A 49739-nucleotide genomic window follows, 5' to 3' on the forward strand; every position below is an offset into this window, starting at 1 on the left:
TTCTTTTAATGTCAGCGAATGACATTTTTTTCAGATTAAATTTCTTTTTTTTTTGAGTAAAGTTCGTCATCTAATTAGAGATTCCCCCTTTCCAGCTCTAATTTTATAGACACCTTGAAGTCCAAAATGACTAATATGGGCATGCTTTATCACAGTTAAAATGGGAAGGAAAATGTCCACCTGATCTTGAGCATAAGCAGATAAAATACAAAAATAATGTAATCGAATGTGATCATGGCTAGCTCAAGCGGATCATCAGGGTGACCTTAGGATTCAAATCGATGAAGACAGCTTATGCCATAATTAAAGGCATTGAAGTCATGCGTGCACTACGTAAAGGACAAGCTTCATCATTTTATTATGGTCAGCCTCAGGGTGAGGTGTATCTAGTGAATAGAGTTTTCGGGCTTTAAGTACCTTTTAAAGGGAAAATCATCGTCTCAAATCTCTATTTGTAACAGTGCTTTTAAATCTATTCATTTTTCAATAATCCTCTGCCGTTTATCACGTTTATGGTCGATCTTTAACCTTGTTAAAAATGTACATACCGATCCCTTCAAACTGTCAAATTTAGGTATACATGACATTCAAAGGACTTATCCGATCAATTTTTTTAGATTTAGTGTTATTAAATGTGATCTAAATTTTAAAAATTCTTCCACTTTTTTTTAGTTTTCTGTTATTACATGAAACAATACCGTTGTATTACATTTTGAAATGCTGTGTATGCAGCATTGATCAAAAAGATTCTCTGCTATACTTACTTCACGTGTAGCATCAATGGAGTTTCGAAATGCTCAGAACCACTGAACAGAAAAAAAAATATATTCAAGCGACACGTGCGCAAAACTATCAAGCCAGCCTAAAGCTTGAAGGCATTACAACGACAGCTCAAACAACTCAACAAAGTAAAGCTGAAATCTTGAAAAAATATAAGAAGTATTCGCAACCCGAATCTTAGTCAGGTGCATGTATGGATAAATATGGGGAAATGGGTGACAGCCTGTATTGTTACCCTGACACAAATATCCTAAAGAACAAACTCAATATTCGTGATGAACAAATTTTAGAACAAGCTGAACTAGAACTGTCTGGATTGGCAAGTAACTTAATTGAATATGCTGAACCACCTTACGACTTACAATACTTAAAATCAATTCATGCGCAGCTTTTTGGCGACTTATACGACTGGGCAGGAAAGTTAAGACAAATCGATATTTCCAAAGGTGACACCCGTTTTTGTAATTTTTCCCGTATTGAAATTGAAACCAATAAATTACTTAAACCACTTCAAGAAAAAAAGTACTTTCAAGGCTTAGCACCACAACAACTAATTCCTCAACTTGCCGACTTGTATTGTGAGCTTAATGTCATACACCCATTCCGTGAAGGTAATGGACGTACACAACGGATTTACTTTGAGCATCTGATTGCTCATTGTGGTTATGGTATTGATTGGTCTCGCATTGACTCTCAACAACAATGGATTCAAGCCAATATTGAAGGTTTTTATGGTAATTTAAATCCATTAATTCAGATTTTTGAAATATGCTTTATTCAAAATACCTAAAATTTAGGTAGTCGGAACCCACAATCCTTAACGAACCACCATCTTTGCTTCAATCCACTGATTAATTTCCCAAATAAACCAACCAACACAATTCTCTACCTCTCTCACACCCAAAAAATTTATACTGAAAGGCAGATCAAACCCGTCCGAGTTACATATCGCCGCATGCTATATTGAAAGCATTAAGAAAATATCCTCAATATTTATAGGATTTTTAAAATATGAACTACTTTTCGAAGAACCCTTCTAAGTAATGTGACCTAAAAGGAAAAATGAAAATACTGAGATCTCCGTATCAAAAATCAGTCCAAGTACATCCTGATGATTTTCTGCAACCTATATCCAAGGACCATACTTAATTTTCGATGTACTGCGCAACAAAGCTAACCTTAACTACACGATATCTGTAGAATAATTCCATTATTTTGTGTTTTAATTAAATTAATTAATCTTTAGCCCCAATTTAATGGATTTATATTTTACTAAACCCGAAGAAGTTGTGACTCTTTTAGGTGAGCGTTTACGTAAGCAACGACTCTTTCTGGAGATGTCTCAAGCTGAGGTTGCAGCACGTGCAGGCGTCGGTGTAAATACTGTTTCGAACCTTGAAGCGGGGCGAAATGTATCTGTTGAAAATTTAGTCCGTATCGCAATGGTCTTAGGCCGATTAAACGAACTTCAGGAGCTGTTCCAACCACAACTCAACAGTGTAAATGACATTCTACGCTATGAGAGTCAAAGTAAGCGCCACCGTATTAAGAGGAAGGGTTAATGCTCAATAGACTTAATGTTTATTACAACGGTTGGGGGGAATCTTGGTTATGGGGAACACTGATTAGTTCAACTGCCACAACTGGTAGACCCATCATTGCTTTTGAATATAGTCCAGAAGCAATACAGCAAGGTGTAGAGCTCTCTACTTACTTACTCCCTTTAAAAGGTCTACCATTCAGACAGGGTTTTCCTACTCATCAAATGGGATTGCCTGGTCCAGTCTATGATGCCTTGCCAGATGGTTGGGGCATGTTGTTGATGGATCGATATTTCAAAAAAACTGGCTTGAACCCAGCACGAATTGGACCTTTGGAACGGCTGACCTATATTAGTAGTCACGCAATGGGCGCCCTCTCCTTTGAACCTTGTGTTGCTGACATGCAAACCACAGAAAATATCCCCTTACAACAACTGGCGCAGGAAGTTCAAGAAGTACTTAAAGGTGAAGGTGGTGAATTTCTACAGCATTTATTGGTCATGGGTGGCTCCCCTCAAGGTGCCAGACCCAAAGCATTGGTTTACCGAGATCCTGTTAGCCTAGAGTTTTCAACGCAAGTTACTGATCAACACGAAGCCTGGCTAATAAAATTCCCAGCTCAGCAAGAGCATCCTGAAGTCTGCGCCATTGAAGCCGTCTATGCTGAATGTTTACGTCTTTGCGAAATCGAGACTCCAGACACCCATTTTTTTAATTTGCCCAATGGTTTAACGGCTTTTGCTTCTAAACGATTCGACCGTCAAAATGGTATGCGGATTCCAATGCAGAGTTTGGCTGCATATACTGGAGCAGACTATAAAGTTCCAGGTAGCCTAGACTATCGCAATTTTCTTCGGGCAACCTTAATGTGTACGCAAGATGTGCGAGAAAGGATGCATGCTTTTAAACGTGCTGTGTTTAATGTACTTTTCAATAATCGGGATGACCATACCAAGAACTTTTCTTTTCTCATGACACAAAATGGTCAATGGAAATTGGCTCCAGCCTATGACGTGACCTTCTGTGAGGGTCCAGGTGGTTATCATCAAATGGACATTATGGGCGAAGCGCTCAATATTTCCCGAAATGACATACATAAACTCGGGACTTCAGAAGCCAATCTGACCGCTCTAGAAGTCGATGAGATCATCTTGGCCATGCGAGAAATTGCTCTGCAGTTTAGCCAGATTGCGCAGTGCCTTTATCCCAATCAAATTCGAGCATCTACCCTAGAGATGATTCAATCACGGATTCAACAAAATGTTGGTTTTTTAACTAAAACTTAAACAAAAATACTTATTCAGAGCAGCCATAATATTCTTCCTAAAAAAACAAGGAGCCTTATGATGATACGTTTACTCACTCGCTAAATAGAAACGTGCTGCTTTGAACAGTTAAACATTTAGGTAGGATAATAGAAAACTGGTCCGGCTATTATCACAGTAGTTAGGCTAAAACCAAGAAGTAATGCGTCAAATTAGTAAACGATAAATAGTCAAAAAAGATTTTTTCAAGTCAGGTTAATGAGATGAATGTGAGAATTACTGTCCTAGATAAATTTACAGAAATTGACCAGTCTACTAACCAGATTGTAATTTGAATTACAATAGTTAGTGAAAATGTCTGCTTTTAAATATTTGCTTAACATAACCAAAACTATCTAGAAGATATTGATTTTAAAATCAATTGGTTGAGTATATTTTTTCATGATTAAGATTGGTTTTACCCAGAATCACATTGAGCAATGACACGCTAATAATCAACATTATCCCAAATATCTGCGCATTGGAAAGCTGTACATTGGCGAACAGGCTGGCAAGAATGACTGCTGTCAATGGTTCAAAAATAGTATAAATAGAAGCTTGCGATGCTTTTAAATACTTCAGTCCATAGGTATATAAAGCAAAAGGTAATAACGTGCCAAACACAACTAATAAGATACAGGCAATCACAATATTGAAGTCTAAATTCGAGACCAGACTTTCAATTTCTTGGAAGTGAATAAAGGGAAAAATCGCAAGCGCACTGACCATCATTGAACTGAACAGTAAAAAAGTCGGGCTATAGTGATCAATAATATCTTTACCAATCACCCCATAAGCAGCATAACAAATGCCCGAGGCTAAACCAAATAGCACCCCCGTCATATTGAGTTGATTATCACCAAGCATCATACATGCAACACCACTCACAGCCACAAAAGTAAGCATAATTGACTTTAACTTTATTTGCTCTTTCAAAAAAATAAAAGAAAGTACCACACTCCAAATAGGAGCGGTATAAAGCAATGCTACTGCTATAGCTGGTCCAACATGTTGTACAGCATTAAAATAACAGAAAGTCATTCCAAGCATACCTAGTAATGATTGAATGACCAATTTAGGAATATCTTTAAATTGCAGTGTTCGTAGAACCTTATAAAGAAAAGGTAAAAAAGCCAATAAACAAATAAATGTACCGACAATCCGTAATCCTGTTACTGAACTATTACTCACGCCTGCATTTGCCAATTGGGTACTGGCAATGCCTAAAGTCCCCCAACCTATTGCCCCCATAATTACCAATAAAGCACCAAACCATTGTGATTGTGTATTCATACTTTTGTTCCCTACAACGAGTTTACAAAGGTCTCATCCAAGAGGATTAGACCGTGACAAGTTTCGCTTTATTGCTCTGAACCAATACGCTCATGCTAAATAAGGCAATCACAATTAAAATAAAGGCTGGTGCTAAAGTACTACCTGTACTGTGAATCAACCATGTTGCAAATAGTGGAATCGTACCGCCCAGCAATGCATTCGCTGTATTAAAACTAAATGCAAAACCGGTATAACGCACATGCACAGGGAAAAGTTCAGTGAGGTATGCAGGCAAACTGCCATCATTCATCGCAAGTAGGCTACAGAAAACCAATTGAATGATGATCATGCCAATAAATGATGTACCAGATAAGAAATAGAACAATGGGAAAGTTAAAATTATAAAGCCTATACATGCCATAGCTAACATTTTATTACGGCCAATACGGTCAGAATATTTACCCATCATAAATACAATGCCGATGTAAAATGCTAAAGAAATAGCCCCAGAAATAAAAGATTCGGTTTTATTTACCCCCAACTCAGTTGACAAATAATTTGGCATGTAGCTAAAAATTAAGTAGAAGGCAGTAGCATTTAACGATGCTATTGCAAACGCTTTAAATAATGGCTGACGGTATTCTGTAAATAATGCTTTAATCGGGAAAGTTTCTTTCTGACTTGTTTTTTGATGTGCCACAAATTCGGGGGTATCTTCAAGTTTGAGACGAATGAAACGACCAATTAAACCCAGTGGTGCAGCCAATAAGAATGGTATTCTCCAGCCGTATTCATATAAAAATGATTCTGACATCCATGCAAACATCGCAGCTGACATCAATGAACCTAACAATAAACCTGCCGCTGTACTGGCCGGCACTAAGCTGGTATATAAGCCCTTTTTATTTTTAGGTGCGTATTCAGCTAAAAAATTTGATGCACCAGCATATTCACCTGAAGCAGAAAAACCTTGAATCATCCGAAAGAAAAGCAATAAAAGCGGTGCAAATATTCCAATAGAAGCATAATTCGGTAAGAGCGCAATACACATAGTTGCCAACGTCATAATCATAATTGACCAAGACAGTGCATGTTTTCGCCCGTATTTATCACCAATATATCCCCAGAAAATTCCACCAAAAGGCCGAACAATAAAGGACAATGCAAAGATGGCGTAGGTTGACATTAATGCAACTATAGGATCACTGCTTGGAAAGAAAACCAAAGCAATCACAGTGGCTAAAAAACCATAAGCCGCATAATCAAACCATTCGACAAAGTTACCAATAAAACTCGCAGTGGCAACACGTTTTAAAGTGTTTTGATCAGATTTAGCTTTTTCATTCATATTATTTTCTCCACCAAAAAAGGCATCCCGATTTGGGATGCCTTGTGACTTATGCCTTGATAATGTTGTGCTCAGGGCCATAAGGGAATTTAGTGATATTTTCAGTGCCTAATTCAGTCACCACCAAAATGTCGTGTTCACGATAACCGCCCGCACCTGCCATACCTTGTGGCAACATAAGCATTGGCTCCATTGAAATCACCATTCCAGATTCAATCACGGTATCGATATCTTCTCGAAGCTCTAAACCTGCTTCACGACCATAGTAGTGGGAAAGTACGCCGAATGAATGCCCATAGCCAAAAGTACGGTATTGAAGCAAACCTTCTTCACGGTAAATTTCATTTAATTCATTAGCAATATCACAGCACCGCGCACCAGGTTGAATCAGTTTCAAACCTGCCTCATGCACTTTGACATTGGCTTGCCAAATTTTTAACGAAGCATCATCACAATGACCAAAGAACTGAGTCCGTTCAAGTGCAGTGTAATAACCCGCGATCATTGAAAAGCAGTTCAAACTTAAGATATCGCCTTTTTGCACTTGACGAGTAGTCACAGGGTTGTGTGCCCCATCAGTGTTAATGCCTGATTGGAACCAAGTCCAAGTATCCATTAATTCTGAATGCGGGAAACGTTTAGCAATTTCACGCACCATCGCTTGTGTCGATGCCAACGCGACTTCGTGCTCGTGCACTCCTTCTTCGACAGCCGCTGTTAAGGCAAAACCGCCAATATCACATACTGCTGCACCATGTTTAATGTGCGCAATTTCTTCTAGAGATTTCACCATACGCAGCTTCATACAAGCAGCACTAATATCGACAAATTCAACATTTGGCAAGAATGCTTTCAGCTTGTTTAATCGCTCAATCGGCAGATGATCAAACTCAACCCCTACACGACCTTTGTTGGGAATTTCTTGTGCAACAGCACGGAAATAGTTATCACGCTGCCAATCGGTATAGACCACATTGTAGTCACCTACTGTACGACGCCAAGGTTGACCACCATCAATATTGGCAGAAATACTCACCACCTTTTGATCTGTAACTACTACACCAAAAAAGCGACCAAATGAGCAATACAGGAAATCAACGTAATAGTTGATGTTATGCATAGAGCTGAATAAAACTGAATCAACTTGTTGATCCGCCATCATTTGACGTAATTTTCTATGACGATTTTCATATTCTTCTTTTGAGAATGTTGATTGTACCTTTTCACCATTTTCAATTGTTAAAAGTGCAGGCAACGAGTCTTGGTGAACCTTCGCTTGGATATTCATAGTGGATACCTTAGGGGGTAAGTGTTGGTATGAATTAAGCTTAGGTATTTTTTTAGAGTGTTTATTTTCAAAAACCGCTAAAAAGTTGTCAGAATACGACAAATCAAGAGGCCAGTTCCAAAATGCCACGTTCATTTTTTGGCGAATAACCAAAAAGATTTTTGTAAGCTTTATTAAAACTTGATGCATTAGCAAAGCCACAAGCCAATGCTACATTCGACACGCTCATGCTAGACTGTTTTAATAAATTCTGCGCGTGGGTTAAGCGCATCTTTGAATAATATTCTTTGGGTGAACAACTAAAATGCATTTGAAACAACCTTTCCAATGTTCGTGTTCTACTATGAATCAACTGACAAATTTCTAAGATATTTAAAGGTTCATTAATGTTATTTTCCATTAAACGGAGAGCTTCTTTTACTGCTGGCTGAATACTATTTCTCTGATTTGGGATAGGTTGATGTTGAATATCAGTATTTTCACGTACATGATGCACAATAAATTGTTCACAAATTCTTTTAGCCAAACTGGCACCGTAATGCTGCTCTACAAGCTGTGAACACATATCAATCGAAGCAAGCCCACCCGAGCAGGTATACCTCATCCGATCCAGACTAAAAATATACGAATTAAAATGGACCTGAGGAAACTCCTCTTGTGCTGCCAAAGAATTCTCCCAATGTAAACTGGCCTGATAACCATCAAGTAAACCAGCACTCGCCAATACATATGCCCCAGTGCAAATTCCACCTAGAGCAATATTGGCTTGATCCAAACGTTTTAAGAATGTTTTATGCGTCAGAGTGTTCAATTTAAAGAGCTGAAAACCACCACACACAAATACAATATCCATTGAAAGAAGATGTAGCATTTGACAGGTATGTTGTATCTGTAAACCATTACTGGCACAAGTATGATGCCCCTCTAGACCCGTTACATTCCATTGATATAAATGTTTTTTTTCAACGTAATTTGCCATGCGAAAAACTTCAATGGCATTTGAAAATGCAATCATTGAAAATCCATCGAGAAGCAAAAAACCTACCCGCTTTGCCTGAAAAGGAGTTTTCACTATAGAAATCGCTTTAAACCTAATTACGTTCTATAGCAAATTGTGTACCAAGTTTAATTTTTCTGTTAATTACTCATTGGACTGCTCGCAGTCCACTAAATTATTTCCTTCACTCTTCGAGTTTCTATGTCAGTTATCTGTCCACTTATTCCAATGATGATGAGGATTGAAGCATTGACTTAGATCACCAGTGCTCAGTGCTGGTCATCGTGTTTTATCGCTAGAGCGCCTCAACTTATTAAAATGACGTAACTTACATAACTTATGCTTCCTATTTAAGTGACGTAAGTTATAGCACACCTTGTCAGGAATTTGTCTATTTATTCCAAAGGTGATGAGGATTGAAGCATTGACTTAGATCACCAGTGCTCAGTGCTGGTCATCGTGTAGCTTTTATCGCTAGAGCGCCTCAACTTATTAAAATGACGTAACCTACATAACTTATGCTTCCTATTTAAGTGACGTAAGTTATAGCACACCTTGTCAGGAATTTGTCTATTTATTCCAAAGGTGATGAGGATTGCAACATTGACTTAGATCACCAGTGCTCAGTACTGGTCATCATGTAGCTTTTATCGCTTTAGCACCTTAACTTATTTAAGTAGCGTAACTTGCATAACTTATGCATCCTATTTAAGTGACGTAAGTTATAGGGCACTGTTGCAAATGTAGATTAAAGTCGATGATTTTACATTTAAAAAAGTACTTAAAGACCGAAAACTCTATTTACTAGGTAGACTTCACCTTGAGGTTGACCAGCATAAAATAATGATGCCTTCCCTTTCCGTAATGCACGTATCACTTCAATACCTTTGATTGTGGCATAAGCCGTCTTCATCAATTTGAATCCTAAGGTCGCCTTGATAATTCGCTTTAAGCTTTAACTTGCTATGATCACATTCGCTTACGTTATTTTTGTTTTTAATCTGCCTGTGCTCAAGGTCTAGCGGACATTTTCCTTCGTGTTTTAGCCGTGACAAAGCACATCCATATATGGGGGATTTGTCCGTATTGATCACTTGTGGCATCTGCCATTTCTTCACATTATTAAAAATTTTACCAAGAAAACAATAGGCTGATTTGGTATTACGTCTAGATGAAAGATAAAAATCAATGGTATAGCCATATTGATCGACTGCACAATACAGATAAGACCATTGTCCATTCACTTTTAGATAAGTTTCATCAATATGCAATGAGCTTAACTCTTTAGGATTATGCCAATACCATCGTATATCCCAGAGAATGATTTCACCTTGAAAAGGTCTACCATAGAAAGGATTCATATAATGAACTTTTAGCTAAATGGGTATTTACCTTATCATCTATAGCTATTTGTAACAGTGACGTAATAAAAAGTAAGCGCATGGCTTACTTTTTACTTCGTCAATGTTATTAATACTGCAGCTGACCAGGAACCCAGTTGGTACCCGCTAATGGAACACGAGCCATTGCTGCTGCTTCTACAGTTAATGCCACTAAATCTTCAGGGTCAAGGTTATGCAAGTGAGATTTGCCACAAGCACGCGCCATGGTCTGCGCTTCCAGTACCAGCACACGTAGATAGTTAGCCAAGTGACGTCCACCTTCAATCGGATCTAGATTTTTAGACAACTCTGGATCTTGTGTGGTAATCCCTGCTGGGTCACGACCATTTTGCCAATCATCATAATAACCTGATGCAGAACCGATTTTTTTAAGTTCATCGTTCAAGCGTGGATGGTTATCGCCTAATGCAATCAGAGCCGCGGTACCAATCGCTACTGCATCGGCACCCAGTGCCATTGCTTTTGCAACATCAGCACCAGTACGAATACCGCCTGACACAATAAGCTGCACTTTACGATGCATGCCCATTTCTTGCAGTGCCTGAATCGCTTGAGGAATAGCAGATAAAATTGGAATACCGACATGCTCAATAAATACTTCTTGAGTTGCAGCAGTACCACCTTGCATACCATCTAATACAATCACATCAGCCCCTGCTTTCACTGCAAGTTTGACATCATAGTACGGACGACTCGCCCCGATTTTGACATAAATCGGTTTTTCCCAATCAGTGATTTCACGGATTTCGGCAATTTTAATGGCTAAGTCATCTGGACCAGTCCAGTCAGGATGACGACATGCACTACGTTGATCGACACCCACTGGTAGCGTACGCATACCCGCAACACGCTCAGTGACTTTCATACCCAGAAGCATACCACCACCACCAGGTTTTGCGCCTTGACCCAATACAATTTCAATCGCATCTGCTTTGCGTAAATCGTCAGGGTTCATACCGTAACGTGAAGGAAGATATTGGTACACTAATGTTTCAGAGTGACCGCGCTCTTCTGGTGTCATACCACCATCACCTGTCGTTGTCGATGTCCCCACCATAGAGGCGCCACGACCGAGTGATTCTTTAGCATTGGCAGACAATGCACCGAAGCTCATGCCCGCAATGGTCACTGGAATTTTCAAATGAATTGGCTTTTTCGCAAAACGTGTGCCCAACACCACATCGGTACCGCATTTTTCACGATAACCTTCTAATGGGTAACGTGACATACTCGCACCCAAAAGCAGTAAATCATCAAAGTGTGGTAAATGGCGTTTAGTACCGCCACCACGAATATCATAGATCCCTGTTGCAGCTGCACGTTGAATTTCTTGAATCGTCAAACGATCAAACGTAGCGGATTCACGTAATACTGGCTCAAATGTAGTAGTCGCTTGTGTCATGATAATATCTCCAAATACGTTTAATTCTTAGTAAGCAGATGCATTGTCTACTTTGAAGTTATAAAGTTGGCGTGCTGAGCCATAGCGTTTAAATGCCGCTGCATCTTCATTAAAGCCTGCTTTCGCCAGTAATTCTGTTAACTCAGCAATATGTTCAGCACGCATTTCTTTTTCGATGCAATCTGAACCCAGTGATTTGACTGTGCCTTTCACATAAATACGGGTTTCGTAAAGTGAATCACCCAGTGCATCACCTGCATCTCCGCACACCACCAAGCGCCCTGCTTGACCCATGAAACAGCTCATGTGACCGATACTACCGCCAACCACAATATCTACACCTTTCATGGAGATACCACAGCGAGCACCTGCATCACCTTCAATCACTAGCAAACCACCATGTGCAGTTGCGCCAGCCGCTTGTGATGCATTGCCTTTAATATGTACCGAACCTGACATCATATTTTCTGCAACACCGACACCGACATTTCCATTGACCACGATGTCTGCTTCTTGGTTCATGCCTGCACAGTAGTAGCCCGCATGTCCATCAATGGTGACTTGAACTGGCGCTTTAATCCCCACGGCAATGTTATGTTGACCCGCTGGATTTTTGACTGTCCAAGTTGTAACTTCTTCAACAATTTCCGCAGTATGTAATGCCTGATTCAGCTCACGAATCGTATCCACGCTCAAATCATAAGTATCTTTAAAAATGCTGGAAGTCATTTTTTCTGCTAGTACTGTGCTATTCATATTTTTGCTCCAATTTTTCGGTTAACTTATGCTGCTGCGCTGCTATTGGTTGAAGAACGTTCCCAAACATATAAAGTTGCTGGCTCTGGCTCCCACACTTTGGCTTTATCAATATTTGGTAAAGAGGCTAAAGCTTGATATTCAGATGCCATGGCAACGTAATCATCCGTTTCAGCCAAAACTGCAGGTTTACAAGCAATCGGATCACGAATTACCGCGAAGCCATCACGTGTGCCAATGGCAAAAGTAAAGAAACCATCCAAGTCATCCAGTGCATGATTTAAAGCTTGCTCAAGGTTGTCTCCTTGCTGTAAACGCCAAGTCAGGTAGCCCGCCGCAACTTCGGTATCGTTATCTGTTTCAAAGTGAATGCCTTCACGTTTTAATTCTTGGCGTAAACGGGCATGGTTTGATAATGAACCGTTATGTACAAGACAAAGATCTGCACCTGTTGAGAATGGATGGCTGCCTTCCATGGTCACAGCACTTTCAGTCGCCATACGCGTGTGCCCGATAATGTGACTGCCTTTCATATTCGCCAAGCCAAAGCGTTCAGAAATTTCAACAGGAAGTCCCATGCCTTTTAAAATTTCAATGCTTTGACCTACGCTCATAATTTTCAGTTCAGGTGCAAGTTCAGTAATGGCACCACGAACAGTCGCTTCATCTGCTTCAACCTTTAACACCGCCGCAGTTGCATTTTGGAACCAATCAAAACCTGTACCGAGATTTGCTTGTAATTTTTCTGCAAAGCCTTGCCAATTAAAGCTTTCATCCGTAGTCTGCAAGGTCAATTTGACCCAGCCATCTTGTACTTCATCACCATAAATGGCGAAGCCTGCACTATCTGGACCACGACCCGTCATAGCTTCTAACATTGGTTCAAATAACTTGCCTAGTTGTGATTCAAGCGCAGGGTTTTTAAGATATAAACCAACAATTCCGCACATAAGATTTCTCCGAAAATTTAATATTTAATGTGTTTATTTCAGTTGAATTAGAAGAACTCGGTATAACGCTTGATTTCCCAGTCAGACACATGTCGACTGTATTCCACCCATTCCATGCTTTTTTGATCGATGAATTCATCCACGATTTCCGTACCCAATTTTTCACGGAACAGTGGATTAGCTTTCAATGCATCAACCGCTTCTTTGAGTGACTGCGGTAAAGTTTCAATGCCACGTGCGGCAATCTCTTCAAAACTAAGCTTGTAGAGATTTTCATTACATGCTGCGGGTGGCATTAACTCACGTTCAATCCCATCCAAGCCTGCCGCAATAATGGCCGCTGAAACCAAGTAAGGATTACAGCCGGCATCTGGAAGCCGTAATTCAATACGACCATACGGAATACGGACCATAGCTGAACGGTTATTAGAACCATAAGCAATGAAGGCAGGTGCCCATGTCGCACCTGAGAGTGAACGACCGACCACAAGGCGTTTATAAGAGTTCACGGTTGGCGCACAGAAGGCACACAGTGCTGGGCCATGTTCAAGTAAACCTGCAATGAAGTGATAAGCCATTTTAGATAAGCCCATACCACTTGGGTCACTCGGGTCATGGAACAGATTGCTGGATTCTTCACTGCCAATCGACAAGTGGAAGTGCATACCGTTGCCCGCACGTTTCGGATCTGGTTTTGGCATAAACGAACAGATCATGCCTAAATCATTGGCGATTTCCCCTGCTGCCATGCGGAAGAAAGTGAACATGTCTGCCGAATTCATGGCATCGCTGTAGGTATAGTTAATTTCAAACTGGCCATTGGCATCTTCATGGTCAATCTGATAAATGTCGAAACCCACAGGAATTAAAGCTTCGGTTAATCGCTCCAAAAACTCACGTGAGCGCGATAAGCCTTTATAGTCATAACAAGGTTTATCGAGGTTGTCTGAATCATCGACCATTTTTAGTGAACCATCTTCAGCACGGCGGAACAGGCTGAATTCAGGTTCTAAGCCAGTATTTAGTGTCCAACCTTTCGCACTTAAACGCTCGACTTGTTTACGTAATACAAAACGTGAATCATAAGGATGTGGCTGACCATTGACATAACCTTCGCACACCACACGACCATAACCGGGTTGCCATGGTACTGGAGATAACGTCGACAAATCACCTTTCACCATAAAGTCTGGTCCATGCGGTTGCATGCCCATGCCTGAAATTGCAAAACCCGCGAAACCCACACCATCTTTTTCTATTGCTTTTAAACCCGAAATTGGGACTGATTTGGTTTTCGCAGCACCATGAATATCGACAAACTGCGCTAACACATATTTTAAATTATGTTGATCAATGACCTGCTGTACTTCTGGTCGGTATATTGTTTTATTGATCAGTTTATGCTGATCAAACATCTCTTCTACGGCCTGCTGCAACATGATTGACATACTCCTAACATGACAATAATGGTATTTGGCTCGAAAAATGCATCGTATTCAATTCACGATTCAGTTTTCAAAATAAGAAACTTTCTTTCCTAATAAGAAAGCAATTCCCTTGCCAACTTTTATAAATCTGTCTTTTTTTATATTTGGAGGTCGATTTGCTTTTATTCCTGTAAAGAATATATATTTCCTATCATTATTTTTTAATTTTCTTCTATACAATTTTCGTATTAAGTAAAATTATGAAACAAAAGTGATCATATTAAGTGCAGAGTTGACCCAGAATGAGACAAACTAAAAATAGCTTGAAGTTAGAACAGTACATTGGCATCCAAATTAAACGTCATCGGCAAGAACAAGGCTTAAAACTTTCCGAAGTGGCACAAATGGCAAATATCAGTCAGGGCATGCTGAGCAAGATCGAAAATGCCCAAGTATCGACCAGCCTAGATACATTAATTCGTTTATGTGAGGTTCTAGGGATTTCCGTATCAACTTTATTTAGCCAATACGACCAACATGAAAGTAATGCTATGTTAGTTCGCTCTGGGGAAGGCATGGAGGTTGTGCGTCGCGGGACTGAAAAAGGACATACCTATCATTTACTCACGCATTCTCGTGGCCCACGCAAAAACCTTGAAGCCTATTTAGTGAGTATGGATGATGCAAGTGAGGAATTCCCCACCTTTGCACATCCTGGTACTGAAATGTTGTATTTAGTTGAAGGTGAAATGGAGTATAGACATGGGGATGAAGTATTTCACATGCAGCCTGGTGACTGTCTCACCTTCGAAGGTGAAATTCCACATGGACCAGGAAAACTAATTAAAGTGCCTATCCGCTTACTCTCAGTCATGAATTATGCACACAGTGAAGAATAGTGCTCCATCGACTTAAATCTGCACACTTTGCTACACATAGCTGACCCGATATATGATCAGGTCAGCCTATTGCATCAACATTCAAATCAAACACCACAACCTAATAAAAACAATACTTTAATATTAAAACAACCCTTACTTTGAGCACTCTTTTTCGCTCAATAAAACATCATGGTACAAGATTTGCTTTAACCAAAATGAAATTAATATTCTCTTTAGGAATACAAGAGCTTCTATCTCTTCCAGCTTTTTGTAGCCCGAACCTATTTATATCTTTCATTATTTGGGGAGTTCTTCATGACCTCTGATACGTTTAAAAAACTATTACCCTGTTTGCTGTTACTCATGCCGACCCTCGCATTTGCGGAAGATACGCCATTTGATGCTGCATCAACCGTATGGATTATGGTGTCTGCCATCCTCGTGCTGATTATGTTTATTCCAGGACTAGCCTTGTTTTATGGCGGAATGGTACGCGCGAAAAATGTCCTCTCCATCTTCTCCCAGTTCTTTGCTATTGCAGGCGTTTCTGGCATTTTATGGATCGCATTTGTCTATAGCTTTGTTGCCGATACCACCAACATGTCGGAAGGTGTATTAAACCTCAACAGTTTCGTCGGTGGTTTTGATAAAGCCTTTCTATTAGGAATTACAGACCAAACCTTAATTGCAGGTGTACCTGAATTTGTACTGTGCGTTTTCGGCTTAACCTTTGCCATGATTACGCCTTGTATCGCTGTGGGTGGTTTTGCAGAACGAATGAAATTTGGTGCAGTTGTGCTGTTTGGTGCACTTTGGCTGATTTTGGTTTACGGTCCTTTGGCACATATGGTCTGGGGTGGTCCGGGTGCAATTATGCACAATTGGGGCGTCCTTGATTTTGCTGGTGGGACTGCCGTACATATTAATTCAGGGGTTGCGGCTCTCGTAGGTGCATTAATCTTAGGTAAACGTCATGGTTGGCCAACGACACCTATGCCTCCGCATAACTTGGTTTATACTATGATTGGTGCGGCTTTATTATGGGCAGGATGGTTTGGCTTTAATGTCGGTTCTGCCCTTTCAGCCAATACCACTGCTGGTTTGGTTTTAATGACCACCATGATTGCAACCTGTGGGGGCATTGTAGGTTGGATGGTGATTGAAAAAATCATGACCAAACACGTGACTTCATTGGGTTTAGCCTCTGGTGTGATTGCGGGTCTTGTCGGCATTACGCCTGCTGCTGCTTATGTCGGTGCACTGGGTGCCATCGCAATTGGATTCATCACCAGTGTTTGCTGTTTCTTTGCAGTTACAGGCTTAAAGCGAAAATTCGGTTTTGATGATGCACTGGACGTTTTTGCCTTACATGGGATTGGCGGTATGGTCGGTGCCATTCTGACTGGCATTTTTTGTATTCCTGCACTCGGCGGTTATGTTGAAAATGTAAATGTTGGTCAACAGTTAATTGCGCAAATCGCAGGGATTCTACTGACAGTAGTTTATTGCGGCTTTTTCACTTGGTTGATTTTTAAAATTATTGATAAAACCATTGGACTACGTGCTTCCAATGAACAAGAGCAAATTGGGTTGGATATTAGCAACCACAATGAACGTGCTTATAATTAAACACGGTATTGCATAAAAAAAGAGAGCGATAGGCTCTCTTTTTTTCATCTGTATGTTTTTATTCTGTTTGATACGATTGATTCGATTTGTAATGCCTTACTCTACACCCTCATAAAATATCATTGTGTATCTACCTCATTAGGAACTTGCTTTTCCCGCATGGCACGTTAAACGCCATATGGATACGAACTTTGATCCTCCTCACACCATCATCACAGAAAACGTATGGAGATCGTCAGACTTATGCGTGAAGAATTAAGTTATTACTTGATGAGTTAAATGGCTTTCAAAAAGATGTTCTTAAAACCACAAGGCACTTATAAAAACAAGAAAATGCTAGCGGAATTAATCATGGGAGAACTTTCAGAACATGATTCATTCCGCAATTGAAGATAAAGATAAAATCACTCATCTTTAATTTGCGTATGGCACGATCTTTTTAAGGTGCAATACACATCCGATTTAAAATAAATACATAAATTATCGTACGAAAAAAAGCCGTTAAATTGAGCAGAATTCAATCTAACGGCTGTTTCAATTTTTCATCATCCAAAGATGAATCCAAATAAAACCAATAAGGAAAAGGCGTTTGCGATTAACCTTTTGCAGTACGTTTCAATTTTTGCGGATCATCAAATGGTAGTGTATGCGTGATGGCATCAACTTCTAAGCTACCTTTAATCTGCACAGATCGGTCAGCTACGGCATAAGGTACATCCATCCGTGCCAAAGCTACAGATGTTTTGGTCAGCGGCGAATACATGCCACAAGTAATCACCCCAACTTTTTGATCACCATCCCAAACTGTATCGCCCATTTGAGCCGCTTGATCGCCTTCAAGCTTAATCCCAAAAATTTTGAAGCGTTCTTTACCCTTTAAACGGCGATGTTCATAGCATCCACGGAACTCGCCTTTGGTTGGAGATACGGTGAAATCCAAGCCCAACTCCCACAAAGTATCCCCTGATTTATCATTTTCGAATGGGAAATATTCTGAGTTGTCATACGGGAAGAAGAGTAAGTAGCTTTCTGTACGTAACCAATCCAAAGTTACAAATGAACTTGCCACAATGCCAAAAGGTACGCCTTTTTCCAGAATCGTATCCCAAATTAACGGTGCATCCATGGCTTTACAGAAAATCTCATAGCCACGTTCTCCCGTATAACCTGTACGTGAAATCATGACTGGACAGCCAAATAATCGGGTTTGAATATGATGGAAATAAGGTAAGTCACGAATACCTGGTACATGCTCCGCCAAGAAATCAACAGCCACGGGACCTTGTAAGGAAAGATCATGTAAATCATCATCAAATAACACCGCAACTTGACGCCCTGTGGCTGAACGAATCAACATTTCCAAGCCGATGCCCGTACCATGCACCACCATAAATGAATTCGGACCTGTGCGATAAATTACGCAGTCATCGACAAACTTGCCTTCTTCATTCAGCATGGTGGCATAAGCCGATTTGCCCGGATACAATTTGGAAATATCACGCGAGGTCGCATATTCCAATAAACTCTCAGCATGTGGACCCACGTAATGCACCTTTTTTAGACCAGATACATCCATCAAACCCGCTTTGGTTCGAATCGCAGTATAGTGATCTGCCGTATCACTATGATAAGTCCATGCTGTGCCCATACCATTCCAGTCTTCGAGCTGTGCCCCTAACTGACGGTGACGTTCTGCCAATGCTGAAATACGCCATGAATTTCCCATAATCTCGTTCCTTTATAGATTTAAAATAATAAATAGAAATAATCTGTTATTGATCGAATTGACTAAGCCATTGCACCAAAGGTTCACGATAACGACTGATGCCTTTGTATTCCGCAATGGATTCAGGTAAATCGCGGATCACACGATGCAAGCGTTTTGCCCATGCTGGATTTTGGGTCAGATCATTCAGGCTAATCAGATAAGTGCGAATACTGAACAACAAGGCATTGCTACGCGGTAAACGTGGCATAAATTGCAATTCAACGCGTAAATGCACCAACTCGCCTGCATTTTCTGCGGTGACCAAACCACGTTCATGCCCCCATAAATGATAGGTTTCTGATGAGGTATCCATACGTGGGTTAATGGTCATGGTCCAATTCAGACGGCGATACGGTTGCCCAACTTGAATATTGAGCAAAAATTTAAGTGCCCGTTCAAACACGCCCAGATCATGAGCCACTTTAGGTACAGGTGCATGCCATTGCTTAAAACTCATGCCTGCATCAAAATTCAGCGACCAATCGGCAGGACCCGTGATCATGCCAGTATCCATGAATAAATCCCCTTCACGCTGATCCAGCAAGGCAATGTCACCTTGGATTTGACGCGAGATATATTCAAATGGATGCATCGGTAAGCTCGAAACATCACCAAACTCAAAAGTGGTATCAATTTGTAGGGCTTTGTTCACCCAGCGCCAAGTTTTACCGTTACGCTCTAATTGAAATAGTTTTGGATAATCCTGCGATAAATGCTCCATCGCCATTTCTAAAAAGTCCCAAGAGGCTTGCAGCATATGCGGCTGAATGATGCAACGTTTTTGGTCATTTGCCAGTGTCATGGCGCGTTCTTGCACTTCTGTCAAATAATGCTCATCAATATCGAACCAGTGTTCAAACACCGTGCTGGATTTGGAAATCGCAGGTTCAATATTGACTGAATACATGTATTGATCTTCAGGAAATGGAAATGGAAAGCGTGCTATCGCTTTGGCACTGTTGTGATAACTGAAGTCACCATGCATGCGTTCATCAGGATTAAATTGAATGGTCATTGTGTTCTCCTGAATTACAAATCAAGTTCTATACGACAGCCTTGTTTCGCGCGGGACACGCAAGGCATTAATAAATGTTCACGTTCTTGTGGCGATAAGAAATGATCATGATGCTCCACTTCGCCATGCTGATACTTCACGGCGCACTGACCGCAAACACCCCCACGGCACAGGCTAGGCACCTCTATGTCATTTTTTTCCAGTGCTTCAAGCAAGCTGTAATCACTTGGGACTTCAATACTTTTTTGGCTCTTGCTGAGATATGCCTGAAATGCTGTTCCTGCTGCGGGTGAACTAAATGCTTCCCAATGCACCCGATGTTGAGACCAACCCAGTTGCTGTGCGGTATCGAGTACCTCTTGAATCAAACGGTCTGGTCCACAAACATAGACATGAGTGTGCAAATCTTGTGCTTTTAATAGGTCATACACATTCAATCGTTTTGCGGTTCGGTCTGAATAGACATGCAACTGCGTCGGAAACAACTGATTCAACGTAGGCTCATAGGCATTACTGAGCTGATCACGGCAGGCATAATGCAGTTCAAAACTGCTATTGGCATGCATAATTTGATGGATATGCGACATAAATGGTGTAATGCCTATTCCACCCGCAATAAAGACATGATGCTGGGCTTGAGAATGTAATGAGAATAGATTTAACGGTGCGGAAATTTTTAGAATATCCCCTTCCTGTACCTGTTCATGTAAAAAGCGCGAACCACCACGAGACTGTTCCTGTAAACGGACCGCAATCTGATACCGTTGTGTGTTATACGGATCGCTCAATAAAGAATAGGCATTGCGCAAAATACGGTCTTGTAGTGGCAATTGCACAACAATGTGGCTGCCTGAAGAAAATGGCAATAAGGGCTGATTCACCGCTTCCAAACTAAATTCACGAATGACAGGGGTCAGTTGCTGAATTTGAGCCACTTTGACTGAGATTAAATTGTTCATGCGGCATCTCCATGCGGATAATCGGCATCGGCACACACGCCCATATAAGCACCCAAACGGCGTGAGAAATGACTACGTACCAACAAATGCACACCGCATTGTTCACAATCACAGTAATCCTGCTGTGAATGCAATTGCTGATGACCACAGTGCACGCAATAAACTTGACGTGGACCAGTACTTGAGATCAAACTGATTTCATCTTGCATGAGACCTGTCGCTAACAAGGTTTGCATCACGCGCCAGATGAAAGCTTCATCCCCGAAAACCACCGCATGCCACCCTGTAGTCGCATGTTGCATGCGTTGCTGAATACGCTGTAAATACTGGTTGAGATCGGTATCTGCATTTGGCATTTCCGCCAAAATTAAAAGATTGCTCTGATCTTCAAATGCTAATTTCTGTAAAAGCAATTGTGCATCGGCATGTTGGGTATGCTGAAATAAAAATAAAGTCGAACCAGACTGAAACTGCAGTGCTGTTGCTGCTTGATAAATCGGGGTACTGTTCATTGGATCTTGCATGACAATATCCTTTTTTTTTAAATTAATATAATCAAATATTTAAATTATTTTATGAGTCATCACAATTCCCTTTAAAGCATACCTCTAAAGGGGTAAACAGCTGGTTGGGATTAAACTAAACTGCTCATAAATAAAAAAATGTTGTGGAGGGACACGATTCTCCACAACATTAATTTTCATCAGCATAGTTCTTATTTTTATCTTGCGCTGAATGACATTAGCCGACTTTTCGGGTGAATGCTGAAGGTGGTTCAACTTGTAAATAGGCTTCAAGCGAATCATCCAAAGCTTCTAACCATGTGGTATGGTGAGGCTCTGCCATGGTGCCTGTCATCAGTGATTTATAGGTATGATCCCTAAAGGTCATGATGTTTTCTTTCTTATGCTTTTTCCATTCTAAAAAGGTCTGTCGTACCCCTTCAATATTAAAGGTCGGGTAATCTGTCGCCTCTATGAGCTGCATAATATAGTCACCCTGGAACTTAAACATTGCCGCAGCATCTTCAAGGGTCTGCTCTTCATCATGCCATTGCTGGGTGTCTGCCAGCATCTGTTCATAACTCGGTAATGCAATTTTACCTAAGATGATATCCCGTACATACCAAGCCTGCGCATCAAACATATTGAAGGAATACCATTGGTCTTGCATGCCCAGATAAAATAATTTTGGATTTTTTTCCCACGCCACGCCCTTATATAAACCCAATGGATAAAGAATATTATTGGTTTTTAAGCGTAAGGATTCGTCAATAAAGGGAAAACTATGGATATAACCCGTACATAAAATAATGGCATCGACCTGTGCAGAACTACCATCTGAAAAATAGGCATGGGTTTGATCGACACGTAATAGTTGTGGACGTTCAGACCAGTTCTCAGGCCATTTATAGCCCATTGGCGCACTTCTATAGCAGCTGATAATTTGTTTGGCACCATACTTATAGCATTGCGAACCAATATCTTCTGCTGAATAACTACTACCAACCACTAAAATGGTTTTTCCCTTAAACTCCAGCGCATCTCTAAAATCATGCGCATGTAAAATGCGCCCACCGAAGATATCAAAGCCTTGATATTCAGGGACTTTCGGGGTAGAAAAATGCCCCGATGCCACCACCACATAATCAAACTGCTCGGTATAAATACTATCGTTCGTATGATCTTGTACGGTCACGTCAAATAATTGCGTGGTCTCATCATAGCTTAAATGTCGAACTGCACTGTTAAAGCGTACATATTTGCGCACATTGGCTTTTTCTACCCGCCCTTTAATGTAATCCCACAACACTGCTCGCGGTGGATAAGAACCAATGGCCTTACCGAAGTGTTCATCAAAAGAATAATCTGCAAATTCTAGACATTCTTTAGGACCATTCGACCAGAGGTAACGATACATACTGCTATGCACATTTTCCCCATGTTCATCCATGCCTGTGCGCCATGTATAGTTCCACTGCCCACCCCAATCGGATTGCTTCTCAAAACAAACGATTTCAGGAATTTCTATGCCTTTTTGTTGTGCAGATTGGAACGCTCTGAGTTGAGCCATCCCACTTGGTCCAGCACCGATAATTGCAACTCGTGTCATGGTATATCTCCATGTTCGTGAATAAAAAGCCTGGTACAACTTGATAAACCGACAATAGAGCGGAATGAAAACTGAATAAATTCCTCAGAGGGAGTATTCCAAACGAGATATCTAAATTGAGGCCAGCGCAGTTTTATCACTGTACATACTAGAGAAAATTACCCCTTCTACCCCAAGTACCATATCACTGTCCGAATAAAGCCCCTGTCCAATTTCTTGAACCTGAGCAATTTGCTGATTTGCATGAATAATTCGATAATTTAAGTAAAATAAGGTTTTACGTTGTATAGCATGTTGTACCTTTGACCAAACTTGTTCTTCATCTTCAGGATGAATAATTTGCCCATACAACGGTGTATTCAGCAAAGCTTGGCTGGTATATCCCGTAATCGCTTCACAGCCTGGACTGACATATTCCATGGTCCAATCCCGATCATGGCGCGAACGATAGAGCATAATCGGCAAGCGATATAACAAATCGGTAAGACTCCGTTGTTGCGCAGCCTGAAGATACTGTTGCTGAATATTTTGCGTTTGATCTGAACACTGCAAACACCAATATTGCGCTGAAGTGCCTATAGGTAATACCGTCGCAGAAAGTTCAAACCAAAACAGTTGATAATGTGCATTCATCAAACGTACGCGCAAGCGTTCAATCGGCTGACCCTTGAGCAACAGTTGTTTTAATAGAAATACATCTTCAGGATACAGATGACGCGTTAAGTTTCCATCCAAATGATCGGCAGGATCATGTGTGGCTGCTCCAACAAATTGTTGCCAACTTTGATTGGATTTGTAAATCGAGAATGCCTGATCAATCATCAAGATGCATTCATGCCACTGATCAAACAGTGGTGTCCAATAAGGCTCCAATAATTCTGGAACCTGAAGGTATTGAGTAAAGCGTTTAAGCATGGCAACTCCTAGCTGATTTCAAGCTTTAGGCTCGATGCCGTTAAATGCTGATGTGCCCACACCGAAAGTTCTAAACGGGAATGCACATTCAGTTTGCGTAATAGGCTTTTGACATAAACTTTCACCGTGCCATCGCTAATGCCCAACTCACGCGCAATTAATTTATTGTTGAGTCCTTTGGCAATCAGCAATAAGGTTTCTTGTTCGCGCATGGTCATTTCGGCTAACAGTGGATGCTGTTCAGCTTGCTCTATATTTGTTACGTGATGTGGCTTGGCAATGTCACCATGTTGTCGTAATAAATTTGCCAATAAGGTAATTCCTGAACCGTGTAATATGGTTTGCCCTTTACGAACTTCACGCAAATTTTCCACAATCACTTCAGGCAAAGTATCTTTGGGTAAAAATCCATTCGCTCCAGATTGAATCGCTTCCAGCACAATCTCATCATCCTCACTCGCAGTCAGTACCACCACTTTGAGCTGCTGATCAGTTTTACGGATTTCTTTTAAAATATTTAAACCCGACTCATCTGGCATTTGTACATCAAGTAATAATAATTCGGGATACTCCTCCTGCATTTTTGCCAGAAAGGCTTTACCTGAGGAATACTCTGCAACAATCTCATACTCTTCGGTCTGACGTAAAATATCTAAAACGCCACGTCGAAATAGTGCGTGATCATCAACAATACTAACTTTACATAACATGGGCAGCTCCTCTTAATGAGCATTTAACTTCAGAATCACGCATGTGCCTTGGGGTTGATTCGCTTTGAAACACAGCTCAGCGCCAATTCGCTCTGCACGTTCATGCATAATTTCCAAACCAAAACTATCGTTTCTTTTTTGACTAAGATCTAAGCCACGACCATTATCTTCAACACTCATCTGCAACGTGCCTGAAGCCAAATGTTCCAAACGAATTTTTGCGATAGAAGCATGTGAATGTCGAACCACATTGCTCAGGCTTTCGCGAATAATGTAAAGCAGTTGCACAGACTGTTTCGCCGACACTTTGAGTTGAGGGACGCGGTTATCCAGTTCAAAAGACACCCCTGAATGATGCTCAAACTCAACCACCACTTTTTTCAAGGCGGACGCAAAATCCAATTCTTGATAGGCTAAACGGGAAGCGGTAATTAATTCACGCGTCTGCTGATAGGCATAATGGGTGTAATTGGCGAGTTCTTCTGTGGTCGATCTAAGTTCAGCATATTGTGGCTGCTGTTTGCACTGCTGATTCAACTGGGCCGATTTTAATCTGAGGAAACCCAGTATTTGCGCAATACTGTCGTGTAACTCTGCGGCAACTTCACGGCGTTCTTGTAATAGCGTGGTGCGAATTTTTTGTTGTTGCTCCACCCAAGTCTGTAAACCACGTTGCAGTGCTTGATCAAGCAATTGGTATAAATGATGATGCTTTTCTTTGAGGGCTTGTGTTTCATATAAGCGCCAAACCACAACGTCTTGTCCAGTAAATAGCAACCTTGCTTGATAAGAGAGCAAATTTAGTTCTGATACAGATTCTAAATCTGCTCCCGAATATGCTGCATGATTCAGTAAATTGTGTTGAATCGCTTTCAATTCAGTACGTGATAATTGCTGACGATAGGAATGATAAATAAAACATTCCTGACTAAAGGGATAACACAGCACACAAGCAATCTGTGTAGCGGGTACCTCCAGCATGGACGCCATTTGTTGCTCAAGCTCAAATAAATGCTCAGGTAATCCTGACAATTCGGCATCTAAACGTGCCAGTTTTAACTCCAATTGCGTACACATCAATTCGAATTTAGAGATGAAAAGTTGATGCTGTAACGCTTCAATCTGTTTCGAGGGATGCTGAGTAGGTAATTCAGGTTTAGCAAACCAATGCGACCAAGACTTCATATCTCCCACCCATAATGACTGCTGATCATAGATTACTTCCTGCATTACCTCGTTGTGATCACCACAGAAAACTCTCATCAAAATTACAATTATTTATTCTTGATAGTTAATTTTTTTGAGCATGATTCATGCCAACATCTGTATATACCCCAGAGTAGGTATCCATTTTGTGTAATTGCGCTGAGTTTTTTTCGCAGTAATAGTGAATGTCATGTACAGGTCTTGAGCTGCTTTAGGCGCTCAGCAGCATTCACATGGATCAATTCAGGTATTGGATATGGGTAATCTAAAATCACATCTTTCAGAGATGTATCTGTCTGGACCAGCAGACGAGTTTTATCATCTACAACGCCCTATTTCTGTGCTGCATTTACGGGTAGATCCGCAACAGGTTCAGGCATTTGATTTGGCACCCAATGATGAAATGGAACTCCAGCTTCCTCATGATCAATCCATTGAGCTGATCGTGCGTGATCAAAATGCACAACCCAATTCAGATTGCATTCAAATACTGGAATCATCTGCCCCAATTAAAATTCATCCTGCACAAAATACCTTGGCTCAATTACAACAACATGATCGAACAGCATTACAACTGCGTCAGCAATTGACTCAATTGAATATTCAAGACACGGATTTGGAACAGGTGATCTGCCTTGAATATGCACCTTCGATTCAGTTCAAAGCCTTAGCAGCATTGGAAATTATAGTGCTGAATACTGGCAAGAATATGCAGATTGAGCAACAAACACCTGTCGATGAAGTCAAAGTCATCATCAAAAAAGCCATTGCAGCACTTGAATATTTACCTGCACCACTTGCAACACCGATTCAAGAGATTCGAATCGCACATGCCACTGCGCAAACCTATACCGTGAAAGCGGGACAATGGATTCAAATTATTGATGTCGCAGGGAAACAATGTAGCGACTTCATCGCTTTCGATGCCAAAGCACTCGAAAATGGAGAGGAAATTGGTCTTGATGCTGTTGCCACCCGCAGTATTCTCGGGCATTCCACCCCAATGCCTGGCTTACACTCTCGTTTTTATGGAGCCAATTTAGAAGCCTTAGTTGAAGTAGTACAAGATACAGTAGGTCGTCATGACATGTTCCTGACCGCATGTACACCAAAATTTTATAATGACTCTGGCTATTTTGGGCATATTTCCTGCACAGAAAACTTCAACCAAATCTTAAAACCATACGGTATTCAAAGTAAAAGTGCTTGGCCAGCGATTAACTTTTTTTATAACACGCAGGTTGAATCCTGCGGAACGATCAGTATGGATGAACCATGGTCTCAACCTGGAGATTATGTGCTCCTTAGAGCACAAAAAGATCTGCTCTGTGCATCCTCTGCTTGCCCAGATGATATTGATCCATCCAATGGCTGGATTCCAACAGACATTCATGTGCGTATTTATGATCAACAAGAACAATTTCAGCGCTCACAACATTACCGACTCACTCCAGAGGAGATGCCTCGTATGACCAAACAGACTGGATTTCATTCTCGCATTCAAGCAATGACCTCAAAACTGGTGGAATATCATGGCTATTGGGTCGCGACAGAATATGAAGGTTGGGGTGCAAAAGCGGAATATCTTGCTTGCCGTGAACGTGTCGCCATGATTGATTTAACTGCTTTACGCAAATTCGAAATTACGGGACCTGATGCTGAAAGTTTCTTGCAATACATGCTGACTCGTAATGTTCGAAAATTGGCAATTGGTGAAATTGCCTATTCGGCAGCATGCTTAGAAACTGGTGGCATGGTGGATGATGGCACCATCTTTAGACTGGGCGAACAAAATTTCCGCTGGATCTGTGGCGATGAATATTCTGGGCTATGGCTGAAACAGAAAGCACAAGAACAAGGTTATCGCGTCAGTATCCGTAATTCCTCAGATCAAATTCATAATGTTGCCGTTCAAGGTCCACACAGTCGGGGATTATTGCAACAACTGATTTGGACACCTGAACACCAACCTGACGTGCAAAACCTCGCTTGGTTTCACTTCACTTTAGGTCGTCTAGGCGGAGCGAATGGAATTCCTGTGATGGTTTCTCGGACAGGTTACACGGGTGAACTGGGCTTTGAAGTGTGGTGTCATCCAAACGATGCCGAAACTGTTTGGGATGCAATTTGGCAGGCTGGACAAGCCTATGACATTGCACCGATGGGCTTCGATGCCTTAGATATGCTGCGTATTGAGGCAGGACTCATTTTTGCGCAACATGAATTTAACCCGCAAATTAATCCCTTCGAGGCAGGCATTGGCTTTACCGTTCCGCTGAAAACCAAAGAAGAAGACTTTTTGGGTAAAGCTGCTATACAACACCAAGCCGCTGCCAGTCGACATAAATTAGTGGGATTGGTTTTAGATCAGACTGAACCCGCAGCACATGGAGATCTCGTCTATGCTGGACGCTTCCCTGTTGGCGTGGTGACCAGTGCGACCAATTCTCCGCTCTTAAAAAAACAAATCGCTTTATGCCGTATTGCACCTCAGCATGCTGCAATCGGTGCAGAAATTGAAATTGGCAAGCTCGACGGTCAACAAAAAAGACTCAAAGCTCAAGTCGTTGCCTTACCTTTTTATGATCCTGAACGCACTCGGGTTCGTTCATAACTTTTAAAAACTCATTCACACTCACCTTACGCCACGTACAAATGTACAGGAGGATCAAATATGATTTCTCGTTTTGTTGCTAGCCTACTCGCTGCCTCACTGTTGCTTTGTCCTGCTTGGGCATCAGCAGCTGAAACCGCCACGCTGAATCAAGTTTCAACAGCATGGGTTATGACATCCATTGTTTTTGTCATGATCATGTTTATTCCTGGACTCGCTTTATTCTATGGCGGGATGCTACGAAGTAAGAATGTTTTGTCCATTTGCACCCAATTTTTTGCTTTTGCGGGAATCGTCGGCTTGCTTTGGATCATGTTTATTTACAGTATGGTAGTGGATACCACGGGCATGGAAGAAGGCGTTTTTAATCTTGCCAGTTTTGTTGGCGGTTTTGACAAGGCCTTTATGCAAGGAATTACCGATCAGACCCTCATGGGCGATATCCCAGAGTTTGTAACCTCTGTGTTTGGAATGACCTTTGCCATGATTACACCTGCCATTGTGGTCGGGGGTTATGCTGAACGAATGAAATTCAGTGCCATGGTTTTGTTTGTCGTTTTATGGACAACCTTGGTATATGCGCCAATGGCACACATGGTTTGGGGTGGTCCTGGTGCAGCCATGCACAATTGGGGTGTACTTGATTTTGCTGGTGGTACCGCAGTGCATATTAATGCTGGTATTGCAGCACTGGTTGGTGCCTTAATTATTGGCAAACGTAAAGACTGGAAAACACAAAGTATTGCACCACACAACCTCGTGTATACCTTCATTGGTGCTGGTTTACTTTGGGCAGGCTGGTTTGGATTTAACGTCGGTTCAGCTTTAGCAGCCAACAACAGTGCTGGTCTAATCCTGATGAATACGCAAGTTGCAGCTTGTGCAGGTATCGTCGGTTGGATGATTGTTGAAAAATTCCTTGATACACATATTTCATCTTTAGGTTTAGCCTCTGGTGCAATTGCAGGCTTAGTTGGTATTACCCCTGCCGCCGCGTATGTCGGTGTTTTTGGTGCTGCAGCGATTGGTTTGATCACGGGCGTAGCTTGCTTCTACTCTGTCACTCGTTTGAAAAATGTCCTGCACATTGATGATTCACTTGATGTTTTTGCATTACACGGCATCGGCGGGATTGTTGGTGGTCTCCTGACTGGTGTGTTTGCTTCACCTGCATTAGGAGGCAACATTGAAGGCTTGGAATTTGGTACGCAATTTATCGCTCAATTGATTGGTATTGTGGTCACTGTTGCCTATAGTGCGGCATTTACTTGGGGCATCTTTAAAGTGATTGATCTGACCATTGGTTTACGCGTCAGTACTGAACAAGAAGATAAAGGTCTGGATATTAGCGATCACAATGAACGTGCTTATAACCAATAGAAACAGCTTGGAGCAGTAAAAGAGGACAAATACCCTCTTTTTGCTTTCTATACTTTTATTTATTTTCAGCTTCAAATTCTTTGATTGCTTCTTTGGCAATACGGAAACTATCCACTGCAGCAGGCACACCGCAATAAATTGCCACTTGTAAGAGCACTTCACGGATCTTTTCTTTCGGCACACCATTACGCAAGGCACCTTTGACATGCAGTTTTAATTCATGTGGACGATTTAAAGCCGAGATCATCGCCAAATTAATCATGCTTCGCTCGACTTTGGAAAGCTCCTCTCTCCCCCAAACTGCTCCCCAACAATATTCCGTCACCAACTCTTGTAAAGGCATTGTGAAATCATCGGCATTGCCAATCGATTGATTTACATATTCTTCGCCCAAAACTTGCTTTCGAATGGCTAAGCCTTTTTCAAATTTTTCATTCGCCATGATTTAAATGCCTCCAAATAAGGTGTATTTAATTTCTAGATAATCTTCAATGCCATACTTAGAACCTTCACGTCCCAAGCCTGAATGTTTAACACCACCAAAAGGTGCAACTTCATTGGAAATTAATCCCTTGTTGATACCAACCATTCCATATTCAAGCTGTTCACTCATACGCCATGCTCGCCCTAAATCACGGGTATAACAATATGCGGCAAGACCGTATTCGGTATCATTTGCCATCTGTAAAGCTTGTTCCTCTGTTTCAAATTTGAATACGGCAGCAAGTGGACCAAAGGTTTCCTGTGTGGCGACCAACATATCCTCATGAGCATCTGCAATCAAAGTCGGTTCAAAGAATAAAGCACCTGCACTATGCGAGTGACCGCCTGTAATTAGGCGACCTTTTTTATCTAAAGCATCTTGGATATGCGACTGCACTTTTTCGACTGCTTGATGATTAATTAAAGGACCGATTTCGTGACCAGCTTCTAAACCATTCCCAATGCGTAAGTTTTCAATCTTTTCTTTAAAGACCTGAAGAAATTTTTCATACACTCCTGACTGCACCAAAAAGCGATTCACACAGACACAGGTTTGTCCCGCATTTCTAAATTTAGCGATTAACGCACCTTCAACCGCAGCTTCAACGTCAGCATCATCAAACACAATAAATGGTGCATTCCCGCCGAGTTCCAAAGACACTTTTTTCAGTGTTTTGGCAGATTGCTGCAACAACAGTTTCCCTACAGGCGTAGAACCAGTAAAAGTAAACTTACGCACTAGATCACTTGAAAATATTGCCTCGCCAATCTGTACAGCATCTCCAGTAATAACACTAAAGATTTCTGCTGGAATACCCGCCTGTAGCGCTAAATCGACCAAAGCCAAAGCGGTAAATGGCGTTTCTGGTGCAGGCTTCACGATACAAGGGCATCCTGCAGCCAATGCAGGTGCAACTTTACGTGTGATCATGGCTGCTGGGAAATTCCAAGGCGTAATCGCTGCTACGATACCAATGGGTTGCTTATTAACGACAATTCGTGCATCAGGATATGGACTTGGAATCACATCGCCATAAATCCGTTTTGCTTCTTCCGCGAACCATTCAATAAAACTGGCAGCGTAAATTATTTCGCCTTTAGCTTCAGTCAAGGGCTTGCCTTGCTCTAAGGTCAAAATTGTTGCCAATTCATCACTATGCTGAATAATCAGGTCATACCATTTCTTTAATAAGATTGAACGATCTTTTGCTGTTTTGGCTTTCCATGTTGGCCAAGCTGCATAAGCTGCGCTAATTGCGCGTTCAGCTTCAGCTTGTCCCATATTGGGTACCGTACCAATGAGCTGCTGATTTGCCGGGTTATAAATTTCGGTTGTTTGTAAATCATCGGCATCACACCACTGCCCCGCAATAAATGCCTGCTGATGAAATAGCGGTCCCATTGTATTCATTGTTTATCCTACCTGTGGCGCGGATTCAGTCTAAGCTCCACTTTGAAGGTTCGCTTAGACCAAATCATTATTTGAATACCATATATTAATAATACGGTATACCATAAAAATAAAGAAAAATTTTTTGAGCTTCCGCCCAAACCATCATATTAGAAATAATAGAAGAAAGTTAAATTCAGCAGTTTATTCCATTTGCCATCTGCATCGCCTTCAGCCAAAGCCGATTGTGAACCACCAATAAAAGGATCATTTTTGCTCATAATATATTCAGCAACCAATGAGGTCTTTTTGTAGTCAAAAGACACACCTAAAAAGTTTCGAGTAGAATCTTTATAGCCGGCTTGATCTTTTACATAGGTGGTATAGGTCGCATAAGGTGTAATGTCTAAACCATGATAGACATCTTTAAAACTATAACGAACATCTGCCGTATAGAAATCCCCTTCATTTGCCACATTATATTCACCATCATACGATCCCATGACTGAAGAATTTGGCTGAAGTTCATCCTGGTTATCGACTGAATTATTACCACCGGTCAAGGTGAGTGCAAAATTCTGATAAGCCAAACTGCCAAACAACGCCCATGCTTTACGTGAACCGTCTAAACCCGTGGTTTTATTTTCGATATCAGAATACCAATATGAACCGCCTAGCGTCATATTCAGTAACGGCATACTGCTAAAGTTCACCCCTTGGCTAATCCGCCCAATCCACATATTTTTCTCATTTAATGAAGACTGTGAAGCATCACCCGTATTCACAAAATTCGCGGTATAACGTGCCGAATCACGACTGTCTCCCTTATAGTTACCAGCATCGGTTGCAAAGTATGCCAAGTCGATTTTGGTCGCATTAATTTCGTGATGATAATTAACGCCCAAATTATGTGCATCTTCTAAGCCCATAGTGTTGTTAATGCCACCATATAGGCTACTTTCCCAAAATCTTGAAATTCCAAAAGGAATCGGCTGCACACCCACAGTTAAATTTTGCTGTGCATTAAAACGATAACCTGCGTACGCATCGACCAAGGTAGAAAAATCACAAAGGGTATTGTATTGATAACAACGATATTCTGTGTGGGCAAACCATTTAGGGGCTTCGTAATCTAATGCCAGTTTTGCGGCATTAAATTGCAGCTTGTGGTCATTGTCTGATCCATAGTTCTTATCTTGATAATTGGCACGAACATAACCCGAAATCGTGAGAGCGCCTGTGTCGGTTGTAGCATCACCAAAGGTCATTCCAGCAAAACATGGCATGGCCAGACTGCTACTGATTAAACCCAAACCAAAACTGTAATATGTATTTTTCATTATCTTATTCCTACTCATATAAATGGGAGATTTGCTTAGCAATTTTTGGTTGAGTCATCGTATTGGCAAGCCGATACTTTGAATAGATTGAAAAAGTAATACACAATAGCGGTCACAAGCATGCCAATGATCCAAGAAATATCGACATCTGGAATTAGATTCGCGAATGTACCCGTAAAAAATGAATTGGTTAAAAATGGAATTTGCACCACGATACCAATGAAATAAGCACATAAGGTTTTAACGTTGTACTTGCCGTATTTGCCACCGTCTTCATCAAAAATGGCTTGAATGTCATATTCCATTTTATTGATGTAATAGAAATCCATGAGGTTAATCACGACCCATGGCACCAAAATAAACAACAAGGCAAAAATGAAATTTAAGAAATAACTGATGAAACCACTAGACGCCCACAACGCTGTGCCTGTTGCGAGAATTAATACCAAGATCGACAATACAATGCGGGTGTTTTTACTTGGAATCCATTTGCCTGCAAACGTCTGAATCGCGGTAATAAAGGATAATGAAGCGCCATACAAATTCATGGCGTTGTGACCAATAATATTGCACAAGAACAAAATCATGAGCACATAACCAAAACCACCTGTCACTGTTTTAACAGCTTCCATGGCATCATTGGTCGTCATAATGCTAACCGCGAGCATCCCAAAACTAAAGGCGATGATGGTTCCGAGTGAAGCACCTAAATAGGTGTTAATGAACGGTTTAAAAATCCCAATACTCTTAGGTAAGTAGCGAGAATAATCTGAAGTATAGGGTGAGAAACTGATTTGCCAAATTGCACACACACAGAACATGGCAAACCAGCCTTTTAAGTTAAATGAGCCTTTAGCAAGTACATCTGCAGTGATATGCGGAATCATCAAGGCAAAACCAATCAGCAATGCACCGCCCATAAACCAAGTTCCAATTTTGTTGAACTTATGAATAAAGTGGTAGCCAATAATCCCAATTAACGTTGCGACAACCGCCCCAATGACTGTAGCCGTAGACACAGGGATCGATGGAATGACAGTGTGTAAAGTTTTCCCAGATAAAATAATATTTGAGGTAAAGAAGCCCAAATAAATGAATGTTGTGAAAATGACAACCAACAATGCCCCATAACGTCCAAATTGCGCACGACTTTGAATCATTTGCGGAATACCCACCTGCGGACCTTGTGCTGAGGTTAAGGCTAAAATAGCCGCACCAAAGAAATGGCCCAATAAAATGGCGGTAAAGGCACTGACAATATTGAGGTGAAAGGTTTGCACTGCCATAGCACCCGTAATCACTGCCAACGGTGCAATGTTGGTACAAAACCATAATGTAAATAAATCTTTTACGTTTCCATTTCTTTGCGAAGCGTCTACATAATCGATACTATTGCTTTCTATTTCAAAAGCTTTTCCTGTTGTTGCATTTTGACTCATATCCTTAATCTCACTTTATAAAAGAAGTGACTTCGTTAAAGATTCCAAGAATTCTTTCAAGGAATTTTTTATTCCTTACACTAAAAGCAACTTTCAGACCATTTTTTAGTAAATCTTAATTTTATTTAGTGTCGGATTTTCTTCAAACGAGACGATCCCTTTGAGCTTAGTCAAAACTGATCGAGAATATGAAATTTTCTTATCTAATTGTTTTTATACTAAAAAAACAATAGAAAAACTAACCCGATATCCGCATCGAGATAAGTATTGTCGAAAATCCATTTTCTTCGATCAATCCATTTGTTAATTTATTCTAAACAATATATTGTAGTGATCTATCCATTCACTCTCGCTCATCGCATGACAAATGGATCGTCAATTGGATCATCCGAAGTCCGTAACCACACTGTTTTTGTGGTGGTGTAATCCAACACCGCATCTAAACCACCCTCTCGCCCATGCCCTGATAAGCCATAGCCACCAAACGGGGCAAGTGGTGAAACTGCACGATAAGTATTTAACCAAACAATGCCTGCTCGAATTGCTTTGGTCATGCGATGTGCACGCGTCAAATTTTGGGTAAATACACCTGATGCCAAACCATAAGCGGTACTATTTGCCTTTTGGACCGCTTCTTGTTCGGTACTAAAAGTATCTACCGATAATACGGGTCCGAATAATTCATTGGTGATGCTCTCTGCTTGCGGGGCTGCACTACAATCTAGAATTGTGGGTGCGTAATAAAAACCATCCCCCGCAATTGCATGACCACCTGTCAGTAATTTTGCACCCTGTTGAATTGAGACTTGCACAATCTGCTCAATCTTTTCGCGTTGACGCAACGTGCACAATGGTCCAAATTCTGTTGCATAATCCTCTGGCAACCCAACACGAATTCGCTGCACACGCTCGACCAATTTTTCTAAAAATTGATCCTTAATGCTTTCTTCGATCAGTAAGCGTGAGCCTGCGACACAGCTCTGTCCCGTGGCCGCAAAAATTGCCGCAACTTGTGCATTTACTGCACTTTGTAGATCCGCATCAGCAAATACAATAAAGGGAGATTTCCCGCCAAGTTCCAAAGAAACTTTTGCCAAATTTTCAGCACTATTTTTTACAATATGTTTGGCCGTTTCAGGACCACCCGTAAATGCAACATGGGCAACTTGCGGATGACTACTTAGCACTGCACCACATTCTGGTGCAAAACCCGTGATGATATTCACTACACCAGCAGGGAAACCCGCTGCATGCACCAGTTTGGCAAATTCCAGCAAAGGGGCAGGACCTTCTTCTGAAGCTTTAAGCACAACGGTACATCCTGCTGCCAAAGCTGGACCCAATTTCACTGCAGACAAAAATAACTGACTGTTCCATGGCACAATTGCAGCGATCACTCCCACAGGTTCACGCACCGTCCAGACCTGCATATCAGGTTTATCAACTGGAATGAAACTGCCCTGAATTTTATCTGCAACGCCCGCATAGTAGCGGTAATACTGCGCAACATATGCAATCTGGCTTGATGTTTCGCGAATAATTTTACCCGTGTCTTGTGTTTCCAGCTCTGCTAAGCGCGGTGCAGCCTGTTCAATTAGATCAGCCAGCTTATAAAGCAATTGCCCGCGCTGTGAAGCTGTCAAATTTGCCCAAGCAGGATCACTCAATGCTTGCTGTGCAGCATCTACTGCACGGTTTACTTCATCACGACGGGCTTCAGGCATGGTTGCCCAGACCTGACCAGTTGCTGGATTAATGCTGTTAAATGTTGCAGCACCAGCTTCAAACTGACCATTAATATATAACTGAAATACTGAGGTCATTATCGTTGCCTCTCTTATGCAAATGCAGGCATGACTTCATGAATCATACGTTCTAAAGATGCCTTTTTACGCTCGAAGCTCATACCTGTATCAATCCAGAATGAATATTCGTCATAACCCATAGCTTCATAAAATTTAAGGCGATCAATGACTTCTTGCGCTTGACCAATCACATTATTTTTACGCATTACTTCAGGTGTATAGAAAGGATGCGCTGCAATTTCTTCTGGGCTAAGTGGTGCAATTAATCCTTGTGAAATCTCACGCTCATTTTTAAACCATGCGCCAAAATAATTATAAAAAGTGTTCATTTCATCAGCAGCAAGCTGCGCATCATCTTCACTATCCGCCACATAAGTATGACGTAACAACATGATTTCAGGACGTGGAATCTCATCAAACTTTTCACAGGCAGCATTAAAGTGACCCATGAGTTTTTCCACTTCTTCATCACCTAAATGCAATGGTGTCACTTGCACATTACAGCCTTGCTGCACTGCAAATTCATGGCTATTTGGGTCACGTGCTGCTACCCAAATTGGCGGAAATGGCTGTTGCAATGGCTGTGGTGCTGACGTTGTTTTCGGAAACTGCCAAAACTCTCCGTTATGCTCGTAATCCCCTTTCCATAAATTTTTGACCGCTGGAATCATTTCGCGTAAACGTTGACCTGCACTCCATGCATCCATACCAGGTACCATACGTTCGTATTCAAAAGAATATGCTCCGCGTGCGATCCCGATATCTAAACGACCATTGGTGATAATGTCGGTCATGGCAGCTTCACCTGCCAACTTAATTGGATGCCAAAATGGTGCAACCACAGTACCTGTACCTAAGCGTACATTTTGAGTTTTATTGGCTAAATCAGCTAGGTTTAAAAAGGGATTCGGCGCAATGGTAAAATTCATTGCATGATGTTCGCCCGTCCAAATCGCATGCATGCCACCACGATCTGCAATCTGACAAAGTTCAATCATCTCTTCATAAAGTTGCTTTTGTGTTTGCTGATCAGAAACACGTTCCATGTGAATAAATAAAGAAAAACGCATGATTAAACTCCCTCTTTTACAATTTGACGAACAGTTCCACTTTCTTGATTACCGTAATAAACCCCGTAGGTCTTAAGCTGATTTTCTTTACGATAACGCAACAACATACTTTCTAGGGCGCTGTCCACAAATTCGTATTGTTCTAACTGCTCTAAATCAACAAAAGTTCCATTTCGTGCTTCATCAACTGGCGTATTACATAAGAACGAAATATATTGCTGCTGAGTCTCAAGATTTTCATAAACAGAATAAATAAAACTTGCTGAAGCATCAGACTGATAATTTTCAAAAATGGTTTCCAATGCTTGATCAGCACCTTCTTTGCCAACGACAACATGTGGAATGGTCCATTTTTGCGCATCAGTTTTCACTAAGAGGATTTTATTTTCATGACCAATGATGGCACTGATCACCACTTTTGGTCCCGTAATCACTTCTGCTGAAAGTTTCGCTGGCGTGAAATATCCGCCACGGTAATAGCCCAAGCCTGCAAAACCAGCAGAAGCAAAGTTTTCTACTTTACCGATTAAAATGGCATGATCACCTGCATCGACAACCTGATAAGTTGTACAGTCAAACCAGGCACTAACATCATCAATTAATGGATTGTGTATCGGACTTTTCGTCCATGCTAAATTGGCAAAACGGTCATCACTTGGGCGAGCAAAAGTATTGGAAATATCTTTTTGCTCTTCTGCCAAAATGTTAATTGCAAAATGTGTAGCTTTTGCAAAGTTATTATAATTGCTTGATGTCTTGGCAATACTGACTAACAGTAGCGCAGGGTCCAAAGACACCGAAGCAAAAGAGTTTGCTGTAAAACCTAAAGGAGTTCCATCCTCTTTACACGTCGTCACTACGGTAACCCCCGTCATAAATGACCCAAAGGCATCACGCAGTTCACGTATTTTATTCACTACTTCCTGTTCACTCATCTTTATATTCCTATATTTATTCAGCAATTTATGCAGCGGTATTTAGCCACGCCAGCATTGCTTGATTCACTTTATCTGGTGCAGTGAGGTTCACCATGTGTCTTTCATTTTCAATAATGATTGCTTTACCTTGTGCAGCTTGGTTCGCCATTTGCTTGGTCATTTCTGCGGTTGAATTTGGATCATCTGTACCCGTTAGTACCAATGCTGGGCAGCTTATTTTTGACCACCCGTCAGCATAAGTTTCATCACCTCGTGCAAAGGCTGAGTATGCTGTGGCATAGCCCAGCATATCTACATTTTCAAGCCATGACTTGACTTTGGCTGAGGCAATTCGTTCGATTTCACTATTACCAAACCAGCGTTGCAACGGTGTTTCCACATCGATATGCCCGTGCTTCAAGTCTTCAGCACGCTGCAACACCGCTTGTTTTGCTTCAGGTGAACGACGGTAAACACCGTTCAGCACCGCCATACGTTTTACCAAATCAGGACGCGTTACACTGACACCCGTGGTAATTAAGGATCCCATTGAATGTCCAGCCAAATTTACTGGGCCCAAATTAAGCGCACCAATCAATTCGATTGTCCAATCTACAAAATCCTGTAGGGCAGCATTAGCAGGTAATGGTGTGCTTTGACCATGTCCAGGCATATCCACTGAGATGACCTGATAATGTTGCGAAAAAAATTCAATTTGTGGATACCAAGCTTCAGCCTGCATTCCTACACCGTGAATGAGAACCAGTGGTTCTCCTTCACCTTGCTCAATATAGTGAGCGATTCGATTATTTGACAGCAGCTGGGTTTTTGAGATCATGTCCTAACTCTTCTAAATCCTTGTAACGATCACCAATACGGTGGTGTGGACGTCCAGTTGTCGCTGCACCAATCACTACAACAATTTCATCTGGTGCTGGTGCATCTGGAATTGCAAATTGCAAAGTTAAGTAATGTGAACGACGACCTTCATCATTTTTATCCATCATTGGGATCAGAATTGGTGCGTTGGCTGGTCCACGGGTATTGTTAAACGCTAGGTAAGACTTCGCTCCTACTGCACTGCGGTAAGTGTTACCAAAATGTAAGGTATGAATGAGTGCTGATGCATGTTCAAGCTCGCCATTTAATCCCACCACTGCACTTTTACCAAAAGCTTCTACCTCAGCCCCTGATCCAACTTCATCCAGAATCATTTTGGTTAAATGTTCACTCAGGATTGGTGCAATACGACGAATTTCTGGGGTGAGATTTTCGACATAGCCTTGTCCTGCCCATGGATTTTTAATTACAGCAGCCGCGGCAACCATCTTTAAAGGCGTTGCTGCCTCTTTAGCACCATCCACATAAGTGGTTTCTACATACAGTACGGTTTTGCGTATTAGATTCATTGTTATTCCCTATCGGATCGATTAATATTGTCATACATCTTATGGTATACCATAATACATAATGAAAAAAATGCAAGACTTTGCTATGCTCTTTTTGAATGGAAGTTATGTAACAAAATTACGACTCAAATATTTAGGTAAGATCAACTGATATGAATCTTAAAATAGATAATCCGCCAGTCACCTTGCGTGAACTTTGCTTAGAGAAAATGCGCAACGCCATTATTACGGGATATTTTCCTTCTGGAAAACGCCTTGTAGAGCGCACACTATGTGAAGAACTTGGGGTTAGCCGATCTGTTGTGCGTGAAGTGATTCGCTATTTAGAAGCTGAGGGACTTGTGGAAATCCTTCCCAATAAAGGTCCTATCGTTTCCTTGTTAAATTGGGATATTGCCTCTCAAATTTATGAAATTCGATTGTTGCTCGAACAAAGTGCTGTGGCGGATTGCACCAAAAATCTTGATGAAAGCACGAAAGAACGTTTAATCATTTTATTAGAAGAATTAGAGCAAGATTTTTCTGCTGATGATATCAACCATATTATTGCCACTTCAGCCAAACTCTATGAAACCATTTTTACCACAGCAAAACATCACATCGCTTGGGAAGTAGTACAACGTCTAAATGGCCGTATTAGCCGTTTACGTGTCATGACCATGAAGTCGACGAAACGTGAAATCTCAGGTTTTCAACGCATTAAAAATATCTGCGAAGCGATTTATTTGCACCAAGACCCTGAACGTGCCAAACAAGCGGTTGCCGAACACATTGCAGAAGCCGCTGCAGTAGCTAAAAATATTTTGGATCAGAACTAAAAGGAATGACGCATGGCTGCTTACTGGATCGCACATATCACCGTACATGATATGCAACAATACCAACAATATATGCAACTCGCACCAGCTGCATTCCAAAAGTACGGTGCTAAATTTTTGGCGCGTGGCGGTGATTCTGTCAATTTAGAAGGACAAGCATTTAAACGTCATGTACTGATTGAATTTGCAGATTTAGCAACAGCACAAGCCTGTTATGATTCCATAGAATATAAAGCGGCTCGTGATGCTCGTGAAGGAAGTGCCGATGTCATGATTAGTATTGTTGAAGCTTAATCCAATCATCTGGCACAGCCCACTTTTCTACTTATCTTACTCATCTAGCTGTAAAAAAGGATAAATATGTTCACACATAGTTATCCTTGATTTTGACAAGTGAACACTACATGTTTAATGGGAAAATGCAGTGTTCACTATTTTGCCAACTGGTATTAAAGCAGCCCTTCTATGCCAACGACTTCGCCTTTAAATTCTTGTATCGCATCTTGCAAGACTTCCCATAAATATGCTGCCGCGGCGCGATCACACAGTAAATTAAACTTATGGGTTTGTGCATCACTCACATTGATCACAATTGCATTAATCCGAGCAATAGAGGTCTGCGCAATTTGTCCCACCGCAAATTCTTCCTGATGCAGATTCACGCCACATAGTTTTGCCATCACCACAGCCACATACTCCCCAGTTAACTGAATCCAAGCATGGCTATCTTGACGCGGCAGCAAATAATTGGCTGTGTCATCCATTTTCCAACCCTGTTCAAGCTGGCTGACACGCTCACCAAAATCATTTAGAGAACCCAAAACACAATATTCAGTGAAGGATAAGCGTGCGACCCAGCTGCCATCTTCTTGCTTTAATGCCTGATTCGGCTTCTCAGGAAGATTAAATCCATAGGCACTTAGATATTGTGCTGCGTCTTGCCCACGAAAACCTACACGCGATAAATTGGTCAAATCAACGATTGCACATTGTTGAATCTGTGATTCGCTGGCTACACTACTGTCTTTAAGAAATTGTTTGCCCAAGCCAAAAGATTGATAGTGAGTCTGAGCAATCGGGCTACGTTCCGCTTGATAAAGTGCTTGCATTTTTAGATCTCCTGACGTTGGTTTTGTGGGTCATAAAATGGCGCTTTCACTACAGTGGCATGTACCACAGCCCCTTTTTCGACACGGATTGGAAATTGCTGTCCCACTTCACTTTGCTCGATGCCGACATAGGCCATGCCAATGATTTTGTCGAGGGTTGGAGAATATTCACAAGATGTGATGTTACCTGAAATATCACTGCCCTGAAGTACAATATGTCCTTCCAAAGGCTTCTCATGATGCTTATCTAAAACAAACGACACCAATTTGCGTTTCAGCTGCTGTGCTTCAAGAATTTCTATCGAACGTTTACCCACAAACCAAGGTTTGTTGCGCGCGACCGCCCAGCCCAAATCCACCTCTTGAGGATGGGTCATACCATCGGTATCTTGGCTAATAATGATATGTCCTTTTTCCAAACGTAATAGACGTTGGCTTTCTACACCAAAAGGCAGCATATTGAAGGACTGACCCGCCTGCATTAGTTTATCCCACATAAATTCACCGTAGCGTGCTGGGAAATGGATTTCATAACCCAATTCACCGACAAAACCCACCCGTAAAATTCGCACAGGGATACCATCAATGGTGCCTTTACGCAGACCTAAATATGGAAAGGCGGCATTGGATAAATCCACGTCATGACAGACCTTTTGCATCACTGCACGTGAGTTCGGACCTGCAATATTTACTGCTGCAAGCGCAGTAGTAACATTGGTAATATCTACATTCAAACGCCATTGCACATTCCACTTCAGCATTTGTTGATAGATACGATCCACCCCACTGGTGGTGGCTGTCACGTAAAAATGATTTTCACTGAGGCGCCCTGCAACCCCATCATCAATCACCACACCATCTTCATTCGCCATGACCGCATAGCGGGTTTTGCCAACAGGTAATTTGGCAAATCCGAAGGTATACAGACGGTTTAAAAACTCAGCACTGTCCGCACCACGAACTTCCAAGCCACCCAAAGTCGACACATCAATCATGCCGACATTTTGACGGACATTTTGTACTTCACTTTCGATGTTTTGCAGACGTTTATTGGCATCACCATAAAATGCCGGACGTTGCCAATTCCCCGCAGGCATCATTTTTGCGCCTGCTTCAATATGGCGTGCATGCATTGGGGTTTGACGGTACGGATCAAATCCGCGACCCGCAACATGCGCAAGTTTTTCTGCTGTAAATGGTGGACGCGCAGTGGTCACACCTGTTTCACTGACACTACGATCAGTCGATTTCGCCACTAAACGCGCAGTTGGTAAGGCAGAATGACGACCTTGCGATGGCCCCATGCCCACGGTTGAAAAACGCTTCACCAATTGCACATCGCGGTAGCCGCTCTTGGTGGCATTCACGATATCTTTAATTTGCAAATCTTCATCAAAATCGACAAATTCTTTGCCTTTAGGATGTGGGAAAATTGGCCAAGGAAAATTCACATCATGTTCAGACAACTGTTGGATTGAAAGCCCTTCTTCAGGCTGATTCAATGCGCGTGCGGCAGCCAATTTCGCAGTTTGCTGTGCATTTTCCAAGACCTGTTCAATTGCATGCACAGCATTGGCAGAACCTGCAACATACAGCCCTTTCGGTAAACCAGAAATGGTAAATTCGGCTTTGTGATCGTCATAACTGAGCTTGGCACCCGCCTGACACAGCAACTGATACACAGGCATATACCCCGAAGACATACACAATACATCACAATCAAGTTTCTTAGACTCTGTACTAACTTCGCCTTCAGCGACAATTTTACGAACATCAACACCTGTTACACGATGCATGTGTTTTTCATGCAGTGCTTCGTAAACGGTACTGCCCATATAACACGGAATTTTTTTCGCTTTGAGTGCTCCATAAAGTGCAGCATCCTTCGCGGTTTCACGCATATCAACCAATGCCACGACATTTAAACCAGCATCAATGAAATCCAGCGCGGCTAAATAACCATCATCATTGCCCGTCAAAATGGTAATCTTCTGACCCGGTTGAATGGCATAGAGTTTAATTAAACGCTGCACCGCACTGGTTAAAATCACGCCTGGCAGATCATTATTTCGAAATACCACTGGTTGATCAAAGCTACCACTGGCCACAATGCATTGCTTCGCGCGGACTTTGTATAAACGTTTGCCTTGAATCACAGGCAGATAATGATCGGTAAACCATGCATTACAGATGGACTCGGTCATTACAGTAATATTGGCATGCTGTTCAACTGCATTCAGCAATTGTTGGCGTAAAGCATTGGCTTTTTCACCTTTAAGATCGAAACGTGCATAGTTCAGACTGCCACCGAGGATTTTATCTTGCTCAATCAGCAATACTTTGGCCCCTGCATCCGCAGCACTGAGAGCTGCTTGCAGCCCTGCTGGACCTGCACCCACAATCGCGATATCGGTAAATAAATAGGCTTTGTCGTAATATTCAGGTTCAAAATTGAGATCCAAGACCCCTAAACCTGCTTTTTTACGAATTAACGGTTCCCAAAGTTTCCATACCCCTTTAGGTTTATAAAAGGAACGATAGTAGAATCCGACTGGCATAAATTTGGAAAATTTTCCTAAAAATGCGTCCGAGTCTTTCATCAGGGAACCTGAGAAATTTTGCCCACCTGAAACCAATCCAGAATGAATGATTGTTGTGTCTGCCAATACATTGGCTTCATGGGGCAATTGAACCAAGGTATTCGCATCTTGCCCCGCCATGGTCAGTGGCGCACGTGGACGATGGTATTTAAATGAACGCGACATTACCCAACGTTGATTCGCAATTAGGGCACTGGCGATACTATCCCCAGCAAAACCTTTAAATTTTTCAGCGTCAAACTCGAATTCAACTTCTTGACTGCGGTCAAGTAAAGTACCGTAAGGCAACGGGAGTCGTGGTAAGTTTAAATTGCTCATGCTAATGACTCCTTCTGTTGCTGTGCGACAGCTGTTTTTTTACTTTCAACGGCTGCAAATTCAACCCGCGTATTAAATAATTCTTTGGCATCAAAAGTTCGAATAATTTCATCGGTTACGGTATGGCGTTCGGCAATAAACCAATAGCTGCTTGGGGTATGCATCCACCACTCCCGCACAATACCTGCAATGTTTGCACTGTTAAAAACATAGTCCGCCCATTCAACGTCTGTACAGGTATTTTGATCTGGCATCTGTTTGACTTCACCGCCATAGGTAAATTCACTGATGTTACGAGGTCCATTTAAAGGACAATGCATAATTTTCATCTGATATTCTCCTTAATGGCTCGCAGCCGTTGCACCCATTTCATTGACTTGCTGGAAGCGACTAAAACGTTCTAATTCAAAAGGTTTAATCATTTCTGGTGTGCGACCTGTCGCCACCATTTCCGCCATGGTTTTTCCACAAATTGGTGTGGCTTTAAAGCCCCACGTTCCCCAACCTGCATCCAAGTAATAATTGTCATAAGGCGATTTACCCATAATCGGGCTATAGTCAGGTGTCATATCGGTAATGCCCGCCCATTGACGCATGAGTTTGGCATTGGCCATAAAGGGGAACATTTCAATTGCATGCGCCAATAGACTTTCTTTCAGGTCTAAAGTTGAACGCGTGTTATACAGTGGATAAGGATCTGAACCGCCACCAAATACAATTTCTCCACGGCTGGTTTGTTGCACATAACAATGTAAAGCCGAAGAACTCACCAAAGGATTCAAGAATGGTTTAAATGGCTGTGTCACCATGGCTTGCAATGGATAGGTATGAATCGGGGCACGAATGTTTAACTTATTCATTAAAATGGAAGAGGCACCCGCAATCGCCTGAACTGCACAACCACATTGCACTGTGCCACGGTTGGTTTTAACCGCAACCACCTTATTTTTATCCACCACAAAATCTTGAACTTCGGTTAACTGATGAATTTCAACCCCACGTTTTGCTGCTTCTTTGGCATAACCCCAAGCCACCGCATCATGGCGTGCAGTTGCACCATCAATATGCCAAAGCCCAGCCAACACAGGTAAATGTGCTGGGTCTAAATTCAAGCAAGGCACCAGTTCTTTAATTTGTTGGCGGTCAATCATTTCAGTGCGACCACCAAAATGCTTATTCACTTCTGCACGCTGACGGAATGCACGTACCGTTGAATCGGTATGCGCTAAAGTCAATTGCCCGCGTTCGGAATACATAATGTTAAAGTCAAACTCATTGGAGAGATCTTTAAACATACGTACCGATTCGGCATAAAATTTCACGCCTTCAGAGGTTAAATAGTTGGAACGGATAACCGCTGTATTTCGCGCGGTATTCCCCCCACCTAGATAAGACTTTTCCAATACTGCAATATTGGTAATTCCATGATATTTAGATAAATAATAGGCTGTTGCCAAACCATGACCACCGCCGCCAATAATGACAACGTCATAGTGAGATTTCAGCTCCTTCGGTGGAGGCAAATCCACTTCCACTGGATATTCATTACTCAATCCATACTTCAGTAGGCTAAATGGCATGGGGTGTCCTCCTAGGCGTCAAGCAACGCCTATAATCAATCTATAAATCTGGGTGTTGTAAGCGTGCTGCTTGTAAAGTATTTTTCATCAAATAAGCGATGGTCATCGGTCCGACTCCACCTGGAACAGGTGTGATGGCACTCACCATTGGCAAGGCATCTTCAAAATCGACATCACCGACTAAACGAGCCTTACCATCTTCCACAATGCGGTTAATGCCCACATCTATGACTACAGCATCTGCCTGTAAATACGAAGCGGTAACCATTTTTGGGCGACCTACCGCGGCAACCACAATGTCGGCTTGCTGGCAAATTTGCTGGATATTCTTGGTTTTGGAATGTACGACTGTGACCGTGCAGCTTTCTTTCAGGAGCAAAGCCGCCATAGGTTTCCCCACAATATTGGAACGCCCAATCACCACGGCATGTAAACCAGTTAAGTCTTCACCCAAAGCCTCTTTCAGCAAGCGAATACAACCTGTCGGGGTACATGGGGTAAGTACATCTCGCCCCTGACTTAAGCCACCGACGTTTTCACTGTGAAAACCATCGACGTCTTTTTTCGGATTAATCCGCTCCAAAACCTTGGTTTCATTAATTTGCTTTGGTAACGGCAACTGCACCAAAATGCCGTGTACGTCTGGATCTGCATTAAGTTCATCAATCTTGTTGAGTAAATCCACTTCAGACAGTTGTTCATCAAAGCGAAACTCGAGAGAGCGGATCCCGACAAATCGGGCTTTTTCGACTTTATTGCGTACATACACATGGCTTGCAGGATCATCACCCACTAGAACCACCGCCAGACAAGGCTCAATACCTTGCTGTTGCAATATCATCACATCGTGTTTGACTTCTTCTAGCACGCGCTGTGCGATGGCTTTGCCATCAATAATTTTGTCATCGTCTTGTTGTAATAAGGCCAGACTCATTTGAACACCACCGTACGGTTATCATTCATAAATACGCGATGCTCGACAAAATATTTCACTGCTTTAGACAGCGCGATTGTTTCGGTATCACGACCCACGGCAACTAAATCATCTGCAAGAAAATCATGATCGACACGTTGCACGGCTTGTTCGATAATTGGACCCTCATCTAGATCGCTGGTCACGAAATGGGCTGTCGCACCAATCAGTTTCACACCGCGATCAAATGCTTGGTGATAAGGTTTTGCACCTTTAAAGCCTGGTAAGAACGAGTGGTGAATGTTGATGGCACGGCCTGCAAGTTGGGTGCATAAGCTATTCGATAAAATTTGCATGTAGCGCGCTAAAATCACCAATTCCGTGTTGGTTTCATCCACGATTTTCAGCAATTCTTCTTCTTGTTGTTGTTTGGTTTCCTTGGTCACTGGCAGATAAATGAAGCGGATGCCTTCACGTTCTGCAATCGCACGTAAATCTAAATGATTCGACACAATCGCAGTGATCTCGAAACTTAATTCACCTTTATGGTAACGGTATAACAAGTTCAATAAGCAATGATCAAACTTACTCACCATAATCATGACTTTCATCGGTTTTTTCTTTTCATAGAATTTTGCATTCAATGAAAATTTTTCGGTGACTTCTGAGAAGCCTTGTTTTAATTGCTCAAGATCTCCTTTGCCATCGTTAAAGCGGAATACGATTCGAGTGAAGAAACGTCCAGTGATTTCATCATCGTATTGTGACATTTCACTGATAAAACAATTATTTCCCGCAAGATACCCTGAAACTGCGGCAACAATACCTGAAGCTGCAGGACATGAAATTTTTAAAACATACTGGTCGAGAAGATCTTGAGACATGGTATTTCCTCTATATGATTTTGGAGGGATTCACACTATAAAAAGACACCTTTAATTTCCTTTAAAGAAATTAATTTTCCTGTAGAGAATTTATATAAGATATTTTTGGTTTCGTCTATAGTTTTTTAATTTATTATTATTATTTTTCAATAGGTTACAATATTTTAAACAAGCGTAAGCATGGATGATGGCTTCCCATCATCCATGCCAAAAAGTGGCTTAACATAAAACTTCGACTTTATGGTATTGCTTTAATTGTAGTAATGAATTGAATAGATTCTCTGATTGGCATAAGAGGTTCAGGTGCTCATGAAACTGATGTGCGAACACATTATTGCAATGAATGATCCAGCCTTTGGCTGAATAATTTTCAATATTTTCCATATATAACTCACAAGCATCTTGCCCGATTAGTCGTATATTTTTTACTTTGAATAAACTTGTTGTACTCATTGACCTGACTCCTTGATGAAGTTGCAATAAGCTAAAAGCATAAAATATGCCAAATTATTATTTTTATATATTTCAATATTTTAAAATTTAATACCTCATTTTATTTCCTGATAGGAATTTTTTTTGCACGAGAACCGTGCAACGATTCAATCCAATTTGAATCATAAAAATGCAGTGTTTATTTCTCTTTTACTCTATTTAGGTCTCATTGTACAAACCATTTTATGGCTAAAATCTGATGAAAATAGAATTCGAGATTTATACCAATTACGGCTTAATTAAAATTCAGCAATAAAAAAGCCCGACATCCTGTCGGGCTTTTTCGTATTGGGTGTTTAGGTATAACTCCTGTCGTACCTCACGTCCTGGTGTCACACTTATCATTATTGTTTTATGTGTTAGAACATCCTGTTTTCTATGTCCCCATCATATGAAAAATCGCAGGGATGACATAGACGCAATGGTCTTTAATTGATGTCAGCCTGAGCTTACAAGATTGTTCAAAACTTACCCCAAGGTTTATCCGCAGAAATTGCGGATAATTTCCGAAGTGCAGGCATTGAGTTATCAGGGAAAAGTTAAAATATGATCGTTTTTGATCGATTTTATTGACTGAAGTTACAGGTTTGCTGAATATAACGCCGACTTATTTCGGCACTGTTGTAATTAGCTATAGATGATAAGCTAAAAGTTCAGTATATGAATCCTTTCCATGGTCGGCATTTTCAGGGTGGAATCGTTCTTTAGGCCCTGCGCTGGTATTGTAAATATTGCATTAGCTATCTCGAACTTCAGGAATTGCTTGCTGAACGCGGTGTAAAAGTTGATCACACTACGATTTATCGTTGGGTTCAACGTTATGCTCCTGAAATAGAAAAACGTTTACGATGGTATTGGCATAATCCTAAAGAGTTAAGTTCATGGCATATTGATGAAACTTATCTAAAAGTGAATGGACAATGGTCTTATCTGTATCGTACAGTCGATCAATATGGCTATACCATTGATTTTTATCTTTCATCTAGACGTAATACCAAATCAGCCTATTGTTTTCTTGGTAAAATTTTTAATAATGTGAAGAAATGGAAGATGCCACAAGTGATCAATACGGACAAATCCCCCATATATGGATGTGCTTTGTCACGGTTAAAACACGAAGGAAAATGTCCGCTAGACCTTGAGCACAGGCAGATTAAAAACAAAAATAACGTAAGCTAATGTGATCATAGCAAGTTAAAGCTTAAAGCGAATTATCAAGGCGACCTTAGGATTCAAATTGATGAAGACGGCTTATGCCACAATCAAAGGTATTGAAGTGATGCGTGCATTACGGAAAGGGAAGGCATCATTATTTTATGCTGGTCAACCTCAAGATGAAGTCTATCTAGTAAACTAAATAGAGTTTTCAGTCTTTAAGTACTTTTTTTAAAAGGAAAATCATCGACTTAAATCTATATTTCCAACAGTGCCACTTTTTCGCTTTAGCACCTTAACTTATTTAAGTGGTGTAACTTGCATAACTTATGCATCCTATTTAGGTGACCTCAGTTA

The 49739-nt window shown here is 41.4% G+C and carries 42 protein-coding genes and 3 pseudogenes; 12 read left to right on the forward strand and 33 right to left on the reverse strand.

Going from position 1 to position 49739, the window contains the following annotated elements; translation table 11 throughout:
* Positions 1 to 134 precede the first annotated feature (134 nt).
* The 5 genes and pseudogenes from WA352_RS20620 to WA352_RS20640 form a co-directional block, all read left to right on the forward strand.
* Positions 135 to 413: pseudogene (locus WA352_RS20620) on the forward strand (DDE-type integrase/transposase/recombinase); the annotation flags it as partial.
* Between the two features lie 380 nt (positions 414 to 793).
* Positions 794 to 961, forward strand: coding sequence for a YhfG family protein (locus WA352_RS20625; RefSeq protein WP_336143786.1), 168 nt, complete (start codon positions 794 to 796; stop codon positions 959 to 961).
* Between the two features lie 12 nt (positions 962 to 973).
* A complete protein-coding gene (locus WA352_RS20630; RefSeq protein WP_243793652.1) occupies positions 974 to 1570 on the forward strand; it encodes a putative adenosine monophosphate-protein transferase Fic in 597 nt (198 codons plus the stop codon).
* 466 nt (positions 1571 to 2036) lie between these two features.
* The gene (locus tag WA352_RS20635) at positions 2037 to 2342 is read left to right on the forward strand and encodes a helix-turn-helix domain-containing protein (RefSeq protein ID WP_243793653.1); all 306 of its coding nucleotides are present in this window, start codon (positions 2037 to 2039) and stop codon (positions 2340 to 2342) included.
* Positions 2342 to 3607 (forward strand): type II toxin-antitoxin system HipA family toxin, encoded by a 1266-nt coding sequence (locus tag WA352_RS20640; RefSeq protein ID WP_243793654.1) that lies wholly within the window; start codon positions 2342 to 2344, stop codon positions 3605 to 3607. Before WA352_RS20635 ends, WA352_RS20640 begins: the two co-directional genes overlap by 1 nt.
* Positions 3608 to 4003: 396 nt before the next feature.
* On the opposite strand, the gene WA352_RS20645 is transcribed toward WA352_RS20640, so the two are convergent.
* The 9 genes and pseudogenes from WA352_RS20645 to glnT all read right to left on the reverse strand — a co-directional run bounded on the left by WA352_RS20645 (position 4004) and on the right by glnT (position 14483).
* Positions 4004 to 4918 carry a DMT family transporter gene (locus WA352_RS20645; RefSeq protein ID WP_100243234.1) on the reverse strand — a complete coding sequence of 305 codons (915 nt, stop codon included), beginning with the start codon at positions 4916 to 4918 and terminating at the stop codon, positions 4004 to 4006.
* 46 nt (positions 4919 to 4964) lie between these two features.
* Positions 4965 to 6248, reverse strand: coding sequence for an MFS transporter (locus WA352_RS20650; RefSeq protein ID WP_100243235.1), 1284 nt, complete (start codon positions 6246 to 6248; stop codon positions 4965 to 4967).
* Positions 6249 to 6297: 49 nt separating this feature from the next.
* Complete coding sequence (locus WA352_RS20655; protein WP_336143790.1) at positions 6298 to 7536, reverse strand: M24 family metallopeptidase; 1239 nt, start codon at positions 7534 to 7536, stop codon at positions 6298 to 6300.
* A gap of 103 nt (positions 7537 to 7639) precedes the next feature.
* A complete protein-coding gene (locus tag WA352_RS20660) occupies positions 7640 to 8608 on the reverse strand; it encodes a GlxA family transcriptional regulator (protein ID WP_243793656.1) in 969 nt (322 codons plus the stop codon).
* Positions 8609 to 9314: 706 nt separating this feature from the next.
* Positions 9315 to 9894 (reverse strand): annotated as a pseudogene (locus WA352_RS20665) (IS6 family transposase).
* Positions 9895 to 10003: 109 nt separating this feature from the next.
* Complete coding sequence (locus WA352_RS20670; RefSeq protein ID WP_243793657.1) at positions 10004 to 11338, reverse strand: FMN-binding glutamate synthase family protein; 1335 nt, start codon at positions 11336 to 11338, stop codon at positions 10004 to 10006.
* Positions 11339 to 11365: 27 nt separating this feature from the next.
* Positions 11366 to 12094, reverse strand: a complete 729-nt coding sequence (locus WA352_RS20675; RefSeq protein ID WP_243793658.1) for a protein glxC — start codon at positions 12092 to 12094, stop codon at positions 11366 to 11368.
* Positions 12095 to 12120: 26 nt separating this feature from the next.
* On the reverse strand, positions 12121 to 13044 hold the full coding sequence (locus WA352_RS20680; protein ID WP_336143792.1) for a class II glutamine amidotransferase: 924 nt from the start codon (positions 13042 to 13044) through the stop codon (positions 12121 to 12123).
* A gap of 47 nt (positions 13045 to 13091) precedes the next feature.
* Positions 13092 to 14483 carry a type III glutamate--ammonia ligase gene (glnT, locus tag WA352_RS20685; protein WP_336143794.1) on the reverse strand — a complete coding sequence of 464 codons (1392 nt, stop codon included), beginning with the start codon at positions 14481 to 14483 and terminating at the stop codon, positions 13092 to 13094.
* Between the two features lie 290 nt (positions 14484 to 14773).
* On the opposite strand from glnT, the gene WA352_RS20690 reads away from it, so the two are divergent.
* Entirely contained in the window at positions 14774 to 15370 is a 597-nt protein-coding gene (locus tag WA352_RS20690) for a helix-turn-helix domain-containing protein (protein ID WP_111828333.1), read from the forward strand.
* A gap of 297 nt (positions 15371 to 15667) precedes the next feature.
* The gene (locus WA352_RS20695; RefSeq protein ID WP_243793660.1) at positions 15668 to 16981 is read left to right on the forward strand and encodes an ammonium transporter; all 1314 of its coding nucleotides are present in this window, start codon (positions 15668 to 15670) and stop codon (positions 16979 to 16981) included.
* Between the two features lie 595 nt (positions 16982 to 17576).
* On the opposite strand, the gene WA352_RS20700 is transcribed toward WA352_RS20695, so the two are convergent.
* The 8 genes from WA352_RS20700 to WA352_RS20735 all read right to left on the reverse strand — a co-directional run bounded on the left by WA352_RS20700 (position 17577) and on the right by WA352_RS20735 (position 25690).
* Positions 17577 to 18707, reverse strand: coding sequence for an aminomethyltransferase family protein (locus WA352_RS20700; RefSeq protein WP_243793662.1), 1131 nt, complete (start codon positions 18705 to 18707; stop codon positions 17577 to 17579).
* Positions 18708 to 18753: 46 nt separating this feature from the next.
* On the reverse strand, positions 18754 to 19764 hold the full coding sequence (locus WA352_RS20705; protein WP_243793663.1) for a heme-dependent oxidative N-demethylase family protein: 1011 nt from the start codon (positions 19762 to 19764) through the stop codon (positions 18754 to 18756).
* A 14-nt stretch (positions 19765 to 19778) separates the two neighbouring features.
* On the reverse strand, positions 19779 to 20723 hold the full coding sequence (locus tag WA352_RS20710; RefSeq protein WP_111828298.1) for a PDR/VanB family oxidoreductase: 945 nt from the start codon (positions 20721 to 20723) through the stop codon (positions 19779 to 19781).
* On the reverse strand, positions 20720 to 21247 hold the full coding sequence (locus WA352_RS20715; protein WP_243793664.1) for a dimethylamine monooxygenase subunit DmmA family protein: 528 nt from the start codon (positions 21245 to 21247) through the stop codon (positions 20720 to 20722). Before WA352_RS20715 ends, WA352_RS20710 begins: the two co-directional genes overlap by 4 nt.
* Positions 21248 to 21464: 217 nt before the next feature.
* The gene (locus WA352_RS20720; RefSeq protein WP_243793665.1) at positions 21465 to 22835 is read right to left on the reverse strand and encodes an NAD(P)-binding domain-containing protein; all 1371 of its coding nucleotides are present in this window, start codon (positions 22833 to 22835) and stop codon (positions 21465 to 21467) included.
* Between the two features lie 111 nt (positions 22836 to 22946).
* Complete coding sequence (locus WA352_RS20725) at positions 22947 to 23750, reverse strand: PAS domain-containing protein (RefSeq protein ID WP_243793666.1); 804 nt, start codon at positions 23748 to 23750, stop codon at positions 22947 to 22949.
* An 8-nt stretch (positions 23751 to 23758) separates the two neighbouring features.
* Positions 23759 to 24460: a response regulator gene (locus tag WA352_RS20730; RefSeq protein WP_243793667.1), complete on the reverse strand. Its 702-nt coding sequence runs from the start codon at positions 24458 to 24460 to the stop codon at positions 23759 to 23761.
* 12 nt (positions 24461 to 24472) lie between these two features.
* Positions 24473 to 25690: a sensor histidine kinase gene (locus WA352_RS20735; RefSeq protein ID WP_336143801.1), complete on the reverse strand. Its 1218-nt coding sequence runs from the start codon at positions 25688 to 25690 to the stop codon at positions 24473 to 24475.
* A 232-nt stretch (positions 25691 to 25922) separates the two neighbouring features.
* On the opposite strand from WA352_RS20735, the gene WA352_RS20740 reads away from it, so the two are divergent.
* Together WA352_RS20740 and WA352_RS20745 are read left to right on the forward strand one after the other, a co-directional pair.
* Entirely contained in the window at positions 25923 to 28280 is a 2358-nt protein-coding gene (locus WA352_RS20740) for a DUF1989 domain-containing protein (protein WP_243793669.1), read from the forward strand.
* Positions 28281 to 28340: 60 nt separating this feature from the next.
* Positions 28341 to 29660 carry an ammonium transporter gene (locus tag WA352_RS20745; RefSeq protein ID WP_243793671.1) on the forward strand — a complete coding sequence of 440 codons (1320 nt, stop codon included), beginning with the start codon at positions 28341 to 28343 and terminating at the stop codon, positions 29658 to 29660.
* A 55-nt stretch (positions 29661 to 29715) separates the two neighbouring features.
* Here WA352_RS20745 and WA352_RS20750 read toward each other — a convergent pair whose 3' ends face one another.
* From WA352_RS20750 to WA352_RS20790, 9 genes are all read right to left on the reverse strand, one after another.
* A complete protein-coding gene (locus tag WA352_RS20750; RefSeq protein ID WP_243793677.1) occupies positions 29716 to 30102 on the reverse strand; it encodes a carboxymuconolactone decarboxylase family protein in 387 nt (128 codons plus the stop codon).
* A 3-nt stretch (positions 30103 to 30105) separates the two neighbouring features.
* Positions 30106 to 31554, reverse strand: coding sequence for an NAD-dependent succinate-semialdehyde dehydrogenase (locus tag WA352_RS20755; protein ID WP_243793679.1), 1449 nt, complete (start codon positions 31552 to 31554; stop codon positions 30106 to 30108).
* A 149-nt stretch (positions 31555 to 31703) separates the two neighbouring features.
* Entirely contained in the window at positions 31704 to 32873 is a 1170-nt protein-coding gene (locus WA352_RS20760; protein WP_243793681.1) for a porin, read from the reverse strand.
* A 35-nt stretch (positions 32874 to 32908) separates the two neighbouring features.
* Positions 32909 to 34312, reverse strand: coding sequence for a purine-cytosine permease family protein (locus WA352_RS20765; RefSeq protein WP_243793688.1), 1404 nt, complete (start codon positions 34310 to 34312; stop codon positions 32909 to 32911).
* A gap of 353 nt (positions 34313 to 34665) precedes the next feature.
* The gene (tgnC, locus tag WA352_RS20770) at positions 34666 to 36135 is read right to left on the reverse strand and encodes a (Z)-2-((N-methylformamido)methylene)-5-hydroxybutyrolactone dehydrogenase (RefSeq protein WP_243793689.1); all 1470 of its coding nucleotides are present in this window, start codon (positions 36133 to 36135) and stop codon (positions 34666 to 34668) included.
* 14 nt (positions 36136 to 36149) lie between these two features.
* On the reverse strand, positions 36150 to 37187 hold the full coding sequence (tgnB, locus tag WA352_RS20775; RefSeq protein WP_243793690.1) for a flavin-dependent trigonelline monooxygenase oxygenase component: 1038 nt from the start codon (positions 37185 to 37187) through the stop codon (positions 36150 to 36152).
* 2 nt (positions 37188 to 37189) lie between these two features.
* Positions 37190 to 38122, reverse strand: a complete 933-nt coding sequence (tgnA, locus tag WA352_RS20780) for a flavin-dependent trigonelline monooxygenase reductase component (protein ID WP_243793692.1) — start codon at positions 38120 to 38122, stop codon at positions 37190 to 37192.
* A gap of 28 nt (positions 38123 to 38150) precedes the next feature.
* Positions 38151 to 38942, reverse strand: a complete 792-nt coding sequence (locus WA352_RS20785; protein ID WP_243793694.1) for an alpha/beta fold hydrolase — start codon at positions 38940 to 38942, stop codon at positions 38151 to 38153.
* Entirely contained in the window at positions 38911 to 39513 is a 603-nt protein-coding gene (locus tag WA352_RS20790; RefSeq protein WP_243793696.1) for an amino acid synthesis family protein, read from the reverse strand. The genes WA352_RS20785 and WA352_RS20790 overlap by 32 nt, the downstream gene beginning before the upstream one ends.
* A 152-nt stretch (positions 39514 to 39665) precedes the next feature.
* Here WA352_RS20790 and WA352_RS20795 point away from each other — a divergent pair, with 152 nt between their 5' ends.
* A complete protein-coding gene (locus tag WA352_RS20795) occupies positions 39666 to 40331 on the forward strand; it encodes a GntR family transcriptional regulator (RefSeq protein ID WP_243793698.1) in 666 nt (221 codons plus the stop codon).
* Between the two features lie 12 nt (positions 40332 to 40343).
* Complete coding sequence (locus WA352_RS20800; RefSeq protein WP_243793700.1) at positions 40344 to 40625, forward strand: DUF1330 domain-containing protein; 282 nt, start codon at positions 40344 to 40346, stop codon at positions 40623 to 40625.
* Positions 40626 to 40780: 155 nt separating this feature from the next.
* Here the strand turns inward: WA352_RS20800 and WA352_RS20805 are convergent, their stop codons facing one another.
* From WA352_RS20805 to WA352_RS20835, 7 genes are all read right to left on the reverse strand, one after another.
* The gene (locus WA352_RS20805) at positions 40781 to 41440 is read right to left on the reverse strand and encodes a sarcosine oxidase subunit gamma (protein WP_243793702.1); all 660 of its coding nucleotides are present in this window, start codon (positions 41438 to 41440) and stop codon (positions 40781 to 40783) included.
* A 2-nt stretch (positions 41441 to 41442) separates the two neighbouring features.
* The gene (locus WA352_RS20810; protein ID WP_243793706.1) at positions 41443 to 44358 is read right to left on the reverse strand and encodes a glycine cleavage T C-terminal barrel domain-containing protein; all 2916 of its coding nucleotides are present in this window, start codon (positions 44356 to 44358) and stop codon (positions 41443 to 41445) included.
* Entirely contained in the window at positions 44355 to 44687 is a 333-nt protein-coding gene (locus WA352_RS20815) for a sarcosine oxidase subunit delta (protein ID WP_243793707.1), read from the reverse strand. The genes WA352_RS20810 and WA352_RS20815 overlap by 4 nt, the downstream gene beginning before the upstream one ends.
* 12 nt (positions 44688 to 44699) lie before the next feature.
* Positions 44700 to 45938: an FAD-dependent oxidoreductase gene (locus WA352_RS20820; RefSeq protein WP_111828282.1), complete on the reverse strand. Its 1239-nt coding sequence runs from the start codon at positions 45936 to 45938 to the stop codon at positions 44700 to 44702.
* 40 nt (positions 45939 to 45978) lie between these two features.
* On the reverse strand, positions 45979 to 46872 hold the full coding sequence (gene folD / locus WA352_RS20825) for a bifunctional methylenetetrahydrofolate dehydrogenase/methenyltetrahydrofolate cyclohydrolase FolD (RefSeq protein WP_243793708.1): 894 nt from the start codon (positions 46870 to 46872) through the stop codon (positions 45979 to 45981).
* Positions 46869 to 47735 carry a formyltetrahydrofolate deformylase gene (gene purU, locus WA352_RS20830; RefSeq protein WP_243793710.1) on the reverse strand — a complete coding sequence of 289 codons (867 nt, stop codon included), beginning with the start codon at positions 47733 to 47735 and terminating at the stop codon, positions 46869 to 46871. Before purU ends, folD begins: the two co-directional genes overlap by 4 nt.
* Positions 47736 to 47954: 219 nt before the next feature.
* Positions 47955 to 48188, reverse strand: a complete 234-nt coding sequence (locus tag WA352_RS20835) for a hypothetical protein (RefSeq protein WP_336143811.1) — start codon at positions 48186 to 48188, stop codon at positions 47955 to 47957.
* A 750-nt stretch (positions 48189 to 48938) separates the two neighbouring features.
* On the opposite strand from WA352_RS20835, the pseudogene WA352_RS20840 reads away from it, so the two are divergent.
* Positions 48939 to 49584, forward strand: a pseudogene (locus tag WA352_RS20840) (IS6 family transposase).
* Positions 49585 to 49739: the final 155 nt, after the last annotated feature.

It is taken from the genome of Acinetobacter sp. 102 (genome assembly GCF_037028485.1).
Classification (GTDB): domain Bacteria; phylum Pseudomonadota; class Gammaproteobacteria; order Pseudomonadales; family Moraxellaceae; genus Acinetobacter; species Acinetobacter higginsii.

What these genes read in the sequence shown, in the direction of transcription:
- WA352_RS20625 (WP_336143786.1), top strand. Translation starts at nt 794, where the DNA reads ATGCTCAGAACCACTGAACAGAAAAAAAAATATATTCAAGCGACACGT.
- WA352_RS20630 (WP_243793652.1), top strand. Translation starts at nt 974, where the DNA reads ATGGATAAATATGGGGAAATGGGTGACAGCCTGTATTGTTACCCTGAC.
- WA352_RS20635 (WP_243793653.1), top strand. Translation starts at nt 2,037, where the DNA reads ATGGATTTATATTTTACTAAACCCGAAGAAGTTGTGACTCTTTTAGGT.
- WA352_RS20640 (WP_243793654.1), top strand. Translation starts at nt 2,342, where the DNA reads ATGCTCAATAGACTTAATGTTTATTACAACGGTTGGGGGGAATCTTGG.
- WA352_RS20645 (WP_100243234.1), bottom strand. Translation starts at nt 4,918, where the DNA reads ATGAATACACAATCACAATGGTTTGGTGCTTTATTGGTAATTATGGGG.
- WA352_RS20650 (WP_100243235.1), bottom strand. Translation starts at nt 6,248, where the DNA reads ATGAATGAAAAAGCTAAATCTGATCAAAACACTTTAAAACGTGTTGCC.
- WA352_RS20655 (WP_336143790.1), bottom strand. Translation starts at nt 7,536, where the DNA reads ATGAATATCCAAGCGAAGGTTCACCAAGACTCGTTGCCTGCACTTTTA.
- WA352_RS20670 (WP_243793657.1), bottom strand. Translation starts at nt 11,338, where the DNA reads ATGACACAAGCGACTACTACATTTGAGCCAGTATTACGTGAATCCGCT.
- WA352_RS20675 (WP_243793658.1), bottom strand. Translation starts at nt 12,094, where the DNA reads ATGAATAGCACAGTACTAGCAGAAAAAATGACTTCCAGCATTTTTAAA.
- WA352_RS20680 (WP_336143792.1), bottom strand. Translation starts at nt 13,044, where the DNA reads ATGTGCGGAATTGTTGGTTTATATCTTAAAAACCCTGCGCTTGAATCA.
- glnT (WP_336143794.1), bottom strand. Translation starts at nt 14,483, where the DNA reads ATGTTGCAGCAGGCCGTAGAAGAGATGTTTGATCAGCATAAACTGATC.
- WA352_RS20690 (WP_111828333.1), top strand. Translation starts at nt 14,774, where the DNA reads ATGAGACAAACTAAAAATAGCTTGAAGTTAGAACAGTACATTGGCATC.
- WA352_RS20695 (WP_243793660.1), top strand. Translation starts at nt 15,668, where the DNA reads ATGACCTCTGATACGTTTAAAAAACTATTACCCTGTTTGCTGTTACTC.
- WA352_RS20700 (WP_243793662.1), bottom strand. Translation starts at nt 18,707, where the DNA reads ATGGGAAATTCATGGCGTATTTCAGCATTGGCAGAACGTCACCGTCAG.
- WA352_RS20705 (WP_243793663.1), bottom strand. Translation starts at nt 19,764, where the DNA reads ATGACCATTCAATTTAATCCTGATGAACGCATGCATGGTGACTTCAGT.
- WA352_RS20710 (WP_111828298.1), bottom strand. Translation starts at nt 20,723, where the DNA reads ATGAACAATTTAATCTCAGTCAAAGTGGCTCAAATTCAGCAACTGACC.
- WA352_RS20715 (WP_243793664.1), bottom strand. Translation starts at nt 21,247, where the DNA reads ATGCAAGATCCAATGAACAGTACCCCGATTTATCAAGCAGCAACAGCA.
- WA352_RS20720 (WP_243793665.1), bottom strand. Translation starts at nt 22,835, where the DNA reads ATGACACGAGTTGCAATTATCGGTGCTGGACCAAGTGGGATGGCTCAA.
- WA352_RS20725 (WP_243793666.1), bottom strand. Translation starts at nt 23,750, where the DNA reads ATGCTTAAACGCTTTACTCAATACCTTCAGGTTCCAGAATTATTGGAG.
- WA352_RS20730 (WP_243793667.1), bottom strand. Translation starts at nt 24,460, where the DNA reads ATGTTATGTAAAGTTAGTATTGTTGATGATCACGCACTATTTCGACGT.
- WA352_RS20735 (WP_336143801.1), bottom strand. Translation starts at nt 25,690, where the DNA reads ATGCAGGAAGTAATCTATGATCAGCAGTCATTATGGGTGGGAGATATG.
- WA352_RS20740 (WP_243793669.1), top strand. Translation starts at nt 25,923, where the DNA reads ATGGGTAATCTAAAATCACATCTTTCAGAGATGTATCTGTCTGGACCA.
- WA352_RS20745 (WP_243793671.1), top strand. Translation starts at nt 28,341, where the DNA reads ATGATTTCTCGTTTTGTTGCTAGCCTACTCGCTGCCTCACTGTTGCTT.
- WA352_RS20750 (WP_243793677.1), bottom strand. Translation starts at nt 30,102, where the DNA reads ATGGCGAATGAAAAATTTGAAAAAGGCTTAGCCATTCGAAAGCAAGTT.
- WA352_RS20755 (WP_243793679.1), bottom strand. Translation starts at nt 31,554, where the DNA reads ATGAATACAATGGGACCGCTATTTCATCAGCAGGCATTTATTGCGGGG.
- WA352_RS20760 (WP_243793681.1), bottom strand. Translation starts at nt 32,873, where the DNA reads ATGAAAAATACATATTACAGTTTTGGTTTGGGTTTAATCAGTAGCAGT.
- WA352_RS20765 (WP_243793688.1), bottom strand. Translation starts at nt 34,312, where the DNA reads ATGAGTCAAAATGCAACAACAGGAAAAGCTTTTGAAATAGAAAGCAAT.
- tgnC (WP_243793689.1), bottom strand. Translation starts at nt 36,135, where the DNA reads ATGACCTCAGTATTTCAGTTATATATTAATGGTCAGTTTGAAGCTGGT.
- tgnB (WP_243793690.1), bottom strand. Translation starts at nt 37,187, where the DNA reads ATGCGTTTTTCTTTATTTATTCACATGGAACGTGTTTCTGATCAGCAA.
- tgnA (WP_243793692.1), bottom strand. Translation starts at nt 38,122, where the DNA reads ATGAGTGAACAGGAAGTAGTGAATAAAATACGTGAACTGCGTGATGCC.
- WA352_RS20785 (WP_243793694.1), bottom strand. Translation starts at nt 38,942, where the DNA reads ATGATCTCAAAAACCCAGCTGCTGTCAAATAATCGAATCGCTCACTAT.
- WA352_RS20790 (WP_243793696.1), bottom strand. Translation starts at nt 39,513, where the DNA reads ATGAATCTAATACGCAAAACCGTACTGTATGTAGAAACCACTTATGTG.
- WA352_RS20795 (WP_243793698.1), top strand. Translation starts at nt 39,666, where the DNA reads ATGAATCTTAAAATAGATAATCCGCCAGTCACCTTGCGTGAACTTTGC.
- WA352_RS20800 (WP_243793700.1), top strand. Translation starts at nt 40,344, where the DNA reads ATGGCTGCTTACTGGATCGCACATATCACCGTACATGATATGCAACAA.
- WA352_RS20805 (WP_243793702.1), bottom strand. Translation starts at nt 41,440, where the DNA reads ATGCAAGCACTTTATCAAGCGGAACGTAGCCCGATTGCTCAGACTCAC.
- WA352_RS20810 (WP_243793706.1), bottom strand. Translation starts at nt 44,358, where the DNA reads ATGAGCAATTTAAACTTACCACGACTCCCGTTGCCTTACGGTACTTTA.
- WA352_RS20815 (WP_243793707.1), bottom strand. Translation starts at nt 44,687, where the DNA reads ATGAAAATTATGCATTGTCCTTTAAATGGACCTCGTAACATCAGTGAA.
- WA352_RS20820 (WP_111828282.1), bottom strand. Translation starts at nt 45,938, where the DNA reads ATGCCATTTAGCCTACTGAAGTATGGATTGAGTAATGAATATCCAGTG.
- folD (WP_243793708.1), bottom strand. Translation starts at nt 46,872, where the DNA reads ATGAGTCTGGCCTTATTACAACAAGACGATGACAAAATTATTGATGGC.
- purU (WP_243793710.1), bottom strand. Translation starts at nt 47,735, where the DNA reads ATGTCTCAAGATCTTCTCGACCAGTATGTTTTAAAAATTTCATGTCCT.
- WA352_RS20835 (WP_336143811.1), bottom strand. Translation starts at nt 48,188, where the DNA reads ATGAGTACAACAAGTTTATTCAAAGTAAAAAATATACGACTAATCGGG.